We start from the raw sequence: 57671 nt of genomic DNA, 5'->3' as shown, positions 1-57671 counted from the left end.
GCGAACTGGGAAACTATCTTGAAATGCCTACCAGGACATATTCTAGTGGAATGGTTTTACGTCTTGCTTTCTCGGTTTCGACCGCAGTGTGCCCTGATATTCTTCTAATAGACGAATGGCTCTCCGTAGGTGATGAGTCGTTCAACAAGAAGGCGTCCGACCGCCTGAATTTGCTTGTTGAGCAATCATCTATTCTTGTGATGGCCTCGCATTCAGCTCCACTTGTACAAAAAATCTGTAATCGCAAGATCGTGCTCGAGAGAGGTATGTTAACAGAAGTGCCAGTCGACCAAAATATTTAGCATAACGCATGGTCTCTTAATATCTCATACTAATCTTCTTGGTATTACTTAGCGGACCCTCCCGTCATGTCTACGACGAATAACCTGGTGCATATCTACGTTTGCCATCATAAACCTGGCCTGGTATCGGTGTCGGATCGATGCTTTTTGCCGATGCAGGTAGGTGCAAGTCGCTCGTCTATTAATCCAGATTGTAGGCGCGATGATACTGGTGATAATATTTCATATAAAAACCATACCTTCTGTGAATTAACAGTATTGTATTGGGCCTGGAAAAATGATCGAGATGCACAGTGGATCGGCTTAATGCATTATCGGCGTTTCCTAGATTTTAGTGGTGCAAGACATAGAATCGACGCACGTGGGTATGCGAACTATTCTGATTTGGATAAAAAAACAATAGAAAACCTTGGCCTTACAGCTGCGCATGTCGAAAAGCTCCTTCTGTCGAAGCCTGGATTGCTTGCTGTGCTTCCTCGAAAATGGTCTGTACGCAATTCGAGGAGGCGAACATTACGTACACATTATGCAAATGCTGTGCATCATTACGGAGCAGATCTTAATGTGTTACGCGCTGTCATTGTTGATTTATATCCGACAGATATAGGACATTTTGATGCGGTCATGGATGGACATACAGGCTATTTCACAAATATTTTCGTTCTGTGTCGCGATCTATTTAATGAATACTGTCAATGGGTGTTTTCGATTCTATTCGAGGTTGAGCGCCGTCTTGATTTGACTAACTATTCATTAGCTGCCCAACGCGTCTTTGGCTACATGTCTGAGCGTCTCTTTAATGTTTTTGCAAGAAAACATCTCGCTGATTCAGTGGCTTATATCGAACTCGAGCGCGTGTTTATACGGGAGCAGCATATCGAATATCGCCCACCCACCCAACCGGCCGCTAATTCAGTTAGCGTGGTGACGGCGTCGGATGATAACTTTGTACCGCACCTAGCGACTTTTATGACTTCTCTGCGGGCTAACTTAGATCCGAAGCGAGAGCTGGATCTAGTTGTGCTTGATGGCGGTATTTCTAATACTAATCAGGCGCTGCTTAAACGGCAAGTTCAATTGAATGAAGGCGGACGTCTTACCTTCTTGGCATGCTCAGATATGTTTGCTGACATTCAGCTACATGCGCATTTTTCTGCTGCCACTCTTTATCGATTAAGTCTCGGGGAGTTACTTTCTCAGTATAATCGGGTTGTTTATATCGATGCGGATACAGTCGTGCTTGGCGATTTATCTGTGATCTACGATACCAATTTATCTGGATATGCTGTCGGAGCAGTACCCGACGTTATCATGCGAAGTTTTGTGGCAACAGGCGTGCCAGCACTCATGGAAGCCGGCGGGGAACGCGCGGGAGACTATCTGCGAAACTGGCTTAACATGGGCAATCGGGGCGAAGAATATTTCCAGGCTGGTCTTATTGTTATGGATCTTGAAGCGCTGCGTGCAATGAACTTCCGCGAATACGCCTATAACGAACTTATAAAAAAACGCTACTGGTTTCTCGATCAAGACGTACTTAATAAGTGCTTACTTGGACATGTTAAATTTTTAGATTTAAGCTGGAATGTCGTCAACGCATCAATGGACGTGATATCTGGATTAGGCCCGAATCTAGCGGAGAAAGTACGTGAAGCATTTGAATCGCCTCAGATAGTTCACTACGCCGGTTTTGAGGCAAAGCCATGGAATAATCCGGCTGTGCCACTCGCGTATTTCTACTGGTATTATTTGCGCCGCACATTCTGGTATGAGGCCGTAATCGAGCACCGCCAGATCTGTGCACCTACTTTAGACGCCGGTATGAATCGAAGCCACTTTTATAAGTGGGCTCGTAAAATCTGGCGGCGCATGCCAAATTCTTTGCAGCGGCGCCTGTTTTGGGTGCGGGATCAGATGATGTAAGCAGGAAAGATTGGTATAGTCGTAGTATGCTGAGCAATTTTAGGCATGTATAAGGCCTTCTGCGTATATCAAAAAGATTGGGTCGATTGCCGACCCAACACACCGTGCGCCGCAAGCTAAGCCTGCAGCATGTTTTTTTGAATTGTTGTATAGGGGCGAGGGGAAGTGAAAAAAATAGGAACCGTGGGAGCAGGTTTGACTGGCGCGGTTCTCGCATATAAGCTTGCACATGAGGGTTATAGTATCGATATATTTGATAGCCGATCCCATCTTGCTGGAAATTGTTACTCGAAACGAGATATGGAAACGGGCGTGATGACTCATGTTTACGGCCCGCATATTTTTCATACGAATAACGAGCACGTTTGGAAGTTTGTAAATCAGTTCGACGAGTTCGTGCCATTTGTAAATCGAGTCAAAGCAATCGCAAAGGGTCATGTTTATACCCTCCCAATTAATTTGCTCACAATTAATAATTTTTTTGATCAGACATTTTCGCCATCAGAAGCAAAATCTTTTCTCGAAAAAATTGGTGATAAATCCATTGATAGGCCACAGAACTTAGAAGAGCAAGCACTTAAGTTTGTTGGTCGTGATCTCTATGAAGCTTTTTTTCTTGGTTATACTATTAAGCAATGGGGTATACATCCAACAGAGCTTCAGGCAAATATCCTAAATCGTTTACCGGTGCGTTTCAACTACGATGACAACTACTACAATAGCTTTTATCAAGGAATTCCAAGGAACGGCTATACATATTTTGTAGAAAAAATGCTTGATTATCCTTCAATCAAAGTATACCTGAATGAACACTTTGATCGAAAGCAAGCGGGAGATTATGCGCACGTGTTCTATAGTGGCTCTATAGACGGGTGGTTTAACTACAAAGATGGCCGTCTAGGTTACCGAACGCTCGACTTTGAGGCATCACGCTACGACGGCGACTATCAGGGTAATGCAGTGATTAATTATAGCGATATCCAGGTGCCCTGGACGCGCATCTCAGAACACAAGCATTTTATGCCGTGGGAGTCACACGATCGAACGCTGATATTCAAAGAATATAGTCGGTTCTGCGGCACAAAAGACCTTCCGTATTATCCGATTCGTCTCGCAAAGGAAAAAACGTTACTGAAACATTACGTTGATTTGGCAATGCAGGAGCGAAATATAAGCTTTGTGGGCCGTTTAGGCACCTATCGCTATTTAGATATGCATGTAACGATCCGAGAAGCTCTTGAAGCGGCAAATATATTTCTTTCGGCGGCGGCGAGGGGGGGGGATATTCCAAATTTCTTCGTGGATCCTCTAAGGTGAATATTGCAGCAGTTGTTGTCACACATAATCGAGCTAAGCTACTCGAGGCCGTATTGCAAGCGCTTTTTACTCAAACTTGTGCTCTGCAATTCATTGTCGTAGTTGATAATGCAAGTTCGTCAGAAACTGCGCATGTATTACAAAGTTTTAAAAATATCGATACCTTACGGTTCGAAGAAAACATTGGTGGCGCTGGTGGTTTTGCCGCTGGTATCGAGCGAGCTATGATGCATGGCGCCGATTGGATTCTTTTACTTGATGACGACGCTATTGCCAAACCTGATCTCGTGGAGTGTTTTATGAGTGCGTTACTCAGCGCCTCAGAAGAGCGTGTAGGAGCATTATGCTCCAGCGTCATCGAATCTAACCGTGTCGCACTCATGCATAGGCGCATGTTTAATCCAAGAACTCTACGGGAGCCCGTGATCCCATACAAATATTATTCTAGGATTAGCATACAGATAGATATAGCTTCTTTTGTGGGATTTTTTCTGAGTGCGCAAGCAGTACGTGAGATTGGATTACCAAATGCATCGTTTTTTCTCGCTTATGACGATACTGAATATTCGCTACGTCTAGGTCGTGCAGGTTGGTTTATCTGGCTCGTGCCCTCTGCAGTAATCAATCATCTGCGTAGTCCAAAGGGACGCTTACGTAATGGTCCCTACACAACTAAGCACTATTACAATTTACGAAATCAGCTTGCCGTTTTTCGCTATTACGGCACAGCGCCTGGATGGCACTTGTGGTTACCAATCGTACTTCACGGCTTTATTGCAGCTAAGGATTTTCGCCTAAGCTCTTTATACACTTGGTTTAAAGCGCTGCGCGACAGTCGAAGTGTAATAATCTAATACCTTTCAGCCACTTTCTAAATTGATCGGATAAGCTTTATATAGTGAGTAATGCTAGTGGGTAAATGCTGATTCGCATATTATAAAACGCAATGAATTATTACGAGATCAAAAATTCTTGCGGGTTAGAGAAATACCTATATTAGCTCCAGGGTGAGGCGTAGAGGGAGTATAGAAAGTAAAAGCAAGTGACCCCAGCCGCAGTGCGGCCGGTTTTTTATAAAATGACACATCTATTACTCTCCGGAGAAAGGGGAGTCTTATGCGGAAGCAAACTTCTATTGTAGACTGACAGTAATAAAATTACTAAGCGTATTCTAAGTTTGATTTATTCTGCAGTAGAAAAATCAGCAGTTTTCGCGAGATTTTAAAGCTAAAATGCCAACTCCAAGTAAATTTAAAGGGGTTGACTCCCAAACAAGATTGCGATTAAAATTACTTGCCTCCAGCTTAAAGTTGTTTGTATCGACGCCAAACGATTTAATAATCAGGAACAATAACATTTAGGAATACCTTACAGCAGATTTGATAGACTGTGCCACCTAGGCGGTGCACAACAAGAACGTAAGAATGCTGAATAGAGAAATTCTATACAAGAAAATTCTAGAAAAAGCTGAAAATTCTAAGATTAACTATGAATTACACACAATTACTGTTTCGCTTAAAAAGAGTTGCTTTCAAGTAAAAAAGCAGCTATTTAATATGTGCCAGTCCTAATTTTTAGGATACCTCTTTCATTGAGGTGCAGGATAGGATCTCTCACCTTTACACTCAATCATGACATCCAAATTTTAACTTGATTGGCATGCGAAAATTTCCTCTATTCCTGTATTACAGGGTCAAATAGCTGACACGATCGAGTTGTATAAACATAATTAAGATGTCAGCGGCCCGATCTTAGAATCCATTCAAGAGTATATAAACACTATACGGCTAATTAAGTAGCACAAACGCGTTTATGCCTCTTCCATAAAATGGAAGAGCACAGATTTACTGCCTAACTTTTACTAAGATAGCTGATACTAGGATGCACAATCACGATCTGTAAAAGCGCAATTGCGCCTCAAAGGGTGAGGAATATTTATCTTTTGATAATACTTACTTACGCCGTTATAGCGGCTTACTGCTGCTCTTACTGTTACTCAGGGTTAAATGGATTAGTTAGTTTATATATCTAGATTACAGAGAATTGGTGAGTAGTACTGGCATCGAACCAGTGACCTCTGCCGTGTGAAGGCAGCGCTCTACCGCTGAGCTAACTACCCATAAGGGTTCAAGATTCTAATAAGGTTTACAGGATTCGTAAAGCGTTCTTCAGCAGACCAGATCTCTTTATCGACAAGAAGAGTATTTTATTTATAAGCTGTGTGTAAGCTTTTGCTACACACACGACTCTTTGAGTGTTTTTCTAATTTCGTCGAGTATATCTGCATGGGCAGTAAGCTCGTCATGGCTCGCACTAATAACAGGTAGATCAAACCGAGAGAGCGGCAGATTCTTTAGGGCTACAGATTCTGGGTCTTCCCTGTCGGCTAGTACATCGATGATTAGATTTTCTTGTCCACGAGTCATTGCTAGGTAGACGGCGGCTAGCAATTCTGCATCAAGTAGTGCACCATGCTGCGTGCGATAGGCATGGTTGATACCAAAGCGCTCGCATAGCGCGTCCAGTGAATTCCGCTTACCAGGGAACATCGCTTTAGCTTGCATCAGTGTATCGACTACATTGCTACAATGCTCTCGGAACGGGGGTAACTCTAGCATCGCAAATTCCAAATCGAGGAAGCTGATATCAAATGGTGCATTATGTATAACAATACTGGCGTTCTTCACGAAATCGCGCAGTACATCAGAAATTTCAGAAAACCTTGGCTTGTCGCTCAAGAATTCAGTAGTTAATCCGTGTACGGCTAATGCGCCGGGGTTACTATCACGTTCCGGATTAATGTAAAGGTGCAGATTGTTACCGGTTAGTTGCCGGTTCACTATTTCGACGCAGCCGATTTCAATAATCCGGTCCCCGCTTTTAGCGTTCAGACCAGTAGTTTCTGTATCGAGAACAAGAAGACGCATAATGAGATTATCTATCTACAAGAGTTCGGCATGTGGCGCAATATAGCCGCTTCTTGCTCAAGCAATACAACACCTCGGTTAGCTAATGCGTCGGCCCGTTCGTTTTCTAGATGGCCGGCATGGCCACGGACCCAGTTCCATTTAATCTCGTGTAGTAAGCTTAAAGTATCAAGACGGCGCCATAAATCTGCGTTCTTAACAGGAGTTTTTGCGGCAGTCATCCAGTTCTTCTTTTTCCACCTGTGAATCCATGCGCTGATGCCTTTTTGGACGTACTGCGAGTCGGTATGAACAACTGCTTTACATGGTCGCTTTAGTACCTCTAATGCTGAGATGACCGCCATTAGCTCCATTCTGTTGTTAGTCGTTGAGGGCTCCCCCCCAAACAATTCTTTTTCTTGCGTGCCAAGTCGTAGTAGCGCCCCCCAGCCGCCACGGCCTGGGTTGCCTTTGCATGCACCATCTGTATAAATCTCAATGAGACTATTACATTCCATGTATTTATGAACTAAATAACATTTAGCGAATAGTCTATGCTAGCATTGTTAGAGAGCATTGGGTGCTTCAACTGGCTTTAGTGTTGTTGTGAGCATCTGTTTTTTAAATTTTGATAGACCAATCAGCCGCATACTTTGTACTCGCTTAATTGCGGTAATTATGTATATAGCTCCGAAAATTGGCCACCAGCGATCGCCTGCCGCTTCTATAAACGCATACCGAGAAAGCCATTTTTCAGTATCTAGTGCTGGACGGTAGCAGCCGAAGCAGCCCTGGTCCAATTCGAAACAAAGCAACTTGATCCAGTCCTGTATTCTTGTGAAAGCGATCAGATCGTTTACTGATGGCATGAACGTATGACCACTAAGGCGGCTAATCCACTGTCGTATGCCCCACAGGCTTATCGAATTGAACCCGACGATTACGAGTCGACCTTCTGGCACTAGAACCCGTTCGGCTTCGCGCAGAAGACGATGCGGATCATTTGTGAACTCAAGCGTGTGGGGCAAAATTAATAGATCTATGCTCCGAGATTCAAATGGTAAATCTAGAAAATCGCACCAAAACGTTTCGCGTTTCGGTGACGCATCGCGAACTCTAATATTGGCGTCGCCACTACTGTTTTGGCATGGTAATCGACATGGCGCGCTTGCAGCGCTGGCTGTATCTAAAACTAGGCCACGATATGGCATGCGATTTTCTCGCAATGCATCAAGCTTCGGCAAACCTAATTGCAGCGCGTAATAGCCAAACATATTTGAAACCAAGCGGTCAAGTTGTCTTTGTTCCCAAGAGAGCATATATTGCCCCGGTGCTGATTCGGCCCATGTTGGCCAGTCTACAATAGATCTGTTTAACATTATTTCTACGGGTCCTGCGCCATAAACGCACTATTGGGAAGTTAGATTGATGAGTGCCACTATCCATAGATTAAAATACATTCCAGTTCCAGCACTCATAGATAATTACATCTGGGTCATCACGAACGGATGTTATGCTGTAGTCGTTGATCCGGGCGATGCCGCAGCAATTATCCATTTCCTTTGGCGACATAGTCTACAGCTGATCGCTATTTTACTCACTCATCATCATGCAGACCATGTTGGTGGAGTAGCTATGTTGATTCAGATATGTAGTGCAGATAACGTAGTACTAGTATATGGGCCTCATAGCGAGGCTATCCAAGAAATTACGAACCCGCTTACAGGCGGAGATGAAGTTCGGATCAAGCAACTTGGTCTAGTATTATCTGTGATTGATGTGCCTGGCCATACACGTGGGCATATTGCCTATTTCTCAGCTGCTAGCTTAGACCCAGTTCCGCATCTACTGTGTGGCGACACGCTATTTTCTAGTGGCTGTGGGAGGTTGTTTGAGGGTACTCCGCAGCAGATGCTAGCGTCGCTGGACGTGCTGACAGCTCTTCCAGATGCTACCGAAGTACATTGCGCGCACGAGTATACGCTATCTAATATTGCATTTGCGCTTGAGGTAGAGCCGGATAATAAAGATTTGCTCGCCTGGCGGGATCAAGCTTATAGGTTACATGCTGCTAGGGTAGCAACTTTGCCAACTACAATAGGTCATGAGAAGTGTGTTAATTCGTTTCTGCGTGTCCATTTACCCTCGATCTGGAAGAGATTGGCTGATAAGAGGCGTGTGCACATAATCGATCGTCTCGAGGCTTTCACTGCATTACGTGAATGGAAAAACGTCTTCCGATAACGTTTATTGTCTAGCATGTTTGAGCTTTATTACCTATTACAGGGTAATGTCATATTTCTAGACTCATTACTTTAATAATAGACTTTATATAAACCTGAAACAGACCTCTTGAGGTTGACGCAACATAGACGTTCTGCATATTATTAGATCGATTTTCTGCCCTTCCCTTAGAATTCGAGATGTTTAATGCGATTGGTACTCAACGCGCTGTTGATATTCCTGCTTGCCGCCTGCTCGAGCAACAGCAGAAATATGGTGAAAACCTTTCAATCAGCTTCCTCCACGCTCTATAGCCCGCAGAATCCGCAACTCCTCGAAGTTAACTCTCCTATCAAGAAGCATGCTGAACTATCTTCTTCTAAGCATACTATTAATATTGATCATAGCAGTGTGCAAACCTTACAGGGATCTGATGATTTGTGGAGCCGAATTCGCGCTGGTTTCCAGATCCCAAATTTAAAGAGTGATTTGGTCGATACGCAGACGAATTGGTATGCACAACACCCCGAGTACGTTGAGCGCATGACAGAACGCTCAAAAAAGTACTTATATCACATCGTTGAGGAGCTTGAGCAGCGGCATATGCCGATGGAATTAGCATTGTTGCCATTCGTCGAGTCGGCGTTTAACCCGCATGCACTATCGGTTGCGAAAGCCGCCGGCATGTGGCAGTTTGTGCCAGGCACAGGTCGAACCTTTAAACTGAAACAAAACCTGTTTCAGGATGAACGACGCAACGTAGTCGCTTCTACTAGTGCTGCGCTTGATTATCTAACAAAGCTACACGACATGTTCGGCAACTGGTATCTAGCACTGGCTGCATACAACTGGGGCGAAGGTAGCGTGAAACGCGCGATTGCGCGTAATCTGGCGCGCGGACTAAAAACCGACTATCAAAGTTTGATTATGCCGTCCGAGACACGCAACTATGTGCCAAAGCTGCAGGCGGTGAAAAACATTGTGATAAACTCGCAGAAATATAGATTAACTCTGCCAGATATTCCGAATCACCCATACTTCGTCATGGTGACCACTGCGCGCGATCTTGATATTAAAGTGGCATCTAAGCTTGCCGCTCTTTCTCAAGAGGAATTCTACTCTCTAAACCCAGGCTTTAAGAAACCAGTAATTCTCCGGGCATCGCAACCGCAGATCTTGCTTCCTTTTGAAAATGCGAAGCTATTTGAGCGCAACCTGAAAGACTACAACGGAAACCTTTCATCCTGGACGACATATAAGGTAACTGAGCGTGCGACACCGGCAGTACTAGCTAAGAAAATTGGCGTCGACTCGGGCATACTTATAACTGTTAACAAGATTCCGGTCGGTATGCGGCTTAAGCCCGGCTCTACACTATTAGTACCTAAGGATAAGAGAAACTATAAAGATATCAGTGCTGATGTCGCGGAAAATGCGGTGCTCACGATAGAGCCAGACGTACCGGATACCCGGAAAATGTTCATTCGTGTGCAGCGTAGGCAGTCAATCGCAGCGATAGCGCTGCGCTACGGTGTGACGATCTCACAAGTCAAGGCATGGAACCATACTCGTCAAGACACGGTAAGGGCAGGTCAACGACTGATATTACATATCCCAGCCCGGCATGCAACTGATAAAAAAGTGCTAGCACTGCGTCCAAACTCCCTAGGTAGGATTGCGGTGCACACGCAGAATAAGCACGTTGTTTCTCACTGCAATGCGAGAAACGTACGCACTGCCGAACCCATCTACGACAAGGCTGCCCGAGTTAGTAAGGCTGCCCGAGTTAGTAAGGCTGCCCGAGTTAGTAAGGCTGCCCGAGTTAGTAAGGCTGCCCGAGTTAGTAAGGCTGCCCGAGTTAGTAAGTGAAAAGTCGATAGTTTTAATAGGACTAGCAGTTCTATTTTAAAAATTAAAGTATGCTAGCAAGCAGGATAAAAACGCGCTGGGAATAATCATAAGTTCTTAAAGAGCTTCTGTTTCGTTGCTTATTTACACCTTATGAAGATTAAAACCGTAAATTGCTAACACTAGAAGTACTTGACACTTTTTGCCTTAAAAAGATGAATTTGAAATGAGCGAGATTTCGAGATATAATCTCTAAGTTTAGATTCATTAACTAACACCCCAGCGCTTGCCTTCCAAAACCGCCCGTCCGCCGCGACCCAGATTCTATTTGAGCTATTGTCTGAAGTGGGGTCGTCGCGTACATCGTCCGTGAGTCAAACGGCCCGAAAGCAAATAATGCCACTCGGAAAAGACGACAGGTCGGCAGCAGGGTATCTTTGGAAGGAACTTCTCTGTGTTGCCGTCTTTTTCTCCTGCTCTGCTCGCGCTTGCCGATGGCACTATTTTACGCGGCTACTCGATCGGTGCCCCCGGCAACACAATCGGTGAAGTAGTATTTAATACTGCAATCACCGGTTACCAAGAAATTCTTACTGATCCAAGCTACGCTCGTCAAATCATCTCGATGACATATCCGCATATTGGCAATGTTGGCGCAAATGATGAAGACATTGAGTCATATCGCATTCATGCAGCTGGCCTGGTGATTCGTGACCTGCCAGTGCTGGCGTCGAATTTCCGTTCCCAACGTACGTTGTCTGACTATCTGTCAGATGAAGGCATAGTAGCGATAGCTGGTTTAGATACACGTCAATTAACTCGTATCTTGCGCGAGCATGGTACACAAAACGGCTGCATCCTCGTTGGGACCGATGAACAACAGGCAGTTAAATGCGCACGCTCGTTTAGAGGTTTATCCGGCATAGATCTAGCAAAAGTCGTATCAACACGCACTCGATATGAATGGACCGAAGGAGAATGGCGTCTTGGTATGGGTTACCGACTGCAACAAACACCACGGCATCGGGTGGTTGCGTTCGATTATGGTATCAAGCGTAATATTCTACGTATGCTTTCAGAGCGAGGATGTTATGTCACTGTTCTACCTGCACAATCAAGCGCTGCTGACGCGCTAGCGCTTAATCCGGATGGTGTATTTTTATCAAATGGACCTGGCGATCCGCAGGCGTGTGATTATGCGATTACTGCGACGAAAGAATTGATACAGCGCGGTATACCTATATTCGGCATCTGTCTGGGCCACCAAATTATGGCGCTGGCTGTCGGGGCGAAGACGTTGAAGATGAAGACTGGACACCATGGCGCTAATCACCCTGTTAAGGATTTAGATAATGGAAAAGTCGTAATCACCTCGCAGAACCATGGCTTCACAGTCGATGCGTCAACGCTGCCGGACAACGTAAAAGTCACGCACATTTCACTATTCGACGGCACCCTACAAGGGTTTGCGCTGAAAAATAAGCCCGCGTTCGGCTTCCAGGGGCATCCAGAGTCGTCGCCAGGTCCGCATGATATCAACTACCTGTTTAACCACTTCGTTAACCTAATCGAGCTGAATAAAGCTGATCGTAGCTACTCCACAAGCGCCTAGTCATGTGCATCGTACTATCGAATATCAGCGCAATACACGCGCACTACTAATGAGTAGCGTTATGCCCAAGCGGATAAATATTAACAGTATTCTTATCATCGGCGCGGGTCCAATTATTATTGGCCAGGCGTGCGAGTTTGACTATTCTGGCGTGCAGGCGTGTAAAGCGCTACGCGAGGAAGGCTGTAAAGTCATCTTAGTTAACAGTAATCCGGCGACAATTATGACCGATCCGGATATGGCTGATGTCACATATATCGAACCAATCACCCGGGAGGTTGTCGAGGCGATCCTTGCTAAAGAACGCCCCGATGCAGTTTTACCGACAATGGGGGGGCAGACTGCGTTGAATTGTGCTTTAGACCTGCATCGATACGGTGTGCTAGATAAATATAACATTGAGTTAATCGGTGCATCATATACAGCAATTGATCAGGCCGAGGATCGGCAGAAGTTTAAACAGGCGATGCACTCGATCGGATTAAACTCAGCTCATTCAGGTATTGCCCACTCGTGGGAAGAAGCGCTAAAGGTCCGCGCGGAAATTTCTCAAGTGACTGGAAGCGGAGACTATCCAGTAGTGATCCGACCGTCGTTTACACTAGGTGGTTCGGGAGGGGGCATTGCATACAACCGCGTTGAGTTCGAAGAGATTTGTAAGCGTGGCTTAGATCTATCGCCTACCCGCGAATTGCTAATAGAGGAATCGCTGCTAGGTTGGAAAGAGTTCGAGATGGAAGTCGTGCGTGACCGGCACGATAACTGCATTATTGTCTGCTCAATTGAGAATCTTGATCCAATGGGTATTCATACTGGTGATTCAATTACCGTCGCGCCCGCACAGACGCTCAGCGATAAAGAGTACCAGTTGATGCGAGACGCGTCTATCGCTGTGCTGCGTAAAATTGGCGTTGATACCGGTGGATCTAACGTGCAATTTGCGATTAATCCACGTAATGGTCGTATGATTGTGATTGAAATGAATCCGCGCGTATCACGATCTTCTGCGCTCGCATCGAAAGCAACAGGCTTTCCAATCGCGAGAGTCGCGGCCAAACTAGCGATCGGATATACGCTAGATGAGTTGAAAAATGAGATCACCGGTGGACAGACACCAGCATCATTCGAACCGACAATTGACTATGTAGTGACTAAAGTTCCGCGCTTTGCTTTTGAAAAATTTCGTGAGGCTGACTCTCACCTAACCACTCAAATGAAATCTGTTGGGGAGGTAATGGCAATCGGACGCACGTTCCAAGAATCGTTTCAGAAAGCGCTGAGAGGACTAGAGGTAGGTGTGGATGGGCTAGACGAAAAGTCCACGGACCGCGACGAGATTATTGAGCAAATTGGCGCACCAGGTCCAGACCGTATATGGTATGTCGGGGACGCATTTCGTATAGGTATGTCACGAGATGAGATCTTTGAGGAAACAGGGATTGATACCTGGTTTCTCGCTCAGATTGAGCAGATTGTCCTGAAGGAAAAAAAACTCAGCGTTCGCTCGCTAGCTAGCCTATCTCGAGCCGAGCTTTTATGCTTAAAGCAAAGCGGTTTCTCAGACCCGCGGCTAGCTAAGATCATAGGCTCAAAACCAGACGAAGTACGTGCGCGGCGGATTCAGTTGAATGTGCGCCCGGTATATAAACGTGTAGATACCTGTGCAGCAGAGTTTTCAACAAAAACTGCATACATGTACTCGACATATGAGCAAGAGTGTGAGGCACAGCCAACAAAAAATAAAAAGATTATGGTATTAGGGGGTGGCCCAAATCGAATCGGTCAGGGCATAGAATTTGACTATTGCTGCGTGCATGCTGCTCTAGCGATGCGCGAGGATGGCTACGAAACGATTATGGTTAATTGCAATCCGGAAACTGTATCAACAGACTATGACACATCAGATCGTCTCTATTTTGAGCCGCTGACCTTGGAAGATGTGCTTGAGATCGTCGATAAAGAAAAACCGATTGGTGTGATCGTTCAATATGGCGGCCAGACACCTTTAAAGCTCGCGTTAGATTTAGAGGCTAATGGTGTACCGATTATAGGTACGTCGCCTGATATGATAGATGCGGCTGAGGATCGTGAACGTTTTCAGAAGCTATTGCAATCACTCAATCTGCTTCAGCCACCAAACCGAACCGCGCGCACTGAGGATGAAGCGTTAGAGCTGGCTAGCGAGATTGGTTATCCGCTTGTTGTGCGTCCTTCCTACGTTCTGGGCGGTCGTGCAATGGAGATTGTACATGAGCCGCGTGACTTAGAACGCTATATGCGTGAAGCGGTTAAAGTATCAAATGATTCACCGGTATTACTTGATCGCTTCCTGAATAATGCCATCGAATGTGATGTAGATTGTATTTGCGATGGCAGTGCAGTATTTATCGGCGGTGTTATGGAGCACATTGAGCAGGCTGGTGTTCACTCTGGTGATTCCGCCTGTTCGCTTCCATCCTATTCTCTGTCAGATGCGACTGTAAGCAAAGTTAAGTTGCAAACCGCAGCGATGGCCCGTGCACTGAATGTGATCGGATTAATGAATGTACAGTTCGCGATCCAGAAGGTACCACAGGCTAATGGTACGTTAGGCGATGTTATCTATGTATTAGAAGTAAATCCACGGGCGTCTCGTACAGTTCCATATGTATCGAAAGCAACCGGGCTACAACTAGCTAAGATTGCCGCACGTGCGATGGTCGGACAAACACTAGCTATGCAGCGGGTGACGCGGGAGGTAAGGCTACCCTACTTTAGTGTGAAAGAAGCAGTACTTCCATTTGTTAAATTTCCAGCTGTTGATCCAGTACTAGGGCCAGAAATGCGTTCCACTGGTGAAGTGATGGGCGTCGGACGTACGTTTGGTGAGGCATTATTTAAGTCTCAATTAGCGGCAGGCTCGAGGCTTCCTGCCTCAGGTACTGTATTACTAACTGTGATGGAGTCAGATAAGCCTAAAGCCGTTGAGGTAGCTCGAATGCTGCATGAGCTTGGTTATCCATTAGTTGCAACGAAAGGAACAGCTGCAGCTATTGCTGCCGTAGGCGTACCAGTTAAAGTTGTCAATAAAGTCAAGGACGGTCGGCCGCATATCGTCGACATGATTAAGAATGGAGAAATTTCGCTTGTATTCACGACTGTCGATGAAACCCGGGCTGCTATTGCTGATTCTCGCTCAATTCGTATGAGTGCACAGGCAAATAAAGTTACTTACTACACGACGATGTCAGGCGCTCGCGCTGCAGTTGAAGGCTTGCGCTATTTAACAAACCTTGAGGTCTATGATTTACAAGGGCTTCACGCTCGCCTAAACTAGGCGCTAATCTAGCAAGCAATGAGCTTGAACAAATAAAGTAGGCATAAGTTTATGCCCGTTGATGGTACCCAAAGTATCCAATAAATTGCGGTTGAGCGGTATCCTAAATGAGATACAGTTAATCTCGGTAATTTTTTATTCTGAGCTGTTTATGAGCACTATTCCACTAACACAGCGCGGTGCTGACCAACTGCGTGATGAATTACAACGATTGAAGTCAGTCGAACGTCCAACGATAATCCGCGCTATTGCGGAGGCTCGTGCACAGGGTGATTTATCAGAAAATGCTGAGTACGATGCTGCGAAGGAGAAACAAGCATTCATCGAGGGCCGCATTGCTGAGCTCGAATCAAAGTTATCGGCTGCTCAGATCATCGATCCTAAAGCAGTGGATAAGGATGGGCGAGTTGTATTCGGTGCTATTATCGATCTCGAAGATCTTGATTCGAGGGATAACGTTACCTATCAAATCGTCGGGGATGACGAGGCAAATCTCGAACATGGCTTGATTTCAGTTAGTTCACCGATTGCCCGCGCACTAATTGGTAAGTTTAAGGGCGATGTAGCGGCAGTACAAGCACCTAGTGGCGTGCGTGAGTACGAGATCATCGCGGTGCGTTACGAGTAAAATGTCAGCTTTCTATTAATCGTGGCATTCGCATGATAATTGTACAGCGCCTGTTCCGTCTCTTCGCGATGTTATGGGTCGGCGGTCTTATCAATGTAGGTTACTTGACTACGCCGACATTATTTTCATCCCTTGATCTCGTGAGTGCGGGTGCAGTCGCTGCTCTTCTATTCCATACGCAGGCACTTGTTAGCATGGTGACCGGTACCGTACTGCTTGGGTTCGCCCACACGCTTGTTAAGCGTGGTGATCGTGCGTACCAGTCCGCGCGCCGGGTAATCTTCATGATGCTGATATGTGTGCTTGTAAGCTATTTCGTATTACAACCATTTATAAATGGATTTCAAGTTTTTTTAGGGCAAAGCAGGACTGACACCGCACATTCTGACTATGCAATGCGCCTAGGCGCATTGCAGCTTGCATCCAACGCGATCTACTTAATACAAAGCCTGCTTGGGCTTGTACTAGTATGGCGTTTACCGGTTGCCACGCGCTCAATGTTCTAAATATCTAAATAACTAGTTAGCCTAATTAGATCGCCAGAACGCCATTGTGGGGTATAAATAATTGCGTCTAGAACAGCAGACTTTATTAGCGAATAGATTGCGCTTGCTACTTAAAGAGTGGTACTGCTGTTTTTTTTAACTTATCTGTCTATTTTTCTTTTCTAAAATTGCTATCCGAAGTAAAGCGTTACCAAACACTTTAATTCATTGTAGATCTGGCATCGTATTATACTATTCAGATCTTAACGACACGTGACGTGGTAGCAATTCTCGATATATTATAGCGTGCATTAGAAAATGTTATCTGTGTTACGGCCTTTAGATTATAAACACTTGTTGATATGCTAAATAAGTGCCGCTGATAGATGATCATAGATCATGTTACAAATACTAAGTGTGATCGCTGATAAATACTTTTATTATGAGTAGCTCTTGCTATTTAGACTACATATTAATCTCATTAACTACTACATCTTTATTAAGCTTTTTTCTAATTAAGACGGCTGGCTATATCGCACAGACTTACGCGCATAATGTGCCTAATCAGCAGAGGAAGGATAAAGACAAGCATATGAGATAATGTGTGCGACAAGGCTGAAGCTTAAAAGCTTCAGCCACCGAAATCCATCACCTCAGATAAATTTAAACTTTTTTATGCTAAAAAACCGATTTAATAAATCGTGGTTGCATAATCATATTAATGATCCATATGTCAAGCGCGCGCGTCGCGAGGGATATAGATCTCGTGCGGTGTATAAGCTTCAAGAAATCGATGAACTAGATAATTTAATCCAGCCAGGGCAAGTAATAGTTGACCTAGGTGCTGCGCCAGGAAGTTGGAGTCAATACGCGAGAAATAAGCTAGCAGCCAGACCCTGCCGTACAGACGGCGGAATCAATGGAACAATTATTGCGCTAGATATACTACCGATAGAGCCGATCTCTAACGTGAAATTCATTCAGGGTGATTTTCGCAACGAAATAGTATTAGAGCAGCTAAAGGAGGCTATTAATGGCCGTATGATAGACCTTGTAATTTCAGACATAGCCCCCAATCTGTCGGGTATCGCAGTAGCCGATGCGGCACGGATCGAGCACGTGTGCGATTTAGCACTAAAATTTGCACAAGATTACCTAATACTAGATGGAGCACTATTGGTTAAATGTTTTCATGGCAGCAAGTATAGTCAAATCGTTGAGCGATTTAAGCACCAGTTCAGGATTGTAGCTTCTCGCAAGCCGAAATCTTCGCGCGATAAATCGTCAGAAATATTTATTCTTGGTCGGATACTCAAGTATCCGCGAGCCTGAATGTAAGAATATTAATCTAGGGTAGTATGCCATTTAATGTGTTAAATTTTTTATATCTGCTTGAGAGTCAATTGCTACGGCCAGAGGGGAATGGACTAGATTAAAATGCCTAAAAGTAGTGGGCTTTTAGGCCACGAGTCGGATGCCGTCCCATATGAGTAAAGGAGTCGTGCGTTGAACAACAACATGTTTTCCAAGGCGGCAATTTGGCTAGTCATAGCACTTGTGCTGTTTACGGTTTTCAAGCAGTTCGACAAGTCCCACGTCCAGGAAGGCGTTACGTATTCGAGGTTTATGGACGACGCAAAGAACGGCAAAATTAAGAGCGTTATTGTTCAGGGACGAAACTTAGATGTCACTCTTATCCATGGTCAGAAATACAAAATTGTGTCGCCTGGCGATATCTGGATGGTCGGTGATCTAATGAAATATGGTGTACAGGTTAGCGGGAAAGCTGATGGTGAGCCGAATATGTTGGTGTCCGTTTTGTACTACCTTGGACCGACAATCCTAATCATTGGGTTCTGGTTTTATGTGATGCGACAGATGCAGAGTGGCGGTAAAGGTGGTGCGTTTTCGTTCGGAAAGTCTCGAGCGCGCCTGATTGATGAAAATAATAATTCAGTGAATTTTACTGATGTTGCAGGCTGTGATGAGGCAAAAGATGAAGTATATGAGCTAGTCGATTTTCTAAGTGATCCACTAAAGTTTCAGAAACTTGGTGGTCGAATTCCATGCGGTGTGCTATTGATTGGGCCACCGGGAACCGGAAAGACACTACTAGCACGTGCAATTGCAGGTGAAGCCAAAGTTCCGTTCTTCAGTATCTCAGGTTCAGACTTTGTTGAAATGTTCGTCGGCGTCGGTGCTGCCCGTGTACGGGATATGTTTGAGCAAGCTAAGAAGCACGCACCGTGTATCGTATTTATCGATGAAATCGATGCGGTTGGCCGCCATCGAGGCGCTGGTATGGGCGGTGGAAACGATGAGCGCGAACAGACGCTAAACCAAATGCTGGTTGAGATGGATGGTTTCGAGGCTAATTCAGGTGTAATTGTAATTGCCGCGACAAATCGCTCCGACGTGCTTGATAAAGCACTGCTACGTCCAGGACGTTTCGACCGTCAAGTTTATGTCGGCTTACCAGATATTCGTGGACGAGAGCAGATCCTGAAAGTTCATCTACGCAAAGTACCTATATCGAATGATGTCGATGCTTCAGTGGTGGCACGCGGTACGCCAGGTTTTTCTGGTGCAGACCTTGCAAACTTAGTGAATGAAGCAGCCCTGTTTGCTGCACGTCGGAGTAAACGTATCGTCGAAATGCAAGATTTTGAAGATGCTAAAGATAAGATTTTCATGGGTCCAGAGCGAAAGTCGGCCGTAATGCGCGAAGAAGAACGTCGAAATACTGCATATCATGAATCGGGGCATGCAGTCGTAGCAAAGCTGCTGCCGTATGCTGATCCAGTGTATAAAGTGACGATTATGCCGCGTGGCTGGGCGCTAGGAGTCACATGGCAGTTACCTGAGTATGATCACGTCAATCTATACCGCGATAAAATGCTTGAAGAAATAGCAATCCTGTTCGGCGGCAGAGCTGCCGAGGAAGTTTTCTTAAATTCAATGTCTACTGGTGCGTCGAACGATTTCGAACGAGCGACTAAGATGGCTCGCGATATGGTGACGCGCTACGGGATGTCCGATGTGCTAGGGACTATGGTCTATATTGATACTGAACAGGACGGTATGTTTGGTCGGATCTCGTCACGTTCAGTTTCCGAGGCAACGCAACAAAAGGTCGATGCAGAGATTCGCCGCATCCTCGATGAGCAGTACGCTTTAGCTCGTAGATTACTTGAGGATAACCGCGAGAAGGTTGAGGCAATGGTTAAGGCTCTTCGCGAATGGGAAACAATCGATGCTGACCAGATTAATAACATTATGTCTGGGAATGACCCTCTTCTACCGAATAACATACATCCACCATCCGGTGGCATCCAAAACGAAGGCATAAGTGGAAGTGTCGAGGTAAAGCCTGGGACAGGTGCGGCCGCCCCTGCATAACCTAACCTTTTTCATAAAAGGCTGGTGCACTAGCCCTAGCCTTTTGGCATTCTTTTGCTGAGATATGTTTTCTTATGGCTAGTACTGCTAGCGCGATCAGCTCGACTAACAGCGCGATATTACAATGTGGCCGATTCAGGCTTACCTTAGCACGGCCCTTAGTAATGGGTATTTTGAATGTAACATCAGATTCGTTCTCTGATGGTGGACGTTTCGTTAACTACAGTACTGCGAGTGCGCACGCTCAGAAGATGATCGATGAAGGAGCAGATATAATCGATATCGGTGGTGAGTCGACGCGGCCTGGCGCATCGTCAGTTCCGCTTAATAAAGAATTAACTCGTGTATTATTCCTAATCGAAAAGTTACTAAACATAGGTGTGCCCATCTCAATTGATACGTATAAACCTAATATGATGCGTGCTGCGCTCAATGTCGGTGTAGACTTGATTAATGATATCTGGGGATTTCGTCAGCCAGGCGCTATTGATGCGGTACGCGATACTTTTTGTGGTTTATGTGTAATGCATATGCAAGGCACGCCTAGTACGATGCAATATGAGCCACAGTATCGTAATGTTGTCACGAATATTTATAACTTTCTCGATGAGCGGATCCGCTTACTAGAACAAGCTGGGATTGCCAAAAACCGACTCTGCGCTGATCCCGGTTTCGGTTTTGGCAAGACAACTGAAAATAATTTCATGCTGCTACGTGAGTTGTCGCGTGCTGTACCCGCTAGTGTGCCAACCCTTGTAGGGCTTTCACGTAAACTAATGATCGGCGAAGCTACAGGTCGCAGCGTACCACAGCAGAGAATAGCTGGCAGTCTTGCCGGTATGCTAGCTGCGATTGATAGAGGCGCGGCGATTGTGCGCGTACATGATGTCGCGCCAACAGTTGATGCATTAAAGGTTTGGCAAGCGATTCGAGGACGATCGTGGTGCTGTGCTCAATCTACACATGAGGCTCACTATGAAAAATAGTAACTAAAACCGAGCACACCTGTATCGTGTCGCATAGTACGATAAAGAGGAGTTTGATATGAATCGTCGTTATTTCGGCACGGACGGTATCCGAGGAAAAGTAGGTGAACAGCCGATTACTCCTGATTTCATACTTCGTCTCGGATATTCAGCAGGTAAAGTGCTAGCCGGAGTAGATTCTATAAACGGTGAGCGACCAACTGTATTAATCGGTAAAGACACACGCGTTTCTGGTTACATGCTTGAAGCGGCCTTGAAAGCCGGATTTTCTTCAGCAGGAATTGATGTAATGCTAGCTGGACCTATGCCTACACCAGGTATCGCCTATCTAACTCGGGCACTACACCTAACGGCCGGGGTTGTAATTAGTGCATCCCACAATCCTTATTATGATAATGGTATTAAATTTTTTTCGGGACACGGTAATAAGTTACCCGACAAGATTGAGTATGCTATTGAGAGCCAGATTGCACAACCGATAATTTGTGTACCATCTGAACAGCTTGGCAAAGTACAGAGGCTTGATAATGCGGCAGGACAGTATATTGAGTTTTGTAAAGGTACATTTCCAGCTACATTCGATTTATACGGATTAAAACTTGTCGTTGATTGTGCGAACGGCGCAGCATATCAAATCGCACCGCATGTATTCCAGGAGCTTGGAGCTGAAGTTGTGTCGCTCGGCGTTTCTCCCAATGGTTTTAATATAAATGATAGGGCAAATTCTGCTGTGCCCAATATGTTGGTTGACGCAGTACGTGCGAATCATGCTGATCTAGGTATCGCATTAGACGGTGACGCGGATCGACTAAGGGTTGTCGACGCAGCTGGCCGACTATATAACGGTGATGAGCTTCTATACGTGCTTTTAAAAGATCGCATTTTCACACATGGATCAGTACCGGGCGCAGTAGGAACTCTCATGACAAATCTAGCAGTGGAAATCGCTCTACAGCAACTTGGTATTAAATTTGTGCGAGCGGATGTAGGCGATCGATATATTTTAGAGCAACTGCGTGAACGGGGCTGGCAACTCGGCGCTGAAGGCTCGGGACATATTTTATCGCTAGATCACCATACAACTGGTGATGGAATCGTATCAGCTCTACTAGTTCTTGCCGCAATAAAACGTAGTGGCCAGATGCTAGACCAACTTCTTGGTGAGCTAATATTATTTCCACAGACACTTGTTAATGTGCAGATATTACCGGGTGTGGATTGGCAAAGTAACACTGCAATTCGCGAGGCTGTTGTTCAGGCTAAAAATGCATTAGGTCAATCTGGGCGCGTGCTAGTCCGTGCGTCTGGTACTGAACCAGTACTACGAGTGATGGTTGAGGCGCAGCACCTAGATGAGGCAAGAGGTTATGCGCAGGCTATTGCTGAAGTCGTACAAAGCGTATACAGGGTAACTTAGACGCTAGTGGGATGGAATAGCTAAATTCCACAAACTGTATTTCCGTAGGGAGTACATTCACGATGCTAATTCATACATAGCGAATCATCTAGAAGTATCAATTAAACTATCATGTAGACGACAGCTTTTTACGGCTTCAAATATTCTGTTGGGGATAACAGATTTACTAAAAGTAGTCTGTTTGTATTCTAAATTGTAGTCTGCAGCGTACACGGAGGTTATTAATATAATAAGTATTTTAACGGGTTAAGTCTTAAATAGTGTCCGCTCAAATAAAATTTGAGTTTAGTAATCGAATAATTAACCCTAAAGTTCACGATTAAATGCTATTGTACAAGTAGTACGCATGCGTACTGAGTACTAGCTTCATCTATGCAAAGCATTTATCAAAAATAATTAACTAATTAGATTAGTATAGTTTATACGCGTGTATAATATCAGGCTCAGACTGGAAAATATTAGATATACTGTAATATGTACTTACGTACATTGCTAAAACAATATATTGTTTTAGCAACATTTAAGCATCTGTATTTAAGTTTTTTCTTAAATACACGTCTAAGAGACTAGCTAGTTCTAGCTTTATGTTGACAAGTGCTTCAAATGGTACTTGTAATTACAAACTCACGTACAGAAGTAGTTACAAATATGCTGTAGATTTTAAAAAAACTATGGGGCTTTTCCGAAATATAGAGCGCGCACTAGGTGTGCTAAGATGGGATAAGGAAGTACACCAAATGCGTATAACATTAAGTACTTAATTCCAGTCAGCAGCAAAAGGTGGCAGTATTTAATATAATTAGAGGGTTATTGCTTACTATATTAGCCTCTATTGAGAAATTCAAAGTACTAAATTCGTGCTAGTCATTTTTTCAAAAATTTTCGTTATTAATCAGTACTTAGATTTAACTAAGAGTTTCTAAAAATTCTTAGCGATATTGTGCATGTATAGACACACATAATGTCGACCTAAGTCCTCAGCATCAACGTTTTTCAGAGATTTAGGTGCACTATATTGTTAATAAATAATATTGTTTGAATGCAAACCTTTGTATAAAGCGTCAGAATTATCAGACAAGTTTATGGAGATAGACGTATAGTTCTCCATGTGTTGTCCAGATCACGCAGGTACTGGATTCGGTCATGTAGACGCGAAGATCGTCCTTGCCAAAACTCTATCATATCTGGAACTAGCCGGTAGCCACCCCAATGGGGGGGTCGAGGTGGATTGTTGCCGAACTGTGCCATGAAGTGTTTTGTACGCGCCTCTAGTTCCCCGCGATTGTGTAGTGTCGTGCTTTGATCGGAGGCCCACGCACCGATGCGTGAGCCAATAGGACGAGATGCAAAATAGTTATCGCTTTCTATGTCGGTAGTTTTATTTACCCTTCCCCCAATGCGGACTTGTCGTTCTAGCTCGATCCAATAAAAAAGCAGGGTAGCATAAGGATTATGCGCTAGTTCTCGACCTTTCCGACTCTGATAATTAGTAAAAAATGTAAAACCTTGCACATCGAATCCCTTAATGAGCACGATCCGTGAGTTTGGACGGTCGCGCTCATCAACAGTAGACAATGTCATTGTATTCGGTTCGGGGAGCCCGGCATGGAGAACCTGTTCAAACCAGCATTTGAACTGCTTAATCGGGTCAGCATCGACGTCATCTTCTGATAATGTACTAAGCGTGTAGTTTTTTCGTAGATTGGCAAGGGAGATCATTTTGTGTACAGTCACTTACTATGGGTTTAAGTATATCGGAAATAAATGTGAGGGTTATATGTCTGAGCAGATACGTTAGCTATACTATAAAAAAGCCATAATAGAATGGTTGTTCACTCTTATTTCATATATAAAGTCATACTTTATTTATCCCAATGTCATTTACAACGCGTGATCCAAATCGTGAGACATACGACTTAGCCTCAGAAACTGTAGAATTTGAAACAGAAGACTATCCACGCCGGTTTAGCGGCGTAGCACGATTATACGGCGACGCTGCCCTACAGAAATTCGAACACTCTCATGTTACCATTGTAGGTATCGGGGGGGTTGGCTCATGGGTAGCCGAAGCTCTGGCGCGAAGTGCAATCGGTCACCTAACACTCATTGACATGGATCATGTTTCAAAAAGCAATACAAATCGCCAGATCCAGGCAATAAATACTAATTACGGCAAGTCGAAAGTCTATGCAATGACCGAGCGGATCAGGGCAATTCATCCGCGGTGCGTAATTACACAAGTTGATGATTTTATTGATTCAAACAATCTAGATGTGCTTCTAGACGTTAGATGCAACTTTATCGTTGATGCTATTGATAGCGTATGCGCCAAGACAGAGCTAATCGCATGGTGTATTCGGCGCCGAGTGCCGATAGTGACGGTGGGTGGTGCCGGTGGGCAACTCGATCCGACGCGTATTCACATTGATGATTTAGCTTGTACAACTCAAGATCCCTTATTATGTAAGGTGCGATCGCGGTTGCGCAAACACCATGGATTCCCACGCCAGTCGAAAGAGCGATTTAACGTTCGGGCAGTCTACTCTGATGAGCCGTTGATTTATCCGCAGGTGGCAGCTTGTGATCTAGCTAGATCGGCAGCATCCGGTCTTCATTGCGCGGGCTTTGGCTCCAGCGTCTGTGTAACTGGCAGCTTTGGATTTTCAGCGGCAGCTTACGTACTAAACGCTCTAACCTCTAGCCACTCTCAGACATCACCGCGCTTTTCAGCTTAGAGTCTTGTAGTTAGTATCGTCACAGAAAGTATGTACTCAATTTTAGATTTTGATCTCACTATTAGTCAAGGCTATCCTTACAACCTATAAACCTATTAGGTAGACGCGCCCCAACTGTCACGCAAGCTAACGCTCCGATTAAAAACCGGTTTTCCGGGTACTGAGTTAACGCAGTCTGCGACGAAGTAACCATGTCGTTCGAATTGAACTTGTTCTTCGGGCAGAAAATGTTGCGCGCCGGGCTCGAGGTAAGCGGTTACTACACGCTTAGCGTTAGGGTTTAGCGCTTGAAGGAAGTCTCGACCGTTAGCGTCTGGATATGGCTCTTTAAATAGCCTATCGTACAAGCGCACTTCAGTGCAGTATGCGTGCGCGACGCTAACCCAGTGGATGTTGCCTTTAACCTTATAATGGTTAGAACCCTGAGTACCAGATTTGCTATCCGCAAAATAGTTGCAATGTACTGCAATAATATTGCTATTATTATCCTTGTCCACACCTGTGCATTCGACAACAAAACCGTAGCGAAGCCGCACGTGATTGCCCGGAAATAGCCTAAAATAGCCCTTGGGTGGATTCTCGTTAAAGTCCGCGCGCTCGATCCATAGCTCCCGGGAGAACGGAAAAACCCTCGTGCCACGCACTACGTGATGTGGATGAACCGGCGCGCTGCACATTTCTTCACTATCCAACGGATAGTTGTCCACGATGAGTTTCAGCGGGTCAAGTACGGCAATCGCTCGTGGTAGTTTCTCATCTAGATCTTCACGTAGTGCCGCCTCGAGCAATCCGAAATCAATCCACGAATTAGCTTTAGTTAGCCCAGTGCGTTCGCACATTAGCCGGATGCTCTCTGGCGTAAAACCCCGACGACGCAACCCAACGATTGTCGGCATGCGTGGATCATCCCATCCGTCTACGTACTTGCCCTCAACCAGTTGTAATAGCTTACGCTTGCTCGTGATCACATATGTCATATTAAGTCGTGCAAACTCAATTTGCTGCGGAAGAGGACGAGTGAAAACGCCGGCGTCAGTAAGCTCAGAGAGAAACCAGTTATATAGTGGCCGATGGTCCTCAAACTCAAGCGTGCATAGTGAATGCGTAATATTCTCAAGCGCATCAGATACGCAGTGCGTATAGTCGTACATCGGATAAATACACCATACATCGCCAGTGCGATAGTGATGAGCGAAGCGGATTCGGTAGATAATTGGGTCACGCATATTGATATTCGGTGACGCCATATCAATTTTGGCGCGTAATACATGTGCGCCTTCAGTAAATTTTCCCGCCTTCATCTGGCGGAACAGTCGCAAATTTTCGTCAGAAGTGCGATTACGATACGGTGACGGCATGCCTGGCATAGTTAGTGTGCCCCGAGTCGCGTGGATCTGTTCTGCGTTTTGGCTGTCTACATAAACTTTACCCCGCTGAATTAGTAGCTCAGCAAAGGCGTATAATTGGTCGTAGTAATCGCTGGCAAAGTACAGATGCTCACGATTATCTTTTTGCCAATCAAATCCCAGCCATCGAACCGCATCGATAATTGAATTTACATACTCGATACCCTCTTTTTCCGGATTAGTATCGTCAAAACGCAGGTGGCAAATACCACCGTAATCGCGCGCAATGCCAAAATTCACGCATATGCTTTTAGCGTGACCAATATGTAGGTGGCCGTTTGGCTCCGGTGGAAATCGCGTCTCAACCCGTTGCCCCCACTTATCGGACCGATTATCGTTATCGATTATATTTCGGATAAAATTTGATATTTTGTCAGCTGGTCTAACTAATGTATTTATTGGCGCGCTCGAAGAAGCAGTGGGCTTATGGTCGAGATTAGCGCCTAATTTTACGTCGTTGAATTCAATATTCATAAGCGTGTATGGTAGGGCCTAGACCATTCCCGCCTAGGCCAGTCGATGTTCGCGACACGGTATTTTACTCGATGATCAGGTAATAATGGCACGGGCACGGCGGTATGTCGAGATTACATCGATAGCGCTATAATCGAAAAATACACAAAGAACTCACTGTTCATATTTCAATTAACGCTCTTAGGGTTTCTTCGTGTATATGCGAAGACAGATCCAGTTATAAAAGAAGAAATAAACGCACAAAGTGTCAGTAGGATTTGCTGTCACTCATTCAAATTAAACGCTCTCGGGTCGTTATTGCTTTTTTTAAAGCGGTGATTAGTGTAGAAGCTAGGTCGTACCGGTTACGTATTAAGCCATAGGCTAGTCAAGGGTAGCCGAATTAATAATAAAATGTCTTATTTACTCTTTACACAAGTTGGTTAGTTACTTGTATCTCGTCTCTGCTGCTCGGGGGTGTCAGGGCTCATGCAAAATTTTTATGATTGGGTAATCGCTTAGTTTAAGTCTGATCTATCTAAGTGAGGCACAGTTAAGCCTATACTTTTCAGCTGAAGACGTATCAAGTAGGTTTCAAATACTATATTCCAGTAGGCAGTTAGCTCAAATAAAGATATCGAGTCTAATGCGCACGAGTGAGTTAGAGCTCCGATAAACCAAATATCTCTCTTTTCAAGAGCAGGGACTAAGAGATTCTATGCGGTATACATACATGTACATCCCGTATAATCCAATCATTAAGCCGAATATGTCCGCGTCTGGATTCACCGATACGCTGGCTGGTCAGCGATAGATTACTCGAAGTACGCCATGAAAACCGCCGAAATCCGCGAAAAGTTCCTGAAGTTCTTCGAATCGAAGGGTCATACAATCGTTCATTGTTCAAGTTTGGTGCCTTCCAACGATCCAACGCTGTTGTTTACAAACTCTGGAATGGTGCAGTTCAAGGACGTATTTTTAAGCGCTGAAACCCGGCCATACTCGCGAGCTGTAACTTCTCAACCTAGTATACGAGCTGGTGGAAAGCATAATGATCTGGAGAACGTTGGCCACACTACCCGACACCATACATTCTTTGAGATGCTAGGAAACTTCTCATTTGGTGACTATTTTAAGCACGACACAATTCACTATGCGTGGGAGCTGCTTACGCGTGTCTATAAATTGCCCCCAGAAAAACTAATTGTGACTGTATACTACGAGGATGATGAGGCATATCACATCTGGAACCATGAAATTGGCTTGCCGCTCGAGCGGATCATTCGCATTGGTGATAACAAGGGCACGCGATATGCCTCAGACAATTTCTGGCAAATGGCTGATACCGGTCCTTGTGGCCCATGCTCAGAGATCTTCTATGATCACGGACCCCAAGTATCTGGGGGGGTGCCCGGATCAGCTGACGAGAGTGGTGACCGCTTTATAGAAATCTGGAACCTCGTGTTCATGCAATTCAACCGCGATGTGCAGGGTAACCTTAAGCCCCTGAGCAAGCAGTGTGTTGATACTGGCATGGGACTAGAGCGGCTTGCCGCAGTGCTGCAGCATGTGCATAGCAACTACGAAATTGATCTATTCCAACGACTAATTGCCGCAGCGGCTCGAGAGACCGGCATATCAGATCTCGCGCATAACTCCCTAAAGGTGATTGCTGACCATATTAGAACATGTAGTTTCATGATTGTTAATGGAGTAATACCGGAAAATGAAGGGCGCGGCTACGTGTTGCGCCGTATCGCACGCCGCGCAATACGGCACGGCTACAAGCTTGGCTGTAAGCATCTATTTTTCCATCAATTAGTTAAAGATCTAGTTAATGAAATGGCGGGTGCATATCCCGAATTAAAGCTGGAACAGCAACATATAACTGATGTGCTGCGGCAGGAAGAAGAACGTTTCTCTGGGACAATTGAGCAAGGGCTATCAATCCTAGACATCGTGTTTTCTGATCTCTTAGCGCGCGGCTTAACAGTTCTCGATGGTGAACTTGCATTCAAGTTACATGATACATACGGTTTTCCGCTAGATCTGACAGCAGACATGTGTCGTGAGCGGGGCATTAATATCGACCAGGTAGTGTTTAATGAAGCAATGAAGCGCCAGCGTGAGAAGGCTCGTACAGCTTCCAAGTTCCAGATGGCTCAAGATATTAGCTATATAGGTGGTAAAACTATATTTCGTGGCTATGATACGCACATGTGTAATGATGCTAAGATCGTCGCAATATATACGAATAGTATAACGGTACCATTACTTCAAGCTGGCTACCAGGGCGTTATTGTGCTTGACCAGACGCCTTTCTATGCAGAGTCAGGTGGGCAGATTGGAGACCAGGGAACAATTACTAGTTCAACGGCGTGCTTTACTGTATCTGATACACGGAAGGTCCGGGCCAATGTAGTTGGTCACCACGGCATCCTCGAGCACGGCGAGTTAAAAGTGGGTGATATCGTCAGCGCTTGTATCGATGTTAGGCGACGTACCCGTACTGCGCGAAATCATTCAGCAACACATCTGATGCATAAAGCGCTGCGCGAGGTGCTAGGTCTACATGTACAGCAAAAAGGTTCATTGGTTGATCCAGAAAAAACTCGTTTTGATTTCTTACACAACAAGCCTCTCAGCAACGATGAAATCTATAATATCGAGGAATTAGTTAATGCTGAGATATTCGCCAATACGCTGAGTATTGCTCAGGTAATGTCATTCGATAACGCTGTTAAGTCAGGCGCGACAGCGCTATTCAGCGAAAAATATGTTGATGAGGTGCGCGTGATTGATCTAGGCTTCTCTCGGGAGTTATGTGGTGGCACACATGTGCAGCGCACTGGCGATATTGGTTTGTTTAAGATCATTTTCGAGGGCGGTGTAGCGGCAAATATTCGTCGTATTGAAGCGATTACCGGAGACAATGCAGTGCGCTATGTACATAACTTAGAGTCGATGCTTTCCGAAGCTGCTGCGGTGTTAAAAGTTCGACCAATAGAGCTTACTCCGCGCCTCGCGCAGGTTCGAGATCAGCTTAAAGTATTAAAAAAGGAGCTAGCACAGCTTAGATCTAAGTTCGCGACGAACTCGAGAGATGAATTGTTGAACCAAACAGTCGACGTAGCAGGCGTGTATGTGTTGGCAGCTAAGCTTGAGGGTGTTGATGTAAAAACGTTGCGTGAGACAGCCGATGAGCTAAAAGATAAGCTCAATCATGCGGTGATTGTATTAGCCAGTGTCTATAGTAGTAAGGTTAGCTTGATTGCCAGCGTGACGACTAACATAAGTAAAAATATTAGAGCCGATGAGCTAGTTAACTTTGTTGCAAAGCAGGTTGGTGGCAAAGGAGGGGGCTGTTCATATATAGCACAAGCAGGCGGTACTGATCCATCACAGCTTCCAGAAGCGCTTCTCAGTGTTAAGGAATGGATCCGAGCACGATTGTAGGCGCTCATAGGAGATATAGTCTAGACGTAATAGATACCGATAAAGATTAATCAAAAATATGTTTGATATTAGACAGTACAGCATTCCAGCTATCCCAATAGCTAACAGATCAATAATGGTAGATTAATAAGTAGTAATAGGTTGCGATCCGTATGAATTTTAAGATTTGCAGACATAAGTTTAAAGATATTGTTAAGCTAGAGCGCACCAGCAGAGAGTACGTCTCAATTATGCTACTTGGTTAGTCGTTACCGCGTGTTACTCATTTCCACCAGGAGTATTAAACGCGAGGATACTAGTTAGTAAGCGTAATCAAACAGCGCAATAAAATGCAAGTGGGTCTTGCTAGATAAATCGTTACAGCTTAATACATCTGCGGTATATTATAGTAATGCTATTATTAGCATAGCACCATCGAACGATGCTAACGCTATTCTGATTAGAAAATCTATATCTTTTCTATATAGCCAGATAAATTCAATTTCCCCGCCTTTCTATAGGAGGAACAATCATTCTAGGCGCATTGTCGGAGGGCAGCTATTTCTAGTGATCTGCGCCGTGTAATTAAGTCGCGGGTTTTAAGTTTGAGCATCGTATTATAGTCGTAATATATTTGTACTTTATAATCTCCTAATCAGCGGGATATACGCATGCGCATGCTATTTCCGATAGGTAATACAAGTTGGTTACTCGTGGAAAAACTGCCAGATTAATGGGCTTTTACTGCTGATTATTTGTGCTCTTGGAAAGAGCGGTAAGCAAACTAAGAGTTTCTGTACGCTACGTATTGCGCACTAAGCTTAGGATTGCCCTGGTTGTACTGCCGACCTGCCTCTTGTTATGAGCAGTACATGTCTGATAACGTTTAAGTATGTTGAGTCAACATCGCTACGGGTGGCTTAACGTAATTTAATTACGTTAAATTTACTACTATATTGTAGATACTGCGAGTAAGCAGAATAAGTTCAAATCAATTTTAGAGATTGTTCAACGTAAAACATTACTCGAGTCGTATTCGAGACATAATGCAATTTATCTTTGCAGGATTGATATGTTAACGATACGGACCTTCGGACTTGCGCCCGCTATAATTCGTATATGATGCAAACAAACGTGCATAGCATCTCAGCTAAAAACAAAGAAATTCGATGGAAATTCACAAGGAAGTCGATGCGCGAGGGCTAACCTGCCCATTGCCAATCTTACGTACTAAAAAAGCGCTGGCAGATATGCAGAGCGGTCAGATCCTAAAAATTCTAGCGACGGATCCCAGCTCGCCGCAAGATTTCTCTGAATTTGCGAAACAGACCAAAAACGAGCTACTCAAAGTTACCGCTTGCGCTAGTAAAACTTTCGTATTTTTAATGCGTCGGCGTTGACTAAAAGTGCTGAAAGCTACGGCGCTGTATTACAGCATTAGCCCTTAAGAACAGGAGAGCGTGTGCGGAGGTATTCTGAAAATTCATCGCAAACCTCTGGGTGCTGCAGCGCAAACTCGACTGTTGCCTTGAGATAACCAAGCTTGCTTCCACAGTCGAAGCGTGTTCCATGGTACTTATACGCGAGCACTTGCTCGTCCCTAAGCAGAGTTTGGATTGCGTCAGTCAATTGTAATTCTCCGCCTGTACCTGGTTTTAGTGCGCGCAAGTGACTAAAAATGCGCGGCTTGAGTACGTAGCGTCCAACCACGCCAAAATTGGATGGCGCTATCTGTGGGGCTGGCTTCTCAACAATACCTGACATCTTGACGATGCTATCTTCTAATTCTTTACCATCAATGATGCCGTACGACTTCGTTTCCTTATGAGGCACTTCTTCGATGCCAATTACTGAGCTATAGTAATGATCGAACACTTCGATCATTTGTTTTATCACTGGTGGCCGACCATACAAAAGATCGTCGGCGAGAATAACTGCAAATGGGTTATCACCGAGGAGCTTTTCTGCGCACAATACTGCATGTCCGAGTCCAAGAGCTTCGGGCTGTCGCACATAGCAGCAGTTAACATGACTTGGCTTAATCCCGCGTACCAACTCAAGTAACTTATGCTTGCCACGAGCTTTAAGTTCTGATTCTATTTCATATGACTTATCAAAGTGATCCTCGATTGCGCGCTTACTGCGACCTGTTATAAAGATCATTTCAGTTATCCCTGCAGCGATCGCTTCTTCAACTGCATACTGAATCAGTGGCTTGTCAACTACTGGAAGCATTTCTTTCGGGCTTGCTTTTGTAGCTGGGAGGAACCGCGTGCCAAGACCTGCTACTGGAAAAACAGCCTTAGTAACTTTAAGCATCTTTAATTACCTGGTTTGTTTCCGGTTATATAGGTTAGCCCGATATTAGGAAAATAGACAGCTCGCTAGAAATCATATCCTTATTTATGTGTTTATACGCTTTATGATGAGAGCCGCCCAAGCTGATTATTTAACGTTATCAACATCGACTGAAAATCTGATAATCTTTTTTGCTCTTGGTCTACAATAGCGGCTGGCGCTCGAGCTAAAAAATTCTTATTTTGCAGCTTCGCATTGCATTTAGCTAGCTCATTTGCAATGTGGCTAATTTTTTGAGTCAATCGTTTGCGTTCGGTAGTAATATTAATTTCGACCTTTAGTGCCATCTTGATCGTGCCAACGAGGGCAACTGGTGCACCAAACGCCTGTTTATCAAGCTCGGCTTTATCTTCGAGTACTTCGACTTCTGACAACCGGGCAAGCGCCCTTACATAAGGAGAAAATTCTCTCAATCGCGTCACATTAACTCCTGCCACCAGACGCACACGCGTTGCCGGCTCTAGTTTTATTTGGCTACGTAAATTACGACATGCATTGACTATTGCTTTTAGTTCAGCAATCCATGCTTCCGCCTGCTCATCAATTCTCTCAGAGGCGCTGAGAGGATAGGATTGCATCATTATCGAGGCATTTCCCGATGCAGTTCCTACTGGATACTGCCCTATTAGGGGAGCGACCTTCTGCCACAACGCTTCAGTAATAAACGGAATTAACGGGTGTGCAAGTCGCAGGATTATTTCGAGCACTGTAAGTAGGGTGCGACGCGTACTACGCTGCTGCGTTGGCGTGCCAATCTCCAATTGAACTTTGGCTAACTCAATGTACCAATCACAATACTCATCCCAAATGAACTTGTAGATCGCACTTGCAATGTTATCGAAGCGATAGTCGGAAAAGCCCTGCTCGATATTTACTTCGACCCGTTGCAACAGCGATACAAGCCATCGGTCAGCCGGCGAGAAATTAAGCGTGTCGATCGATCTAAAATCTCCTGGGTATGCAACGATGCCGCAATCATATCCTTCGCACTTTAGTAGCACGAAACGTGTGGCGTTCCATAATTTATTGCAGAAATTACGATAGCCCTCGCAGCGTGCGAGATCAAAATTTACATTACGTCCGAGTGTAGCTATGGAAGCCATTGTGAAGCGAAGCGCGTCAGTGCCGTAGGCGGGAATACCGCTTGGGAACGTCTCACGTGTCTTTTGCTCGATCAGTGCTGCCTGTTTCGGATTCATCAACCCAGTTAAGCGCTTATTGACAAGCGTTTCAAGGTCAATTCCGTCGATGATATCAATTGGATCAAGTGTGTTGCCACGGCTTTTGGACATTTTTTGGCCTTCAGCATCGCGCACTAGGCCGTGCACATACACAGTGTGGAACGGCACCTTATCGGTGAAATGCGTAGTCATCATCACCATTCGAGCTACCCAGAAGAAGATGATATCAAAGCCTGTCACTAATACTGCTGACGGTAGAAAGTGCTCGAGTTCTAATGTTAATTTCGGCCATCCCAGCGAAGAGAACGGTACTAGTGCAGACGAGAACCATGTGTCAAGAACATCCTTATCGCGCTTAAGCTCTCCGTTGTAGGCTTGCGCACGGGCCTGCGCAAGCGCGTCAGCTTCACTGTGCGCAACAAATACTTGACCATCATCCGTATACCAGGCGGGAATCTGATGCCCCCACCAAAGTTGACGAGAGATGCACCAGTCCTGGATGTTTTCTAGCCACTGGTAGTACGTAGTAGTCCAGTTTTCGGGTACAAATTTGATTTGACCACGCCGTACTACGTCAAGCGAGGTTTGCGTGATCGACTGGCCGGGATGGAATGTACCTTCGGGCGCCGGTCGGCTCATCGCGACGAACCATTGATCGGTAAGCATTGGCTCAATAATCGATCGTGTGCGATCACCACGCGGCACAACTAATCGGTGGGGCTTAATCGATTCAAGAAGGCCGAGCGCGGCGAGGTCCGATACGATGCGCTTGCGTGCATCGTATCGGTCAAGCCCGCGGTAAACAACCGGTGCGTTATTATTAATCTTTGCATCAGATGTGAGTACAATAATCTGCGCTAATCCATGGCGTTTTCCAACCTTATAGTCGTTAAAATCATGCGCTGGTGTAACCTTAACTACACCTGTTCCAAACTTAGGCTCTACATAATCATCGGTAATAATCGGGATCTTACGTCCTACTAACGGTAGTGTAAGAGTCTTGCCAATTAATGCTGTATAACGCTCATCCTGTGGATGGACCATAACTGCAACGTCGCCCAGCATTGTTTCGGGCCGTGTAGTTGCTAAGGTTATATAGCCTGAGCCATCAGAGAGTGGATAGCGGATGTACCACAGATTGCCATCCTCTTCTTCACTGACAACCTCTAGATCCGATATAGCAGTTCCCAGCTCTGGATCCCAGTTCACAAGCCGTTTCCCACGGTAAATTAGCCCTTGCTGATAGAGGCGGACAAACACATCAATCACAGCCCGGGACATACCTTCATCCATTGTAAAATATTCTCTCGACCAGTCAGTTGATGCACCTAGTCGTCGAATTTGTCGGGTGATTGTAGAGCTTGATTCTTTTTTCCATTGATGGACGCGTTCAATAAAGCGTTTTTGTCCCAGCGCTTGCCGTGATTGATTTTGTGCATCGAGTTGGCGCTCTACGATAATTTGCGTAGCAATGCCCGCATGATCCATACCGGGCACCCATAACGTATTATCACCTCGCATCCTGTGATATCGCGCCAATCCATCCATGATGGTCTGGTTGAACGCATGGCCCATGTGTAGCGTACCTGTTACGTTTGGCGGTGGCAGCTGAATTGCGAAGTTAGGGCGCCGCGGGTCTAAAGTTGTCCTTGCGTAGCCACGTTTTTCCCATTCTGGGCCCCAATACGCCTCAATCGTTGATGGCTCAAAACTTTTTGAAATCGTGATATCGCTATTGCTCATCGTATAAGTTTGCCTGAAAGGCGGTGAAAATGCGGTGAAATCAATGCAGTGTAATTAATTATAATGAAGATAGTAATAAACTAACTGTAGCGTATTGAGCCGACAGTATCTGTATAATGACAGGCCTGTTGTGACTAAAGTCGCTCATGTCTGATTTGCTCGCCAATCTAAATCCAGAACAATTTGCAGCAGTGACGCTGCCAAACGAACCAGCTTTGATTCTTGCCGGAGCGGGCAGTGGCAAGACGCGCGTGCTTATTACTAGAATTGCATGGTTAATCTCGTGTGGTGAGGTGAGCGCTACTGATATTTTAGCCGTCACCTTTACGAATAAGGCAGCACGTGAAATGCTAATGCGCTTGGGCGTGATACTACCAATTAACACACATAGCATGTGGATTGGCACTTTCCACGGATTATGCAATCGGATGTTACGCACCCATTACCAAGATGCTGGATTGCCACAGACTTTTCAGATTTTAGATGCAGCAGATCAGTTGACAGCAATCAAGCGGCTTATGAAGAGCCTAAAAGTTAACGACGAGAAATGTCTAGCTAAGAATCTACAGCACTTTATTAATAACGCAAAGGAGAAAAGTCTAGCGCCTGAAGAGGTCAATTCTAGCAATAACTTTAATCACAAATGGGTCGAGCTGTATTTTGCCTACGAGCAACAATGCCAACGCGAAGGGGTCGTCGATTTTTCAGAATTGCTATTACGCTCATATAAACTCCTGCAACACAATTCAACTCTACGGTCCTATTATCAGACCCGTTTCCAGCATATCCTAGTTGATGAGTTCCAGGATACCAGCAAGCTTCAGTATGCATGGGTAAAACTACTGGCTGGCGAGCGTAACGGAATATTTGCAGTTGGGGATGATGACCAGTCAATTTACGCGTTTCGCGGTGCTCACGCGGGTAATATGCTTGATTTTGAACGCGAGTTCAACATCCGGCATTTGATTAAGCTTGAGCAGAACTATCGTTCACATGGCAACATTCTCGATGCAGCTAATATGCTGATCGCACATAATGCGAAACGGCTTGGCAAAAATCTGCGTACCAATGCCTGTCATGGAAAACTAGTACAAGTCTATGAAGCAACGACCGATTCGAAAGAAGCTAGTTGGATTGTGGAAGAAGTTCGCGCTCTTATCGACACAGGGCTATCACCCGACGAAATTGCGGTACTTTATCGCAGTAACATGCAATCACGCATGGTTGAACATATGCTAGTTAATGCTGGAATTTCATACCGTGTCTATGGTGGTTTGCGCTTTTTTGAGCGCCAAGAGATTAAGCATGCGCTTGCCTACCTACGGCTAATGAATAATGTAAATGATGATACTGCATTTAATCGGGTGATTAATTTTCCGGCCCGGGGTATTGGTACACGCTCGATTGAGCAACTGGCTAATATTGCACGGATATATAGTTGCTCTATGATGCAGGCAATTCCATACGTGACCGGTAGAGCTGGCCAGCTATTTAGTGCGTTTCTTGCGTTAATTGAGCAGATGTATAACGATACCCAAGCTATGAGCTTGCCGGAAATCGTTGAAGGGGTAATTAAAAGCAGTGGTCTAGAAAAGTTCTATTCTCATGCTCCTGAAAATCAGGAGCGTATTGAGAACTTACGAGAACTAGTTAATGCGGCCAGTGCATACGTAGTTGAGGAAGGTTATGATTTCTCGCCAGCGTACTCTATTTCCCCCGCGCGCTCGGCTAAGAATTATGCGGCTATGGGGAGATTAGATGATAATAACAAAAAAGCTGTACCTAAGGCGCTGAGTATCGAAAGATCCCGCCAAGATCTAAATCAGATGACGCCAATTTCTGGTTTTCTATCGCATGCGTCACTCGAGTCTGGTGATAATCAGGCTAATACTGGGAAAAATGTACTTCAATTAATGACAGTACATGCTTCCAAGGGACTCGAATTTTCGGCTGTGTTTGTCACCGGACTCGAGGAAGGTCTTTTCCCGCACGAGAATAGCCTAATAAAACTAGATGGGCTTGAGGAAGAGCGACGCCTAATGTATGTTGCAATCACGCGCGCCAAGGAATCTCTCTACCTATCATTCGCTCAAAGTAGAATGTTGCACGGCAAGACGCGTTATAATGTGCGCTCCCGTTTTTTTGATGAATTACCGGCCAGAGTATTACAATGGACTCTGTCTAAGACGGAATCTAGCTTGCGCCCGCTACAGCATACCAATTTAATAGACAACAACACTGGGTGGAACCATGATTGGTTTTCCCAAATCCAGCAGCAGCGCGACCATATATCATATACTAGCACTTGCCCTGATGAAAGCATACCAGTAACAAAGAACAGCTTTCGGATCGGCATATCCGTATTCCACCCAAAATTTGGAGAGGGAACTATCACTGGGCTAGAGGGAGATGGCGCGGACGCAAAAGCACGAGTTACATTTAAGCAGCACGGCACAAAATGGCTTGCCCTCGCGATCTCAAAACTACAGACACTATAATACTTAATGTTGAGTGTTGCGTAATATTATTACGCAACCATAAGTAGTGCATACGCTACTATAAACTTCACAATAGTTTATATAATAAACTCTGGGCTAGCGTTCTGCTCACGATTGAAGCAACTACAGTAGCTCGCGTAGAACGAGCAATAGATTATTGTCCATAAAATCATACTGACTGGCAATAGTGCAGTCAAAGCTCCGCTTGATAGACCAAACACATTCAGAATAAAGCCGATTACTAATGATGCGCTTATTATAACTGCGAACCATGTTGCTAGATAAACGAGAAATGTGATTCGGTTACGCCAGCAGACAACGAAGCTGAAGAACATCGATTTGATTGGTGGCACGCCATGCCAAGCGGTTAGCAACGGTGCGAACCAGAACAACATCATCGTCGGCAGATAGATGAGGAATCCAAGAACGATACTGGAAATTAAAGCGCTGCTATGAGCGACGTTGTTATCCGGTTTCACTTCGATGATGACAGTCTTTAGCAGCCAGCCGTCGTCGATTATTGAGGTTAGAAACAGACTTGTAGTAACTAGTGCGCAATATATAAGTCCGAGCTGTAATAACTGCCAAGAAACGCTACTACTATGCGCTCGAAAGCCTGTAAAAAGTGCAAGCGGAAACACGTGCTTTCCGGCAAGCACATCGCGACATGCGCTCATGAACCCCACGTATAAACCTGGCACGAGTATTAGCCATAGTACGGACCCTACGACCGGTATGTGCACGATGAGTGTCATCGAAAATACATATGTAAAAAAAATCGCTAGGAGGTTGAGCGGGTTTTTATGGAATAGCCAGATACCTTTTCCAATCCAGATATAGCCAAATTTAGCGGATGTCTCAATGAGTTTCATAACAGATAGTTAGAGCCACGGCAATGTATCGGCGCTAATACGCTCACGCAATACCCGTTCGAAATGAGCGGGGTTATGCGGCTTAAGTAAGTGGGCATCGCGGGGCAAGTAAAAGTCATAGAGTCGAGATAACCAGAAGCGAAAAGCGCCAGCACGCAACATGTTGCGCCAATGCTGAGTCTCAGTGGGGGTAAACGGCCGTACAGCATGGTATGCGCATAGTAATGCCTGCGTTTGTGCCTGATCTAGGCAACCGGTATTTAGATCAACACACCAGTCGTTAACGGTTACAGCAACATCGAACAACCACTTGTCGCAGCCGGCGAAATAAAAGTCGAAGAAACCGCCTAGGGTATCACGCCCATCGTACGACGTGAATAGGACATTATCTCGGAATAGGTCGCAGTGGCATGGCCCTCCAGGAAGCGTCGCATAGTCAGACGATGTAAAGAATGCCTGATGATATTCCAATTCGCTGATTAGTAACCGATGCTGCGCATCGGTTACGTAGGGCAATACCGATGGGACATTATCTCTCCACCAAGGCAAGCCTCGCAAATTCGGTTGATACATTAGGATATCTTTTCCAGCAATATGCATTCGCGCTAGCATTTGTCCTACTTCAGTACAGTGCGCAACCTGTGGTGCTAGACGCGGAGATCCAGCCAGTCGAGTCACTATTGCGGCAGGCTTATTCATCAGCATACCGAATAACGCACCATCAGCGCGTCGCATAGGATCAGGCACAGGAACACGGTGTGCCGCTAGATGACGCATTAATTCTAGGTAGAAAGGCAACTCGTGCGCGGCGAGTTTTTCAAAAATTGTTAGAACATACTCGCCAGTTGTTGTTGTCAAGAAAAAATTACTGTTCTCGATTCCGGACGTAATACCGTGGAAATCGATAATCTTGCCTATCGCGTAGTGCCGAACCCAAGCAGCGAGCCGGGCTTCGGAAAGGGCAGTAAAAACGGCCATGCAAACGTTATTAGATAGGTTCGAAGGCTGCCGCTATCTAGGCGGTCAGTACTTGAGTTGCGGGAATAAAGCTATGTGAATGGCTTGTAGCTTTCATACACCTGCAGCGAGACATTCAGCGGCGTACTTATCTAGTAGCGTATACCTAAGTTCAAATAAACCTAGATTTTAGCGATTTTCCACGATCGCGATATTTGGTAATCGATATGCCATTTGGATTCTCTTCGTAAAAGCACAGCGTGCTGTGCACGTTGAATTTTACTCTCGCATACCCGATGCTGGTCACTAGCAGGTCGATTTATGGTCTTCATATTTGAGCAGACAATCGCTTTATTCACATACTGAGATGCAGCGGCATATGTCTCTGGCTCGACGTGCGGTTGTAGTGCGCTCGCCGTAGCTACCACCATCCTGGCAGAAAATGCTAGTGTAGCTGTTTCTAGAAACGTCTTGACCCAGTTCACGAGGTAAGAGATTACGCTAGGCACAGTGTGGAACAGCTTCATGAGGGTTCTCCGAGACGGTAGATAATTTTACCAAACCAACATGCGCGATAGGTGGCGACGTAATGCTGCCGTCGAGTTTTTTTAGTGCCTATATTGCCGCCGTTTTCTGTAAAACCGCTGATGAGCAGTGGTTGACATGAGGTAGGCACTTTTGAATCTTGCTATCGCCTTTACTATCCGTTTGCGGGGATGCGAGCGAACGGATAGTACATGTATCAACTACCGCTACTTTTGTGGTTTCCTCGAAGAGGTCCTAGATTGTATTTACTAACTTAGTACATTCCAAATAGCTGGAGAAAATTCCCAAGAATTATAATGGTTAATTCTACCTTAACCGCTTTGTTAAGCTTACTCTCTGTCTATCGCATGGATAAAACGAATAGGCTGTGTTCATTAAGCCCATCGAACTAATCGCATATCATACAAAACTAGCAATAAGCTCAAAACCAGAGCCATTAGTGACGTGCATGCCTAAGATATCTATATAAATCAAGCATGCTGGCAGGGGATATATTATGCTAATCAATACCGCTATGAGGCATATCAATGAGAAAACAAAGAAAACAAGCACAAAGCGAATTGTAGTACTATATTTGCGCGCATAGAGCGTACTCGGGTACTGGCATAAGCTTAATAATATACAATAGCTCGACGATTAGGTGTTTGTATCGCCGCTAGATGTTCAATAGTAATTGACTACTATAGGAGTAGCTACCTAGGTAGCTTAAGGGAGTGTTCTAGTCGCGCTATAGTGGGCCTCTAAATAAAATAAATGGAGAAGACACGAAAGCGTTGCGTTTAAGAGAGTTAATGTGTTATAGCCTAGTCGTTACTATAGACGATTGTAATTGTTAGGGCGGGCCGCTAACATCAGGAGCTAGGTTTCCTGCCCTTATAGGGTCGGGCAATCGCACACTAGACTAGACATAAAGCGCGTCAGTCGAGCGCAAAACGACTCAATAGGATAAATTATTTGCCTTCTTAAGGTGATTGAGCGATGTGCGCACCAATAAATAATGTCTGATTGGCATTGGAGAGCACTTTGCTCCTCTTTTTATATTTAGCTTGAATAAGCTTATGAAATACTACAAAAAGTGATACGTCTCTTTGCTTCCTGGGGAACGTTTGAGTGCGCGGGGCTAATACGGGTATGCGTATAGTTAAATAATTCACTTTTCTGAAAGAAAAACTATCTTTTTAACTATATCCGCTTTCAGGAAAATACATGTTACAGAGATTGCTTTCCATTTGAGAATATACAACAGATTCACTTATTCTATTAACGTATACAGGTAGACGAGATAGTGCATCAGTAAAGTAGGCAGAAGGTTTGGTCTATTGAGTGATGTGTTTAAGGTCGCTTTATAGGGGATGTATTAAGTAGACTTTGAACATAGAGTAGACAATCAAGTCTAGCGATGGGTAGGATTTCGTATAAAAGCTAACTAGCGTTGAATTACTAGGATTCTTTGCAAATTGAACAGATAGATCAGCTTGCTGCGTACACGTAAGTAACGGACCATCACACTATAGTTCTGATTATATGTAAAACTATATTTTATTATGCTTTAGGGCGAGCTATATCTGACTTCATACAGAGCTAGCTCTCTCTAGAATAGATGCTGGCCTCAATCATTTAATCTGACTTATCAATCATCTATATCAACTTAATATTATATAAGCTAGTCAGCTCTATTTATTTGAGCAAGTTATCTAATTAGATTGCAAAACTTTTTGGACATTGGGTAATCGGCACATACTGAAAATTTCTTTCCTTGGATTACATTAGGCTCTCCGTGCTCGTGCTGAGCGTGTTTAAATTCATTGGGCATTACGTTTACCCCGTTGTTTTTTTAGACAAAAAATGGGGGGAATACTTAAAATATCGTTATCTAGATTGACTAAAAATGTCTTATCCGCACCTGCGCCTTAATTAAATCTAGCAAAAACCGTAAACGCCAATAGATCAGCTGATTCCTGACAAGCACTCAGTTGTCTTGATGGACTTTGCCATAATCGTAAAAAGTTGTACTAACTTTGAGCGGTTGTGCTTTTTGATCTAGAGTCAATGAAACATGGGGTCATTTTTTTTATTCTTAATGCTAAAGCAGCAGAATCTTGATGGTAAAACTTTACTATTAGTCGATGGTTCGAGCTATTTATATCGGGCTTACCATGCGCTTCCAGATTTGCGTGGGCCAGATGGTAGTCCAACCGGCGCACTGTACGGTGTCATTAATATGATGAGGCGATTGCGTCGTGATATTCCTGCAGAATATGGTGCGTGTGTGTTCGATGCAAAGGGTAAAACGTTTCGTGATGATTGGTATCCAGCCTATAAATCTCATCGTTCGATGATGCCAGAAGATTTATCTAGTCAGATTGAGCTAATTCATATTGCAGTATGTGCGCTCGGTTGGGCGAAGCTTGTAATTAATAGCGTAGAGGCTGACGACGTGCTTGGAACTCTGGCGGTACGTGCTGAGCAGTCTGGCATGAACGTAGTAATCTCCACGAGCGATAAGGATCTTACGCAACTAGTAAACGAGCGTATTGTATTAATTAATACTATGACTAACGAGCGTCTTGATTACGATGGCGTGATCGCAAAATTCGGTGTACCCCCTCAACGTATCGTAGATTATCTAACATTGATTGGTGATACCGTTGATAATGTGCCTGGCGTAGACAAGTGCGGTCCGAAGACCGCGCTCAAATGGCTTTCTCAATATCAATCGCTAGACGGTATCATCGCGCACGCAAATGATATCAAAGGAGCACTCGGTAATAACCTACGCCGGGCACTCACGTTCTTACCAATCGCACGTCGACTCGTCACCGTGCATACCGATTGCAATTTATCGCCGCATGTACAGTCTATTTCTGAGTCGCTTCAGGTACGGGCAGAATCCAAGGAAAAATTGCGTAATATCTATTTGCGCTACGGCTTTAAAAGATTGTTGCTCGAGTCTGATGGCCAGGCCGAGGGGGGTGTTTGAAGACATTTGATAATAAAACCGCATCTAGAACGGGTGCAGCCGAAATAAGATCAGAGATTGGCACCAATCAACAATATGAAATGATCAATGAATGGGAGCAGTTTAATCGATGGCTGGCAATGATCAAGGAGTCGATGCTCACGTCGTTTGACACTGAAACTACGTCATTAGACCCACTGCGTGCTCACATCGTCGGTATATCATTTGCGACTGCTCCTGGGCGTGCCGCATATATTCCACTCTTACACTGTGGAGCAGATCAACCAGCGCAACTGCCATTCGATGAGGTAATCACGAAGCTCAAACCATGGCTAGAGAATTCTGTATACAAAAAAGTTGGCCAGAATTTGAAGTTTGATGCTCAAGTCTTAGCTAATCATGGCATTATACTATCTGGTATTGAGCATGATACGCTGCTTGAATCGTATGTACTTGAATCGCATCGTTCGCATGATATAGATGTACTTGCGATGCGGCATCTCGGCATAAAAACAATCAAATATAAAGATATTGCCGGTAAGAGCAGCGCACAAATCGGCTTCGATAAGGTCGCGGTGAACGTAGCTACAGAATATTCTGCTGAAAATGCCGATATTATATTGCGGTTGCACAAGGTGTTATATGCGCAGATTCAAATTGAAAAAAGATTAGACTATGTCTACCGCTCAATCGAGCTACCAACATCTCGAGTTCTGCAAATTATTGAACGCCATGGTGTACTCATCGATAAAACTCGGCTTCTTAAGCAGAGTAATGAGCTGGCTATCCGAATGCTGGGTTTACAAGACGAGGCGTACGTACTGGCCTGCGGTGAGTTTAATTTGAATTCACCGAAGCAGATCGGTGAAATCTTCTTTCAGCGTTTGCAGTTGCCAGTAATTAAGAAAACCTTATCAGGCGCGCCTTCTACAGACGAAGGAGTGTTACAAAAACTCGCTGAGGATTATCTACTGCCTAAGATACTACTTAACTATCGTGCTCTAGCTAAGCTTAAGTCGTCGTATACAGACAAGCTGACTAAGATGATCAAACATGATACTAGTCGTGTACATACTAATTACGCTCAGGCAGTAGCTGTGACTGGGAGACTTGCGTCTAATGATCCGAATTTACAAAACATTCCTATTCGAACGCCAGAAGGGCGACGCATCCGAGAAGCGTTCATTGCCCCACCAGAAAGTAGCATCGTCTCAGTTGATTACTCACAGATTGAGTTGCGAATTATGGCGCATATTTCAGGCGATGCAGCATTGATGACAGCTTTTAAGCAGAGTGAAGACGTACATCGAGCGACTGCGTCAGAGATCTTTGGCGTAATGCAGCAGGACATCACAAACGAGCAACGTCGTACTGCGAAAGTCATCAATTTTGGCTTAATCTATGGCATGAGCGCTTTTGGCCTCGCAGCGAATCTAGGTATTGAACTTACTCTGGCTAAGCTTTATATTGAACGCTATTTCGCTCGATACTCAGGTGTCAAGCGCTATATGTGTGAAACACGGATGGAGGCAAAATTACACGGTTTCGTTCAGACTGTTTTCGGTCGCCGGCTGTGGCTACCAGAGATTAGCAGCGGAAATAGCCTGCGCCGTCAGGCTGCCGAACGAGCTGCAATTAATGCACCAATGCAAGGTACAGCAGCTGATCTTATCAAGCTATCTATGATTGCCGTACAAAATTGGATTGATCGGGCACGAGTCAAGTCTCGGTTAATCATACAGGTCCATGACGAGCTAGTTCTAGAAGTACCTAACAATGAATTGGATATTATTCGTACCAAGGTGCCAGCACTAATGTGCTCAATCGGCAACCTTAACGTACCCCTTGTCGCCAAGTTAGGCTCAGGTATTAACTGGGAAGAAGCGCATTGATGTTGAGTTTTAATATTAGCGGCACAGTGTATTAGAGCAGTATTTTCAATAGCTTATCCGACCTAAATCTGGTATAGAGGCTACTAGCAGCATGAGTTTATCACTCGCTAAATTTAGCGTACGTCCATGCCTGATACATAAAAATTTCTGAATGGAAGCAGAAGTTAACTTATGGAGGTAAATATCAACATGTAGAGAACAAAAAAGTCTTGTCAGCCAAGCCAGAATCCAAAATTTTTTATTGCAGGTTTACTATAGAAAGTCTAGCATTCGCTAAATGTTTCAAACAATCTATATATAAAAGTTGTTAAAATTAGAGCGATCGTTAGTAGTTAGGGTGCTTCTATAAGCAATAGAAAGAGCTTGTTACCAACATAGAATTCATGGTGAGTCTGCAAGTATCTTATACTTATCGAGAGATAACATCTTTTGGCGTAGGTTTTCAGTTTAAACAGATCATAATTAATATTTCAGGACGATATCTCCGACAATAGCCCTATCATAAGCAACCTGGATAGACGACATATTAGTTAGCTGGGTTTTATTTTGTCTAAACTTCGGATTTATAGTGTTATTATCTCAAAGTAGCAAAAATTGTAATTACGCTATATAGTATGCGCCGCACAGGATTAAGCGCAACACCACAAGAAGGCTCTATTAGAGTCTTCTAAGTGAACCATCGATTATAACAGAAGCTTAATATTATTAAGATATAAGGTGGTGGCTTTCTTTAAAGAATTTTAAAAACTGGATTATTTTACTCGTGATTCTCCAAAAAAACGTAAGTACATGTACCCCCTCTAAAATAGAGAAGCTCTTATTGTGGTTTATTTAAAAAAAGTGAAACTAGTGTAAAACAGTAGGTCTCGATAGACTACGAAATAGCTTTTGATTTAAGTTATGCTCTCTCATTTTATTCTCCAACGTAATTAGAAGAGTATGTACTAAAATAAAAGTAGCCTGCTGAGATACATTATATGAATAGAATTTCTTGCTGCTCTCATGTAGTCCTGATAGCTAGATTTAAAGCAAAGATAGGAAGTATAGTGCATCAGATAGTTGCGATATTCGCAATATCGAATGATAGATTTTAAATATCAGGATAAGTTAAAATTATTCAAGTATAATTATTTATTATATGAACTAAGTTAAATACTTACCGTAAGAGCCTGCATCAATATAATAATATTGATTATTAAAATAGATTTCAAAATTAGTATAATTAATACTATTAAATATAGAATAAAATTAAGTTATAAAAATATATTTTTATTGCAGCGTACCCTAAACACGCTAGACTTAGCCGGTATTCGCTGCCAGCAAAACGGTGTTTACCGTAAAATGGAGTGACTTGCCAAAATACACGCGCATAATGCCTAATACTCCTGCTAAAGACCATAATAAGGCAGATATTCCATTGCCAGATAGTTACGAAACAGCGCTCGGTGAGCTTGAGTCACTGGTTGAGAAAATGGAAGGGGGGGCGCTAAGCCTCGAATTGTCACTTGAGGCTTATCGTCGAGGGGTAGCGCTAGTCGCATACTGCCAACAGCAGCTCGCGAGAGTCGAGCAACAGGTTTGTATACTTGATGGAGAGACGCTTAAGCCTATCGATCCAGCGGATGACAGCGGAGACTGTACGTGATCATGCTGACATTTGATGAATGGGTGTGCGAGGTCCAAACAAGAACCGAATCAGCGCTTTCGGTGGTGCTGCCATCAGAAGACGTCGAGCCGATACGGTTGCATCAGGCGATGCGCTATGCAGTTCTGGGTGGTGGAAAGCGTGTACGCCCGATGCTGTGTCACGCAGCTGGCCAAGCATTAGGTGCGCCTAGCCAGATGCGTGACACAGCGGCATGTGCACTTGAATTAATTCACGTGTACTCGATGGTTCATGATGATTTACCATTAATGGATAATGATGATGTACGGCGTGATAAGCCAGCGGTACACATAGCATACGATGAAGTAACAGGGCTTCTTGTCGGTGATGCGCTACAATCACAGGCATTTATCGTACTGTCTTCAGACGTTCTCGATGTGTACCGACAGGCTGCGTTAATGCGTGTACTTGCCTGTGCGACCGGCTCTTTTGGTATGGCGGGTGGGCAGGCAATCGACCTGGAAAGCGTAGGTATGCAGTTGTCAAAAACGCAATTAGAGATGATGCACCAGATGAAGACTGGTGCATTGCTGCGCGCTGCGGTTAAGATGGGTGCAATATGTGGTGATAAAATGTCAGCTGACATCGAGAGCGCGCTCGATGCATACGCTAAAGCAATAGGCCTAGCGTTTCAGGTAGTTGACGATATCCTAGATGTAACGGCTAATTCGACTTTACTTGGTAAAACAGCCGGAAAAGATAAAGCTAACGATAAACCAACCTATGTGTCAATCATCGGATTACGAGCGTCTCTGGAGCTAGTAGCCCAGCTACGCCGAGACGCATATGCCGCGCTTGTGCCGCTGGGCGAGCGCGGGCTGCGTCTTGCTCAAATCGCTGACTTGGTAGCGAAACGTATAAATTGAGTTAGCGCACTAGCGACGAGTATGCTACTCGCGCATATAATATGCGCAGCGCGAGGATGCATAAACTGGAGCGTCGACACATGTGCCGCAGGATTGTTTAGAATAAAGCGACGATGTACGACTTGCTACAAACCATCAATGACCCCGCCGCGATGCGGCGCCTAGAGTGCCGTCAGTTAAAACCGTTAGCGGATGAGCTACGCGCCTTCATACTCGATAGTGTATCGAAAACAGGCGGGCATCTTTCATCAAACCTAGGCACTGTTGAGCTAACAATTGCGTTGCACTATGTGTTTAATACACCGCATGACCGAATTGTTTGGGACGTCGGGCACCAGACTTATCCACACAAGATTCTAACTGGGCGGCGAGATCAAATGAGTACACTACGACAGTGGAATGGTATATCTGGTTTTCCGAGCCGTTCCGAGTCAGAGTACGATACTTTTGGCACTGCGCATTCGAGTACATCGATTTCAGCAGCATTAGGCATGGCTGTTGCGAGTCACCTTAAAGGTGAGGACCGATATGTAATTGCCGTGATTGGCGATGGAGCGATGACTGCTGGCGAAGCATTTGAGGGGCTAAACAACGCTGGCGTATTTGAGAATATCCCGTTGTTGGTGATCTTAAATGATAACGATATGTCGATTTCACCACCGGTGGGTGCGCTTAACCGTTACCTTGCCCGATTAATTTCAGGTAAGTTCTATGCAACAGCAAAAAAAGGCGTCGAGCGAGTACTACGTTATGCCCCACCAATGCTTGAACTTGCGCGAAAGCTTGAGGAGCATGCAAAAGGCATGATAGTACCCGCAACGCTGTTTGAAGAATTTGGCTTTAACTATATTGGTCCGATTGATGGACACGATCTTGATTCATTAATCCCAACGCTTCAGAATATCCGGAACTTATGTGGTCCGCAATTCCTTCACGTAGTAACAAAGAAAGGACAGGGTTATAAGCTTGCTGAGGCGGATCCAGTGCTATACCATGGCCCCGGAAAATTTAATCTGGCTGAAGGTATTAAGCCAACTACATCTTCAAAGAAGACATATGCACAGGTTTTTGGAGAATGGCTATGCGATGTAGCAGAGCTAGATCTCCGGATAATAGGTATTACACCGGCAATGCGTGAGGGCTCTGGTCTTGTTGAGTTCGAACGACGTTTCCCACAACGCTATTTTGACGTAGGCATTGCTGAACAGCATGCGATAACTTTCGCAGCTGGGCTAGCGGCCGAAGGATTAAAACCAGTAGTAGCAATCTACTCAACGTTTCTTCAGCGCGGCTACGACCAGTTAATTCACGACGTAGCATTACAAAACCTACCAGTTATATTTGCGCTAGATCGCGCTGGACTAGTAGGTGCGGATGGAGCAACGCATGCAGGCGTTTATGATATGGCATACCTACGGTGTATACCAAATATGGTCGTAATGACGCCATCCGATGCTAACGAGTGTCAACAAATGTTACATACAGGCTTAGAGCTTGATGGGCCAAGTGCGGTACGATATCCGCGCGGGACAGAGGCGGAGCCAACTTCAAAAAATAAGCTGGGCGTAATATCAGTCGGTAAAGGAGAGATCCGGCGGAGGTCGCACGCGCCGACCGGGCAGCGGGTAGCAATCTTGGCATTCGGATCAATGCTAGCGCCAAGCCTGACGGCGGCACAAGAGTTTGATGCAACAGTAGCTAATATGCGCTTCGTGAAACCGCTAGACGAGTTACTCGTATTACAGCTCGCAGCCACACATGAGCTACTTGTGATTATCGAGGAAGGTTGCGTGATGGGAGGCGCTGGATCTGCATGTATTGAGTGTCTACAAACAGCAAGGGTAAACCGAGCAGTATTACAATTAGGTCTTCCTGACCGTTTTATTCATCATGGCGATCCAGCGCGCTTACTTGCTGAGTGTGGTCTGGATGTAGACGGTATTATAAATACGATCCGCGAGCGCTTAGTAAGCCTAGAATGGAAAAAGAATGATGAAAAGAAAAATGACTAAATTTGTCATATAAATCTCGCCCTAAAATAGATAGCTTTTTCTTTTAGAGTCTGGAGAGCCGTATTGAGGGCACTTCAATAATTACTATGAACTAAGGCGTGCGCCGGTTATCAAGGAATTCCGATGAACCAGATGAATCACGCTTTTGTAATGCTTGATGTACAAAGCACGCCGGATAGCCGGCAGATCCCGATCCAGCGTGTCGGTATTAGAGCGATACGCCATCCATTGACAGTGAAGACTGCGTCAGGCGACGTACAAGCAACGGTGGGGTCCTGGAATCTCAACGTGCACCTTCCCGCTAAACAGAAAGGGACGCACATGTCACGCTTCATCGAGCTACTGGACCAAGCTCGAAATCCGTTAGATATTACTTATTTCCGTACTATGCTAGCGACTATGCTTGAAAAGCTTGAGGCCTCAGCAGGTCAAATTGAAGTTACATTTCCTTATTTTATCCGGAAAACAGCACCTATATCTGGCGTGCAAAGTCTACTTGATTATGAGGTGACGCGTAGTGTTAATACGCAAGATGGTGATATACGCCTATTCACTAAGGTATTAGTGCCAGTAACTAGCCTTTGCCCGTGCTCCAAAAAGATCTCTCAGTACGGCGCGCACAATCAGCGTTCTCATGTGACAATTGCCGCCGAATTGGTTGATGATATACCGATTGAGGACTTAGTGCGTATAGCTGAAGAAGAGGCCTCATGTGAGTTATGGGGGCTTCTAAAGCGTCCTGACGAGAAGTTTGTGACAGAGTGGGCCTATGATAACCCCAAGTTCGTTGAAGACTTGGTTCGCGATGTTACACAGCGACTTAATGCTGATCCTCGAATCGTTGCCTATGTACTTGAGGCCGAGAATTTTGAATCTATTCATAATCATAGTGCATATGCACTAATCGAGCATGACAAGCGGTTTTCCAGCTAGCATTGTTAGGTAAGAGTATTCGGAGTGTTGCATCAACTTTGTTCCAAAAGAGCTACACTAATAACTGCCCTAGATGGATACAGGTGGTAGGCAAGAAGTTATCCTGGTGTCCCGCTAAAATCATTAATTGCACTCAAATCCCATCGAGGCCTAATAGTAAACGCATATGATGTATTCGCTCCCGTAGGATTGCGTTGTAGTCGTAGCGCACCCGCGAATGCGATCATCGCACCGTTGTCTGTGCATAGTGCGAGGTCGGGATAATATACGTCGAATCTACATTTGGAAGCAGCAGCACATAGCGCTTCACGCAACTGATAATTTGCGCTGACTCCACCAGCTACAATGAGCCGCTTCATTCCTGTGAGTTTTAGTGCAGAAACCGTTTTCGTAGTCAGCACTTCAACAGCGGCATCAACAAAACCACGTGCCACATTAGCTTTTTCCTGATCACTAGTGTTAGAGCCGCTTCGGTTTAGGTACGTGAGAACCGCCGTCTTTAATCCACTAAAACTAAAATCTAAGTTGCCTGAATTCAACATCGGGCGCGGTAATTCGACGATGCCAGGCGTGCCTAACTTAGCTAACCGTGAAACTTCAGGCCCTCCTGGGTAGTCTAGTCCAAGTAGTTTTGCGGTCTTATCAAATGCTTCTCCAACAGCATCGTCTAGAGTTTCACCGAGCATCTGATAAAGGCCAATATCGGTCACTTGCATTAGTTGCGTGTGGCCGCCGGAAACTAATAGTGCAACGAATGGAAAGGTTGGTGGCTTTTTCGCAAGCAATGGAGACAATAAATGCCCCTCAAGATGGTGAATACCAATAACCGGCTTGCTAAGCGCTAATCCTAATCCATTTGCAATGCTGGCTCCAACAAGAAGTGCACCGGCAAGCCCCGGGCCCTGTGTGAATGCAATCACATCGATTTCAGTGCGGGAAACTTCAGCCTGTTGCAATACTTTCTTTAGCAACGGCAGTGCATGCCGGATATGATCGCGTGATGCGAGTTCTGGCACCACGCCTCCATAGGCACGGTGCATAGCGATTTGAGAATGTAGTGCGTGTGCAAGCAGCCCGCGCTTACTGTCGTATAACGCGAGTCCGGTTTCATCACATGAGCTTTCGATACCTAAGACGAGCATGAGAATTAAAAAAATAGGTAGCTAGCCAAACATGCTTTTTCGACCAGATTTTAAATAGCCAGGACTACGAACGAAATTTATAACATAATACTCTAGAATGCTTAGTATTGTTTGAATAGCCTACAGACCACTCAACACAGGAACTACAGCGTTTTAGTAATTAGAGAGCTGGGTCGATAAAAGATGCGGGTATTGCTTACACGATGCCGAAGATTAATCGGAGATGCTTCTCACCCTATACGCAACCATCTAGCTGTCTGTAGTAAAAAATGTTGCGCTGATTTTGGCACTGAAAGCTTTTGAAAAGCTAGAATCATCTCTCTTAACAATCGATAATTGTAATTTATCGTTGATAAACAAGGGTCGGTTAAGCTGGGATAGATATTAAAATTCTTTTGCTCTGAGAAGAGCAAAGGCGCACTGTCTCGTAAAAGAACCGTACGTGCAAGTATCAATACTGCCATAGTAAGCACTGATGAAAGTTACTATATAACTTTATTGTATCCTACGACTTAAGCAACTTTCATATCTGCATCATAGTTCTTAGTTAAATATAGACGGTTAAGAATAATATAAGCTTAATTAAATAAGCAGAGGTAGATAAGCGCATAACTCCGGGCGACTCTAGATGAGGTTAGTTATTGATAAGTTAGTAAAGCATAATAAAGATTAAATTCTCATATTTAGGCGGATAAGCTGAAAAATCTAGTTTTAAAGAACTAAGGGGGCTTATGATTCTAGCCAATACATCCGGCCTCATTATCCGACAGTGACGTTGTATTTCGAGTGAAAAACGCGATAGAGCAAGTAGACGTAACAGCCCAATGGAGGTACAGTATCTCTTAAAAACGAACTTATCAGCTATAGTCAATACTGGGGCGTTTTCTACGTAAGAAGAGACACTATTTGAAGCAGCCTTTCTGAGGCAATTGTGATTCCGCACTCATTTCTACAGGATTTATTAAACCGCGTTGATATTGTCGACGTAGTAGGAAAATGTGTACGATTAAAGAAGAGTGGGGCAAATTTTAGTGGGCTGTGCCCATTTCATAACGAGAAAAATCCCTCGTTCACTGTTAGTCCAGCAAAGCAATTCTACCATTGCTTCGGCTGTGGTGTGCATGGTACAGCGCTCGGTTTTCTCATGCGATATCACGGCTTGACGTTTCCTAAAGCCGTTGATGAGTTAGCGCAGTCCGTTGGATTCGCGGTTCCACACGAAACCTCAACAGGTATATGTAGCGTTGGCCATCTGCCAAGACTCAGGAGCAGTGCTGATTTGCCGCCAACCATTCCCAGAATAGCGAGCACTCTCGTTGAGATTATGCGGGCTGCATCTGACTATTATTGTAAGCAACTTCGGAGTGCTCCAGATGCGATCCAGTACCTGAAGAGACGGGGTGTGACCGGTAAGATAGCGCTACACTTCGGATTGGGGTATGCGCCGAATAGCTGGCAAAATCTGCAGTCAGTATTTACTGACTATCGTGACGATGCGTTGCTTGATGTAGGTCTAGTAATTATTAGCGAGAAGATATCGAGTAACGGTGAAGCACACCGCTATGATCGATTTCGACAACGCATTATGTTCCCTATCCGTAACATATGCGGGCAGGTAATCGGCTTTGGGGCACGCGTTCTAGATAGCTGCGCCGAACCAAAGTATTTGAATTCGCCAGAAACGCCCCTATTTAGTAAAAGGACTGAGTTGTACGGCCTCTTTGAGGCGCGTTTTTCAATTCGTGAGAAAGGTTTTGTTCTGGTTGTGGAAGGTTATATAGACGTTGTTATGCTAACCCAATCTGGCTTTCCGAACGCGGTTGCAACTCTGGGTACTACGTGCACACCCGTACATATACAGAAATTAATGCAACAGACAGATACGGTGATCTTTAGTTTCGATGGTGACAGAGCGGGACGTCGTGCAGCACGCCGAGCTCTGGATGTGTGTCTACCACACGCATTAGATCATCGCACGCTCCGCTTTCTTTTTCTACCTGCAGAATATGATCCAGATAGTTATATCCGTCATCACGGCGCTAAGGCATTTGCAGAACAGATTAAGCAGGCAATGCCCCTTTCACAGTTTCTGCTTAATGAAGTTTTAACGGATAAGAATATCGTACAGCCAGAAGAACGGGCGAGAGCCTTATATGAGGCTAAGCCACTATTACAGATGATGCCGTCCAACGCACTGAGAGCTCAGATTTTTCATATGCTGGCAGATCAGCTATCAATGTCTGTCGAAGAAGTAATGCAGTTCTGCGGAATGAGTAGGCGCGCCGTACCTACGATACGCCTTCCAGTAAGGATTGATCATCGTTATGTTACTAATCACGAGCATCGAGCACTACGCAACATTATCATGTATCCCTGCATCGTCGCAATGCTTGATGCGCAAGAGTGCGAAACGTTAGCTACGTTTTCTCGGCAGAGAGAGCTATTTTCTGAGACGATTGCATATACGCAGACGCTAGGACACACAGCTGAGTATCGGTTTCTAAAGGATTTATTGCTTAGCTCTTCAAATGCGACGATATATGAAGAAATCCTTAGAGAAATTCTTCTATATGATGAAAACATGCGTGATTTAATGTATACAGCGCTAGATGAGGACAGTATTCGACAGTGTAATGAGCAGAAGCGAATTGCGGCCGAAGAAGTTAGGGCAGTTATCTCAAAAATGCGTTATGACGCTTATTGTAAAAGACTTCAAATCTTATCTCAGCAGACAAAACTAGAAGGAAAACAAGCTAGAGAATTTGCTGAATTATCGAGACAACGTGCCGAACTAAAGCGTTATATCGCCATGTCGCCACTTAGCGAAAAAATATAATCATCGTGCTATATTGGAAGTGTTAAGTAAAATTTTTTAGGTAGTATCGAATAGATACAGAATTGCTACGAAACCAGACATTAAAGAATTTAATGACATAGCAATACAGGTTTCTAGCTGTAAAGATAATGATCCTGTTTAGAGCCCAACAGTTTTTTCATATGTCTTTCTAATAAAATTATGCGATCTAACAAGCTAAAAACGATAACGTAGTTATCCACGACGATAGAGTCTGTTAAACAGTTTCGTAATGTAGCACAACTACGAAGTTTATGAATCGAACAAGCATACAGATTGCAGTTGCTAGATACTAGACGGGATGGCTGCACTAATATGATTAAAGCGGCAACCATCGAAGAGCCACAAGTCGAGACCAAAGCCGTAATGGCGACATCTATGACAAAAAAGCTGAATAAAGTACTACTTGATAGGGAAACGAAGCAAGTCGATGAGTCGGCCAGCTCATTCATGGCAGTAAAAAGCGAAAAGATTAAAGCACGTGATCGAAGGGCTAAAGAAAAAGCACTACTGAAAGATGCGTTCGCGTCTCGCCAACCAGGCACAGCTGAAGAGCTTGAAGAGCGACGCGCAAAGTTGCGCGCACTCATTAAGTTAGGAAAAGAACGGGGCTTCTTAACCTATTCCGAAGTTAATGATCACTTACCGGACAATTTTGCGGAAACTGAGGCGATTGAAAGCATTATTAGTATGTTCAACGACATGGGCGTAGCGGTTTATGAGCAAGCGCCCGATGCGGAAACACTGCTACTCAACGATAACGCACCATCATTATCGTCCGACGACGAGGTTGAGGAGGAAGCTGAGGTCGCATTGTCATCGGTAGACTCTGAGTTTGGCCGTACAACGGACCCAGTACGTATGTATATGCGAGAGATGGGCACTGTCGAGCTGTTAACTCGGGAAGGTGAAATTGAGATCGCTAAGCGTATTGAGGACGGTCTAAAGCACATGGTTCAGGCAATTTCAGCTTGCCCAACCACGATTGCAGATATCCTTATTCTCGCCGCGCGGGTTACTAGCGATGAGATCCGTGTAGATGAACTAGTCGATGGCCTAATCGATCCGAATGCGGAGGATGAGAGCAGCTTTAGTGCGCCTGATGCAGATGATATTGAATCGGAAACTGATAGAGCAAACACGAGCAATGAAGAAGAAGATGACGGTTCTGGAGCAGCTGAGGCTAGTGCTGCTCAACTTGAAGCTCTGAAGCGTGCCTCGATAGAGCGTTTTACGCTAATCGGAAAGTGGTTTAAAAAAATGCGGTGCGCATACGAAAAGGGGGGGTATAGATCTAAGGCATACCTGAAAGCGCAAGAAGCAATCCAGACTGAGTTAGCATTAATCCGCTTTACTGCCAGAACAGTCGAGCGATTATGCGACACATTGCGCGCGCAGGTTAATGAAGTGCGTCAAGTAGAACGACAGATTTTACATATTGTCGTTGACAAGTGCGGGATGTCGCGTGAAGAATTCATTTCACGCTTCTCGGGAAATGAAACAAATCTAAACTGGACTGAACAAATTGTTATAGAAGGGTATCCTTATAGTGCAGTGCTCGCACGTAATATCCCCGCGATTCGAGAACAGCAGCAACGCTTGATTAACTTGCAGGCACGTGTCGTATTGCCACTTCAAGATTTGAAAGAAACAAACCGTCAAATGACAGCTGGAGAGCTTAAAGCACGCCAGGCTAAGCGCGAGATGACAGAAGCCAACTTGCGACTAGTTATTTCAATTGCAAAAAAATACACAAATCGTGGCTTACAATTCTTAGATTTAATCCAGGAAGGCAATATCGGCCTGATGAAAGCGGTTGACAAGTTTGAATATCGACGAGGCTACAAGTTTTCTACGTATGCGACATGGTGGATTCGTCAAGCGATTACACGATCGATTGCAGACCAGGCACGCACAATCCGGATTCCGGTCCACATGATTGAGACAATTAATAAAATGAACCGGATATCACGACAAATCTTACAGGAGACGGGGCTCGAGCCCGATCCTGGAATGCTCGCTGAAAAAATGGAGATTCCAGAAGACAAAATCCGCAAGATTATGAAGATTGCAAAAGAGCCAATTTCAATGGAAACCCCAATCGGTGACGACGATGATTCTCATTTAGGCGATTTTATCGAAGATAATAATACGCTAGCGCCGGCTGATGCTGCATTACATGAAAGTATGCGAGATGTCGTAAAAGAAGTACTAGATTTATTAACACCGCGCGAAGCAAAAGTATTGCGTATGCGATTTGGTATTGAAATGAGTACAGATCATACTCTTGAAGAGGTCGGTAAGCAGTTCGATGTAACACGAGAGCGAATTCGTCAGATCGAGGCAAAAGCCTTGCGAAAATTGCGTCATCCAAGCCGTTCAGATAAACTAAAGTCCTTCTTAGAAGGAAATTAAGCTTCATGGTTTTAGAATAACCAATTTAGGGCCTCTAGCTCATGCCTGGTTAGAGCAGCGGACTCATAATCCGTTGGTGCCGTGTTCGACTCACGGGAGGCCCACCAATATCTAGCTAGATTTACTCATATGTTATGTAGCCTACATTTTACAATGTATCTAATTCACATGACGGGACACCAAAAGTTCTCATATAGGTATATCTGCATTAGATAATACTCACTAGAGTAAGTGTATTACATTAGCTACATTCATTAAAAATCTATCTAATTTAGAGTTAGATAAGAGTAGTCTATCGCTAAAATATTGTTTTGTACTTGCAACATTTTATATAAGGCATATTTGCAGGTAGATCTCAGTAGCACAAGATTTTAAGAAAACTCTTG

At 44.6% G+C, this 57671-nt stretch carries 35 protein-coding genes, 2 tRNA genes and 1 pseudogene (1 of these 38 cut by a window edge); 26 read left to right on the top strand and 12 right to left on the bottom strand.

Features of this window, described 5'->3' with window-relative positions; all coding sequences use genetic code 11:
- From K0T93_RS02660 to K0T93_RS02645, 4 genes are all read left to right on the top strand, one after another.
- Positions 1-302 carry the final stretch of an ABC transporter ATP-binding protein gene (locus K0T93_RS02660; protein ID WP_225721171.1) on the top strand. Its footprint begins 427 nt before the window's first position, so only the last 302 of its 729 coding nucleotides appear in the window; its start codon lies off the left edge, out of view; the stop codon is at positions 300-302.
- Between the two features lie 66 nt (positions 303-368).
- Positions 369-2225: a DUF4422 domain-containing protein gene (locus tag K0T93_RS02655; protein ID WP_225721170.1), complete on the top strand. Its 1857-nt coding sequence runs from the start codon at positions 369-371 to the stop codon at positions 2223-2225.
- A 165-nt stretch (positions 2226-2390) separates the two neighbouring features.
- Positions 2391-3542, top strand: a complete 1152-nt coding sequence (glf, locus tag K0T93_RS02650; RefSeq protein WP_225721169.1) for a UDP-galactopyranose mutase — start codon at positions 2391-2393, stop codon at positions 3540-3542.
- The gene (locus K0T93_RS02645) at positions 3539-4396 is read left to right on the top strand and encodes a glycosyltransferase (RefSeq protein WP_225721168.1); all 858 of its coding nucleotides are present in this window, start codon (positions 3539-3541) and stop codon (positions 4394-4396) included. Before glf ends, K0T93_RS02645 begins: the two co-directional genes overlap by 4 nt.
- Positions 4397-5586: 1190 nt before the next feature.
- Here the strand turns inward: K0T93_RS02645 and K0T93_RS02640 are convergent.
- The 4 genes from K0T93_RS02640 to K0T93_RS02625 all read right to left on the bottom strand — a co-directional run bounded on the left by K0T93_RS02640 (position 5587) and on the right by K0T93_RS02625 (position 7827).
- Positions 5587-5661, bottom strand: a tRNA-Val gene (locus tag K0T93_RS02640).
- Positions 5662-5776: 115 nt separating this feature from the next.
- Positions 5777-6469 (bottom strand): DNA polymerase III subunit epsilon, encoded by a 693-nt coding sequence (gene dnaQ / locus K0T93_RS02635; RefSeq protein WP_225721167.1) that lies wholly within the window; start codon positions 6467-6469, stop codon positions 5777-5779.
- A gap of 11 nt (positions 6470-6480) precedes the next feature.
- The gene (gene rnhA / locus K0T93_RS02630; RefSeq protein ID WP_225721166.1) at positions 6481-6966 is read right to left on the bottom strand and encodes a ribonuclease HI; all 486 of its coding nucleotides are present in this window, start codon (positions 6964-6966) and stop codon (positions 6481-6483) included.
- 48 nt (positions 6967-7014) lie between these two features.
- Positions 7015-7827, bottom strand: coding sequence for a class I SAM-dependent methyltransferase (locus K0T93_RS02625; RefSeq protein ID WP_225721165.1), 813 nt, complete (start codon positions 7825-7827; stop codon positions 7015-7017).
- Between the two features lie 61 nt (positions 7828-7888).
- On the opposite strand from K0T93_RS02625, the gene gloB reads away from it, so the two are divergent.
- The 10 genes from gloB (at position 7889) to glmM (ending at position 22362) form a co-directional block, all read left to right on the top strand.
- Positions 7889-8692 carry a hydroxyacylglutathione hydrolase gene (gene gloB, locus K0T93_RS02620; RefSeq protein ID WP_225721782.1) on the top strand — a complete coding sequence of 268 codons (804 nt, stop codon included), beginning with the start codon at positions 7889-7891 and terminating at the stop codon, positions 8690-8692.
- 186 nt (positions 8693-8878) lie between these two features.
- Entirely contained in the window at positions 8879-10540 is a 1662-nt protein-coding gene (locus K0T93_RS02615; protein WP_225721164.1) for a transglycosylase SLT domain-containing protein, read from the top strand.
- A gap of 433 nt (positions 10541-10973) precedes the next feature.
- On the top strand, positions 10974-12131 hold the full coding sequence (carA, locus tag K0T93_RS02610) for a glutamine-hydrolyzing carbamoyl-phosphate synthase small subunit (protein WP_225721163.1): 1158 nt from the start codon (positions 10974-10976) through the stop codon (positions 12129-12131).
- A gap of 61 nt (positions 12132-12192) precedes the next feature.
- Complete coding sequence (gene carB, locus K0T93_RS02605) at positions 12193-15447, top strand: carbamoyl-phosphate synthase large subunit (RefSeq protein WP_225721781.1); 3255 nt, start codon at positions 12193-12195, stop codon at positions 15445-15447.
- Between the two features lie 151 nt (positions 15448-15598).
- A complete protein-coding gene (greA, locus tag K0T93_RS02600; protein ID WP_225721162.1) occupies positions 15599-16075 on the top strand; it encodes a transcription elongation factor GreA in 477 nt (158 codons plus the stop codon).
- Positions 16076-16107: 32 nt separating this feature from the next.
- Positions 16108-16581, top strand: a complete 474-nt coding sequence (locus tag K0T93_RS02595; RefSeq protein ID WP_225721161.1) for a DUF4149 domain-containing protein — start codon at positions 16108-16110, stop codon at positions 16579-16581.
- 654 nt (positions 16582-17235) lie between these two features.
- Positions 17236-17892 (top strand): RlmE family RNA methyltransferase, encoded by a 657-nt coding sequence (locus tag K0T93_RS02590; RefSeq protein ID WP_225721160.1) that lies wholly within the window; start codon positions 17236-17238, stop codon positions 17890-17892.
- A 174-nt stretch (positions 17893-18066) separates the two neighbouring features.
- Positions 18067-19959 (top strand): ATP-dependent zinc metalloprotease FtsH, encoded by a 1893-nt coding sequence (gene ftsH / locus K0T93_RS02585; RefSeq protein ID WP_225721159.1) that lies wholly within the window; start codon positions 18067-18069, stop codon positions 19957-19959.
- 95 nt (positions 19960-20054) lie between these two features.
- Positions 20055-20945 carry a dihydropteroate synthase gene (gene folP / locus K0T93_RS02580; protein WP_445082806.1) on the top strand — a complete coding sequence of 297 codons (891 nt, stop codon included), beginning with the start codon at positions 20055-20057 and terminating at the stop codon, positions 20943-20945.
- 58 nt (positions 20946-21003) lie between these two features.
- Positions 21004-22362: a phosphoglucosamine mutase gene (glmM, locus tag K0T93_RS02575; protein ID WP_225721157.1), complete on the top strand. Its 1359-nt coding sequence runs from the start codon at positions 21004-21006 to the stop codon at positions 22360-22362.
- Positions 22363-23442: 1080 nt separating this feature from the next.
- Here glmM and pdxH read toward each other — a convergent pair.
- Positions 23443-24081, bottom strand: a complete 639-nt coding sequence (gene pdxH / locus K0T93_RS02570) for a pyridoxamine 5'-phosphate oxidase (protein ID WP_225721780.1) — start codon at positions 24079-24081, stop codon at positions 23443-23445.
- Between the two features lie 155 nt (positions 24082-24236).
- Between pdxH and K0T93_RS02565 the strand changes: the two genes are divergently transcribed.
- Entirely contained in the window at positions 24237-25097 is an 861-nt protein-coding gene (locus tag K0T93_RS02565; RefSeq protein ID WP_225721156.1) for a tRNA threonylcarbamoyladenosine dehydratase, read from the top strand.
- 95 nt (positions 25098-25192) lie between these two features.
- Here K0T93_RS02565 and K0T93_RS02560 read toward each other — a convergent pair whose 3' ends face one another.
- Entirely contained in the window at positions 25193-26977 is a 1785-nt protein-coding gene (locus tag K0T93_RS02560; RefSeq protein WP_225721155.1) for a glutamine--tRNA ligase/YqeY domain fusion protein, read from the bottom strand.
- A gap of 810 nt (positions 26978-27787) precedes the next feature.
- Between K0T93_RS02560 and alaS the strand changes: the two genes are divergently transcribed.
- A complete protein-coding gene (gene alaS / locus K0T93_RS02555) occupies positions 27788-30412 on the top strand; it encodes an alanine--tRNA ligase (protein WP_225721154.1) in 2625 nt (874 codons plus the stop codon).
- A gap of 1148 nt (positions 30413-31560) precedes the next feature.
- Positions 31561-31791, top strand: a complete 231-nt coding sequence (locus K0T93_RS02550) for a sulfurtransferase TusA family protein (protein WP_225721153.1) — start codon at positions 31561-31563, stop codon at positions 31789-31791.
- 37 nt (positions 31792-31828) lie between these two features.
- Here K0T93_RS02550 and galU read toward each other — a convergent pair whose 3' ends face one another.
- On the bottom strand, positions 31829-32710 hold the full coding sequence (gene galU, locus K0T93_RS02545; RefSeq protein ID WP_225721152.1) for a UTP--glucose-1-phosphate uridylyltransferase GalU: 882 nt from the start codon (positions 32708-32710) through the stop codon (positions 31829-31831).
- Positions 32711-32811: 101 nt separating this feature from the next.
- Entirely contained in the window at positions 32812-35673 is a 2862-nt protein-coding gene (locus tag K0T93_RS02540; RefSeq protein WP_225721151.1) for a valine--tRNA ligase, read from the bottom strand.
- Between the two features lie 146 nt (positions 35674-35819).
- Between K0T93_RS02540 and K0T93_RS02535 the strand changes: the two genes are divergently transcribed.
- Positions 35820-38171, top strand: a complete 2352-nt coding sequence (locus K0T93_RS02535) for a UvrD-helicase domain-containing protein (protein WP_225721150.1) — start codon at positions 35820-35822, stop codon at positions 38169-38171.
- 77 nt (positions 38172-38248) lie between these two features.
- On the opposite strand, the gene K0T93_RS02530 is transcribed toward K0T93_RS02535, so the two are convergent.
- The 3 genes from K0T93_RS02530 to K0T93_RS02520 all read right to left on the bottom strand — a co-directional run bounded on the left by K0T93_RS02530 (position 38249) and on the right by K0T93_RS02520 (position 40527).
- Positions 38249-39043, bottom strand: a complete 795-nt coding sequence (locus K0T93_RS02530) for a BPSS1780 family membrane protein (RefSeq protein WP_225721149.1) — start codon at positions 39041-39043, stop codon at positions 38249-38251.
- Positions 39044-39052: 9 nt separating this feature from the next.
- Positions 39053-40021, bottom strand: a complete 969-nt coding sequence (locus K0T93_RS02525; protein WP_225721148.1) for a homoserine kinase — start codon at positions 40019-40021, stop codon at positions 39053-39055.
- A gap of 161 nt (positions 40022-40182) precedes the next feature.
- Positions 40183-40527: a hypothetical protein gene (locus K0T93_RS02520; RefSeq protein WP_225721147.1), complete on the bottom strand. Its 345-nt coding sequence runs from the start codon at positions 40525-40527 to the stop codon at positions 40183-40185.
- A gap of 2099 nt (positions 40528-42626) precedes the next feature.
- On the opposite strand from K0T93_RS02520, the pseudogene polA reads away from it, so the two are divergent.
- The 5 genes and pseudogenes from polA to folE2 all read left to right on the top strand — a co-directional run bounded on the left by polA (position 42627) and on the right by folE2 (position 50874).
- Positions 42627-45397 (top strand): annotated as a pseudogene (gene polA, locus K0T93_RS02515) (DNA polymerase I).
- Positions 45398-46769: 1372 nt separating this feature from the next.
- Positions 46770-47042, top strand: a complete 273-nt coding sequence (locus tag K0T93_RS02510) for an exodeoxyribonuclease VII small subunit (RefSeq protein WP_225721779.1) — start codon at positions 46770-46772, stop codon at positions 47040-47042.
- A gap of 5 nt (positions 47043-47047) precedes the next feature.
- Entirely contained in the window at positions 47048-47929 is an 882-nt protein-coding gene (locus K0T93_RS02505; protein WP_225721778.1) for a polyprenyl synthetase family protein, read from the top strand.
- A gap of 113 nt (positions 47930-48042) precedes the next feature.
- On the top strand, positions 48043-49941 hold the full coding sequence (gene dxs, locus K0T93_RS02500) for a 1-deoxy-D-xylulose-5-phosphate synthase (RefSeq protein ID WP_225721146.1): 1899 nt from the start codon (positions 48043-48045) through the stop codon (positions 49939-49941).
- 123 nt (positions 49942-50064) lie between these two features.
- Positions 50065-50874 carry a GTP cyclohydrolase FolE2 gene (gene folE2 / locus K0T93_RS02495; protein ID WP_225721145.1) on the top strand — a complete coding sequence of 270 codons (810 nt, stop codon included), beginning with the start codon at positions 50065-50067 and terminating at the stop codon, positions 50872-50874.
- 98 nt (positions 50875-50972) lie between these two features.
- Here folE2 and tsaD read toward each other — a convergent pair whose 3' ends face one another.
- Positions 50973-52016 (bottom strand): tRNA (adenosine(37)-N6)-threonylcarbamoyltransferase complex transferase subunit TsaD, encoded by a 1044-nt coding sequence (gene tsaD, locus K0T93_RS02490; protein WP_225721144.1) that lies wholly within the window; start codon positions 52014-52016, stop codon positions 50973-50975.
- 931 nt (positions 52017-52947) lie between these two features.
- Here tsaD and dnaG point away from each other — a divergent pair.
- From dnaG to K0T93_RS02475, 3 genes are all read left to right on the top strand, one after another.
- The gene (dnaG, locus tag K0T93_RS02485; RefSeq protein WP_225721143.1) at positions 52948-54852 is read left to right on the top strand and encodes a DNA primase; all 1905 of its coding nucleotides are present in this window, start codon (positions 52948-52950) and stop codon (positions 54850-54852) included.
- Positions 54853-55248: 396 nt separating this feature from the next.
- The gene (rpoD, locus tag K0T93_RS02480; protein WP_445082805.1) at positions 55249-57285 is read left to right on the top strand and encodes an RNA polymerase sigma factor RpoD; all 2037 of its coding nucleotides are present in this window, start codon (positions 55249-55251) and stop codon (positions 57283-57285) included.
- A gap of 28 nt (positions 57286-57313) precedes the next feature.
- A tRNA-Ile gene (locus K0T93_RS02475) sits at positions 57314-57392 on the top strand.
- The last annotated feature ends 279 nt before the right edge of the window (positions 57393-57671 follow it).

This window comes from Candidatus Vallotiella sp. (ex Adelges kitamiensis), assembly GCF_020342435.1.
Classification (GTDB): domain Bacteria; phylum Pseudomonadota; class Gammaproteobacteria; order Burkholderiales; family Burkholderiaceae; genus Mycetohabitans.
This window is presented reverse-complemented; position numbering and strand designations above follow the sequence as displayed.

What these genes read in the sequence shown, in the direction of transcription:
- K0T93_RS02520 (WP_225721147.1), bottom strand. Translation starts at nt 40,527, where the DNA reads ATGAAGCTGTTCCACACTGTGCCTAGCGTAATCTCTTACCTCGTGAAC.
- pdxH (WP_225721780.1), bottom strand. Translation starts at nt 24,081, where the DNA reads ATGATCTCCCTTGCCAATCTACGAAAAAACTACACGCTTAGTACATTA.
- K0T93_RS02550 (WP_225721153.1), top strand. Translation starts at nt 31,561, where the DNA reads ATGGAAATTCACAAGGAAGTCGATGCGCGAGGGCTAACCTGCCCATTG.
- alaS (WP_225721154.1), top strand. Translation starts at nt 27,788, where the DNA reads ATGAAAACCGCCGAAATCCGCGAAAAGTTCCTGAAGTTCTTCGAATCG.
- K0T93_RS02540 (WP_225721151.1), bottom strand. Translation starts at nt 35,673, where the DNA reads ATGAGCAATAGCGATATCACGATTTCAAAAAGTTTTGAGCCATCAACG.
- K0T93_RS02535 (WP_225721150.1), top strand. Translation starts at nt 35,820, where the DNA reads ATGTCTGATTTGCTCGCCAATCTAAATCCAGAACAATTTGCAGCAGTG.
- K0T93_RS02615 (WP_225721164.1), top strand. Translation starts at nt 8,879, where the DNA reads ATGCGATTGGTACTCAACGCGCTGTTGATATTCCTGCTTGCCGCCTGC.
- K0T93_RS02560 (WP_225721155.1), bottom strand. Translation starts at nt 26,977, where the DNA reads ATGAATATTGAATTCAACGACGTAAAATTAGGCGCTAATCTCGACCAT.
- K0T93_RS02510 (WP_225721779.1), top strand. Translation starts at nt 46,770, where the DNA reads ATGCCTAATACTCCTGCTAAAGACCATAATAAGGCAGATATTCCATTG.
- rnhA (WP_225721166.1), bottom strand. Translation starts at nt 6,966, where the DNA reads ATGGAATGTAATAGTCTCATTGAGATTTATACAGATGGTGCATGCAAA.
- glmM (WP_225721157.1), top strand. Translation starts at nt 21,004, where the DNA reads ATGAATCGTCGTTATTTCGGCACGGACGGTATCCGAGGAAAAGTAGGT.
- K0T93_RS02595 (WP_225721161.1), top strand. Translation starts at nt 16,108, where the DNA reads ATGATAATTGTACAGCGCCTGTTCCGTCTCTTCGCGATGTTATGGGTC.
- greA (WP_225721162.1), top strand. Translation starts at nt 15,599, where the DNA reads ATGAGCACTATTCCACTAACACAGCGCGGTGCTGACCAACTGCGTGAT.
- carB (WP_225721781.1), top strand. Translation starts at nt 12,193, where the DNA reads ATGCCCAAGCGGATAAATATTAACAGTATTCTTATCATCGGCGCGGGT.
- K0T93_RS02655 (WP_225721170.1), top strand. Translation starts at nt 369, where the DNA reads ATGTCTACGACGAATAACCTGGTGCATATCTACGTTTGCCATCATAAA.
- K0T93_RS02530 (WP_225721149.1), bottom strand. Translation starts at nt 39,043, where the DNA reads ATGAAACTCATTGAGACATCCGCTAAATTTGGCTATATCTGGATTGGA.
- K0T93_RS02590 (WP_225721160.1), top strand. Translation starts at nt 17,236, where the DNA reads ATGCTAAAAAACCGATTTAATAAATCGTGGTTGCATAATCATATTAAT.
- dxs (WP_225721146.1), top strand. Translation starts at nt 48,043, where the DNA reads ATGTACGACTTGCTACAAACCATCAATGACCCCGCCGCGATGCGGCGC.
- K0T93_RS02625 (WP_225721165.1), bottom strand. Translation starts at nt 7,827, where the DNA reads ATGTTAAACAGATCTATTGTAGACTGGCCAACATGGGCCGAATCAGCA.
- K0T93_RS02565 (WP_225721156.1), top strand. Translation starts at nt 24,237, where the DNA reads ATGTCATTTACAACGCGTGATCCAAATCGTGAGACATACGACTTAGCC.
- folE2 (WP_225721145.1), top strand. Translation starts at nt 50,065, where the DNA reads ATGAACCAGATGAATCACGCTTTTGTAATGCTTGATGTACAAAGCACG.
- rpoD (WP_445082805.1), top strand. Translation starts at nt 55,249, where the DNA reads ATGACAAAAAAGCTGAATAAAGTACTACTTGATAGGGAAACGAAGCAA.
- galU (WP_225721152.1), bottom strand. Translation starts at nt 32,710, where the DNA reads ATGCTTAAAGTTACTAAGGCTGTTTTTCCAGTAGCAGGTCTTGGCACG.
- K0T93_RS02525 (WP_225721148.1), bottom strand. Translation starts at nt 40,021, where the DNA reads ATGGCCGTTTTTACTGCCCTTTCCGAAGCCCGGCTCGCTGCTTGGGTT.
- dnaQ (WP_225721167.1), bottom strand. Translation starts at nt 6,469, where the DNA reads ATGCGTCTTCTTGTTCTCGATACAGAAACTACTGGTCTGAACGCTAAA.
- tsaD (WP_225721144.1), bottom strand. Translation starts at nt 52,016, where the DNA reads ATGCTCGTCTTAGGTATCGAAAGCTCATGTGATGAAACCGGACTCGCG.